40 protein-coding genes, 4 tRNA genes and 3 pseudogenes (2 of these 47 only partly in view) are annotated in these 57,671 nt (G+C 65.3%); 36 read left to right on the forward strand and 11 right to left on the reverse strand.

Going from position 1 to position 57,671, the window contains the following annotated elements:
- The 3 genes in view from BVG12_RS21290 to BVG12_RS21300 are tightly spaced (at most 48 nt apart) and all read left to right on the forward strand, a layout consistent with a single transcriptional unit that may run on beyond the window.
- Window positions 1–182, forward strand: partial view of a glutathione S-transferase family protein gene (locus BVG12_RS21290; RefSeq protein WP_075794155.1) — the final stretch only. 535 nt of this gene lie to the left of the window's left edge; the window shows 182 of its 717 coding nt (coding positions 536–717); its start codon lies off the left edge, out of view; the stop codon is at window positions 180–182.
- A gap of 5 nt (window positions 183–187) precedes the next feature.
- Window positions 188–1,426 (forward strand): multifunctional CCA addition/repair protein, encoded by a 1,239-nt coding sequence (locus BVG12_RS21295; RefSeq protein ID WP_075796488.1) that lies wholly within the window; start codon window positions 188–190, stop codon window positions 1,424–1,426.
- Window positions 1,427–1,474: 48 nt separating this feature from the next.
- Complete coding sequence (locus BVG12_RS21300; RefSeq protein ID WP_075794156.1) at window positions 1,475–2,137, forward strand: GNAT family N-acetyltransferase; 663 nt, start codon at window positions 1,475–1,477, stop codon at window positions 2,135–2,137.
- Window positions 2,138–2,141: 4 nt separating this feature from the next.
- Here BVG12_RS21300 and BVG12_RS21305 read toward each other — a convergent pair whose 3' ends face one another.
- The gene (locus BVG12_RS21305) at window positions 2,142–3,185 is read right to left on the reverse strand and encodes a LacI family DNA-binding transcriptional regulator (RefSeq protein WP_083685282.1); all 1,044 of its coding nucleotides are present in this window, start codon (window positions 3,183–3,185) and stop codon (window positions 2,142–2,144) included.
- A 253-nt stretch (window positions 3,186–3,438) separates the two neighbouring features.
- Between BVG12_RS21305 and BVG12_RS21310 the strand changes: the two genes are divergently transcribed.
- The 6 genes and pseudogenes from BVG12_RS21310 (at window position 3,439) to BVG12_RS21330 (ending at window position 9,224) form a co-directional block, all read left to right on the forward strand.
- Window positions 3,439–4,380: an ABC transporter substrate-binding protein gene (locus BVG12_RS21310; protein ID WP_075794158.1), complete on the forward strand. Its 942-nt coding sequence runs from the start codon at window positions 3,439–3,441 to the stop codon at window positions 4,378–4,380.
- Window positions 4,381–4,429: 49 nt separating this feature from the next.
- Window positions 4,430–4,942: pseudogene (locus tag BVG12_RS35980) on the forward strand (ATP-binding cassette domain-containing protein); the annotation flags it as partial.
- A 321-nt stretch (window positions 4,943–5,263) separates the two neighbouring features.
- A pseudogene (locus BVG12_RS35985) lies at window positions 5,264–5,938 on the forward strand (ATP-binding cassette domain-containing protein); the annotation flags it as partial.
- A 23-nt stretch (window positions 5,939–5,961) separates the two neighbouring features.
- Window positions 5,962–6,990: an ABC transporter permease subunit gene (locus tag BVG12_RS21320; RefSeq protein ID WP_169926835.1), complete on the forward strand. Its 1,029-nt coding sequence runs from the start codon at window positions 5,962–5,964 to the stop codon at window positions 6,988–6,990.
- Between the two features lie 4 nt (window positions 6,991–6,994).
- Window positions 6,995–7,906, forward strand: coding sequence for a carbohydrate kinase family protein (locus BVG12_RS21325; RefSeq protein WP_075794160.1), 912 nt, complete (start codon window positions 6,995–6,997; stop codon window positions 7,904–7,906).
- A gap of 91 nt (window positions 7,907–7,997) precedes the next feature.
- Complete coding sequence (locus BVG12_RS21330; protein ID WP_083685284.1) at window positions 7,998–9,224, forward strand: maltoporin; 1,227 nt, start codon at window positions 7,998–8,000, stop codon at window positions 9,222–9,224.
- 125 nt (window positions 9,225–9,349) lie between these two features.
- Here BVG12_RS21330 and BVG12_RS21335 read toward each other — a convergent pair whose 3' ends face one another.
- The 3 genes from BVG12_RS21335 to BVG12_RS21345 form a co-directional block, all read right to left on the reverse strand.
- A complete protein-coding gene (locus tag BVG12_RS21335) occupies window positions 9,350–10,270 on the reverse strand; it encodes a carbohydrate kinase family protein (RefSeq protein ID WP_075794161.1) in 921 nt (306 codons plus the stop codon).
- Between the two features lies 1 nt (window position 10,271).
- On the reverse strand, window positions 10,272–11,483 hold the full coding sequence (locus tag BVG12_RS21340; RefSeq protein ID WP_075794162.1) for an AGE family epimerase/isomerase: 1,212 nt from the start codon (window positions 11,481–11,483) through the stop codon (window positions 10,272–10,274).
- Between the two features lie 78 nt (window positions 11,484–11,561).
- Window positions 11,562–12,605, reverse strand: a complete 1,044-nt coding sequence (locus tag BVG12_RS21345; RefSeq protein ID WP_229503676.1) for a LacI family DNA-binding transcriptional regulator — start codon at window positions 12,603–12,605, stop codon at window positions 11,562–11,564.
- Window positions 12,606–12,925: 320 nt separating this feature from the next.
- On the opposite strand from BVG12_RS21345, the gene BVG12_RS21350 reads away from it, so the two are divergent.
- The 5 genes from BVG12_RS21350 (at window position 12,926) to BVG12_RS21370 (ending at window position 19,711) form a co-directional block, all read left to right on the forward strand.
- A complete protein-coding gene (locus BVG12_RS21350) occupies window positions 12,926–14,197 on the forward strand; it encodes a sugar MFS transporter (protein WP_075794163.1) in 1,272 nt (423 codons plus the stop codon).
- Window positions 14,198–14,289: 92 nt separating this feature from the next.
- Window positions 14,290–16,521, forward strand: coding sequence for a glycoside hydrolase family 3 C-terminal domain-containing protein (locus tag BVG12_RS21355; RefSeq protein WP_075794164.1), 2,232 nt, complete (start codon window positions 14,290–14,292; stop codon window positions 16,519–16,521).
- 84 nt (window positions 16,522–16,605) lie between these two features.
- Entirely contained in the window at window positions 16,606–17,934 is a 1,329-nt protein-coding gene (locus BVG12_RS21360) for a glycoside hydrolase 5 family protein (RefSeq protein ID WP_075794165.1), read from the forward strand.
- Window positions 17,934–19,148 carry a glycoside hydrolase family 27 protein gene (locus BVG12_RS21365; RefSeq protein ID WP_075794166.1) on the forward strand — a complete coding sequence of 405 codons (1,215 nt, stop codon included), beginning with the start codon at window positions 17,934–17,936 and terminating at the stop codon, window positions 19,146–19,148. Before BVG12_RS21360 ends, BVG12_RS21365 begins: the two co-directional genes overlap by 1 nt.
- Window positions 19,145–19,711, forward strand: coding sequence for a hypothetical protein (locus BVG12_RS21370; RefSeq protein ID WP_075794167.1), 567 nt, complete (start codon window positions 19,145–19,147; stop codon window positions 19,709–19,711). Before BVG12_RS21365 ends, BVG12_RS21370 begins: the two co-directional genes overlap by 4 nt.
- 212 nt (window positions 19,712–19,923) lie before the next feature.
- On the opposite strand, the gene BVG12_RS21375 is transcribed toward BVG12_RS21370, so the two are convergent.
- Window positions 19,924–20,424, reverse strand: coding sequence for an Lrp/AsnC family transcriptional regulator (locus tag BVG12_RS21375; RefSeq protein ID WP_075794168.1), 501 nt, complete (start codon window positions 20,422–20,424; stop codon window positions 19,924–19,926).
- 140 nt (window positions 20,425–20,564) lie between these two features.
- Here BVG12_RS21375 and BVG12_RS21380 point away from each other — a divergent pair, with 140 nt between their 5' ends.
- From BVG12_RS21380 to BVG12_RS21395, 4 genes are all read left to right on the forward strand, one after another.
- Window positions 20,565–24,113, forward strand: coding sequence for an indolepyruvate ferredoxin oxidoreductase family protein (locus tag BVG12_RS21380; protein ID WP_075794169.1), 3,549 nt, complete (start codon window positions 20,565–20,567; stop codon window positions 24,111–24,113).
- Window positions 24,114–24,216: 103 nt separating this feature from the next.
- On the forward strand, window positions 24,217–25,815 hold the full coding sequence (locus BVG12_RS21385; protein WP_083685288.1) for a S41 family peptidase: 1,599 nt from the start codon (window positions 24,217–24,219) through the stop codon (window positions 25,813–25,815).
- 60 nt (window positions 25,816–25,875) lie between these two features.
- Entirely contained in the window at window positions 25,876–27,633 is a 1,758-nt protein-coding gene (locus BVG12_RS21390; RefSeq protein WP_075794170.1) for a M14 family metallopeptidase, read from the forward strand.
- A 246-nt stretch (window positions 27,634–27,879) separates the two neighbouring features.
- A complete protein-coding gene (locus tag BVG12_RS21395; protein ID WP_075794171.1) occupies window positions 27,880–28,776 on the forward strand; it encodes a glycosyltransferase in 897 nt (298 codons plus the stop codon).
- Window positions 28,777–28,795: 19 nt separating this feature from the next.
- Here the strand turns inward: BVG12_RS21395 and BVG12_RS21400 are convergent, their stop codons facing one another.
- The 4 genes from BVG12_RS21400 to BVG12_RS21415 all read right to left on the reverse strand — a co-directional run bounded on the left by BVG12_RS21400 (window position 28,796) and on the right by BVG12_RS21415 (window position 32,511).
- Entirely contained in the window at window positions 28,796–30,088 is a 1,293-nt protein-coding gene (locus BVG12_RS21400) for a sugar MFS transporter (protein ID WP_075794172.1), read from the reverse strand.
- A gap of 218 nt (window positions 30,089–30,306) precedes the next feature.
- Window positions 30,307–31,245 carry a tRNA 2-thiocytidine(32) synthetase TtcA gene (gene ttcA, locus BVG12_RS21405; RefSeq protein ID WP_075794173.1) on the reverse strand — a complete coding sequence of 313 codons (939 nt, stop codon included), beginning with the start codon at window positions 31,243–31,245 and terminating at the stop codon, window positions 30,307–30,309.
- Window positions 31,242–31,640, reverse strand: coding sequence for a dihydroneopterin aldolase (locus BVG12_RS21410; RefSeq protein ID WP_075794174.1), 399 nt, complete (start codon window positions 31,638–31,640; stop codon window positions 31,242–31,244). Before BVG12_RS21410 ends, ttcA begins: the two co-directional genes overlap by 4 nt.
- Before the next feature lie 22 nt (window positions 31,641–31,662).
- Window positions 31,663–32,511 carry an SDR family oxidoreductase gene (locus BVG12_RS21415; RefSeq protein WP_083685292.1) on the reverse strand — a complete coding sequence of 283 codons (849 nt, stop codon included), beginning with the start codon at window positions 32,509–32,511 and terminating at the stop codon, window positions 31,663–31,665.
- 51 nt (window positions 32,512–32,562) lie between these two features.
- On the opposite strand from BVG12_RS21415, the gene BVG12_RS21420 reads away from it, so the two are divergent.
- The 4 genes from BVG12_RS21420 (at window position 32,563) to BVG12_RS21435 (ending at window position 38,203) form a co-directional block, all read left to right on the forward strand.
- Complete coding sequence (locus BVG12_RS21420; RefSeq protein ID WP_075794175.1) at window positions 32,563–33,711, forward strand: class I SAM-dependent methyltransferase; 1,149 nt, start codon at window positions 32,563–32,565, stop codon at window positions 33,709–33,711.
- A 141-nt stretch (window positions 33,712–33,852) separates the two neighbouring features.
- Window positions 33,853–34,857 carry a J domain-containing protein gene (locus tag BVG12_RS21425; protein ID WP_075794176.1) on the forward strand — a complete coding sequence of 335 codons (1,005 nt, stop codon included), beginning with the start codon at window positions 33,853–33,855 and terminating at the stop codon, window positions 34,855–34,857.
- Between the two features lie 148 nt (window positions 34,858–35,005).
- A complete protein-coding gene (locus BVG12_RS21430; protein WP_075794177.1) occupies window positions 35,006–36,640 on the forward strand; it encodes a tetratricopeptide repeat-containing response regulator in 1,635 nt (544 codons plus the stop codon).
- Between the two features lie 6 nt (window positions 36,641–36,646).
- Window positions 36,647–38,203, forward strand: a complete 1,557-nt coding sequence (locus BVG12_RS21435) for an HDOD domain-containing protein (protein ID WP_075794178.1) — start codon at window positions 36,647–36,649, stop codon at window positions 38,201–38,203.
- On the opposite strand, the gene BVG12_RS21440 is transcribed toward BVG12_RS21435, so the two are convergent.
- Window positions 38,169–41,408 (reverse strand): EAL domain-containing protein, encoded by a 3,240-nt coding sequence (locus BVG12_RS21440; RefSeq protein ID WP_075794179.1) that lies wholly within the window; start codon window positions 41,406–41,408, stop codon window positions 38,169–38,171. The genes BVG12_RS21435 and BVG12_RS21440 overlap by 35 nt on opposite strands.
- Before the next feature lie 205 nt (window positions 41,409–41,613).
- On the opposite strand from BVG12_RS21440, the gene BVG12_RS21445 reads away from it, so the two are divergent.
- From BVG12_RS21445 to rpoC, 13 genes and pseudogenes are all read left to right on the forward strand, one after another.
- Window positions 41,614–41,698, forward strand: a tRNA-Tyr gene (locus tag BVG12_RS21445).
- Window positions 41,699–41,749: 51 nt separating this feature from the next.
- Window positions 41,750–41,823: transfer RNA gene (locus tag BVG12_RS21450), tRNA-Gly, on the forward strand.
- A gap of 12 nt (window positions 41,824–41,835) precedes the next feature.
- A tRNA-Thr gene (locus tag BVG12_RS21455) sits at window positions 41,836–41,910 on the forward strand.
- An 81-nt stretch (window positions 41,911–41,991) separates the two neighbouring features.
- Entirely contained in the window at window positions 41,992–43,182 is a 1,191-nt protein-coding gene (gene tuf / locus BVG12_RS21460; RefSeq protein WP_075794180.1) for an elongation factor Tu, read from the forward strand.
- Between the two features lie 113 nt (window positions 43,183–43,295).
- Window positions 43,296–43,371, forward strand: a tRNA-Trp gene (locus BVG12_RS21465).
- A 37-nt stretch (window positions 43,372–43,408) separates the two neighbouring features.
- Window positions 43,409–43,798: a preprotein translocase subunit SecE gene (secE, locus tag BVG12_RS21470; RefSeq protein WP_036239067.1), complete on the forward strand. Its 390-nt coding sequence runs from the start codon at window positions 43,409–43,411 to the stop codon at window positions 43,796–43,798.
- Complete coding sequence (gene nusG / locus BVG12_RS21475; RefSeq protein ID WP_075794181.1) at window positions 43,798–44,412, forward strand: transcription termination/antitermination protein NusG; 615 nt, start codon at window positions 43,798–43,800, stop codon at window positions 44,410–44,412. The genes secE and nusG overlap by 1 nt, the downstream gene beginning before the upstream one ends.
- 224 nt (window positions 44,413–44,636) lie before the next feature.
- Window positions 44,637–45,067: pseudogene (rplK, locus tag BVG12_RS21480) on the forward strand (50S ribosomal protein L11).
- Entirely contained in the window at window positions 45,068–45,763 is a 696-nt protein-coding gene (gene rplA, locus BVG12_RS21485; protein ID WP_075794182.1) for a 50S ribosomal protein L1, read from the forward strand.
- A gap of 248 nt (window positions 45,764–46,011) precedes the next feature.
- Window positions 46,012–46,536, forward strand: coding sequence for a 50S ribosomal protein L10 (rplJ, locus tag BVG12_RS21490; RefSeq protein WP_075794183.1), 525 nt, complete (start codon window positions 46,012–46,014; stop codon window positions 46,534–46,536).
- Window positions 46,537–46,587: 51 nt separating this feature from the next.
- Window positions 46,588–46,962, forward strand: coding sequence for a 50S ribosomal protein L7/L12 (gene rplL, locus BVG12_RS21495; protein ID WP_052234154.1), 375 nt, complete (start codon window positions 46,588–46,590; stop codon window positions 46,960–46,962).
- Between the two features lie 358 nt (window positions 46,963–47,320).
- A complete protein-coding gene (rpoB, locus tag BVG12_RS21500) occupies window positions 47,321–51,430 on the forward strand; it encodes a DNA-directed RNA polymerase subunit beta (protein WP_075794184.1) in 4,110 nt (1,369 codons plus the stop codon).
- A gap of 138 nt (window positions 51,431–51,568) precedes the next feature.
- Entirely contained in the window at window positions 51,569–55,810 is a 4,242-nt protein-coding gene (gene rpoC / locus BVG12_RS21505) for a DNA-directed RNA polymerase subunit beta' (RefSeq protein ID WP_075794185.1), read from the forward strand.
- A gap of 76 nt (window positions 55,811–55,886) precedes the next feature.
- On the opposite strand, the gene BVG12_RS21510 is transcribed toward rpoC, so the two are convergent.
- The gene (locus BVG12_RS21510) at window positions 55,887–56,894 is read right to left on the reverse strand and encodes a zinc-dependent alcohol dehydrogenase family protein (protein ID WP_075794186.1); all 1,008 of its coding nucleotides are present in this window, start codon (window positions 56,892–56,894) and stop codon (window positions 55,887–55,889) included.
- Window positions 56,895–56,992: 98 nt separating this feature from the next.
- Between BVG12_RS21510 and BVG12_RS21515 the strand changes: the two genes are divergently transcribed.
- On the forward strand, window positions 56,993–57,671 hold the 5' portion of the coding sequence (locus tag BVG12_RS21515) for a LysR family transcriptional regulator (protein ID WP_075794187.1). 236 nt of this gene lie beyond the right edge of the window; 679 of the gene's 915 nt are visible here — the first part of the coding sequence; it begins with the start codon at window positions 56,993–56,995; the stop codon falls past the right edge of the window.

Below are 57,671 nucleotides of genomic sequence, written 5' to 3' on the forward strand. Positions count from 1 at the left end.
TCGCCGATGCCTTCTATGCGCCGGTCGTCACCCGTTTCCAGACGTATGGCGTGGTGCTGGCGCCCGCGCTGCAGGCGTATTGCGAACGCGTGCTCGCGTACCCGGCCGTCGCGCGCTGGATCAGCGAAGCCGTACTCGAAACCGAGATCGCCGGGGCCCACGAAGACGAGCTGCCGGACTGATGGCGATGCAGGCCTTCGTCGTCGGCGGCGCCGTCCGCGATGAGTTGCTGGGACTGCCCGTCCAGGACCACGACTGGGTCGTCGTCGGCGCCACACCCGAGGACATGGTCGCGCAGGGCTTCCGTCCGGTCGGCAAGGATTTTCCCGTCTTCCTGCATCCGGACACGCACGAGGAATATGCCCTCGCGCGCACCGAGCGCAAGACGGCGCCCGGCTACCACGGCTTCGTGTTTCACACGGCGCCCGACGTCAAGCTGGAAGACGATTTGATCCGGCGCGATCTGACCATCAATGCGATGGCGAGAGCCGAGGACGGCACCATCGTCGATCCGTACGGCGGCCTGCAGGATTTGCAAAACCGCGTGTTCCGCCACGTGTCGCCGGCGTTCGCCGAGGACCCCGTGCGGATCCTGCGCGTGGCCCGCTTCGCCGCGCGCTTCCCGGATTTTCGTGTCGCCGACACGACGCTCGCGCTGATGCGGCAGATGGTCGAGGCGGGCGAAGTGGATGCGCTCGTGCCGGAGCGCGTATGGCAGGAAGTGTCGCGCGGGCTGATGGAGCAAAAGCCGTCGCGCATGCTGGCGGTGCTGCGCGATTGCGGCGCGCTGGCGCGCATCCTGCCCGAGCTGGATGCGTTGTGGGGCGTGCCGCAGCCGCCGCTGCACCATCCCGAAGTCGATACCGGTGTCCACATGATGCTCGTGATCGATTACGCGGCCGAACGCGGCTACGACTTGCCGGTGCGCTTCGCCGCGCTGATGCACGACCTGGGCAAAGGCGCCACGCCGCCCGAACACTGGCCCAAACACCACGGCCACGAGGGCATGGGACCGCGCCTGATCACGGAATTGTCGAAGCGCCTGCGCGTGCCGACGGATTGCCGCGATCTGGCCGTCATGACGGCACGCGAGCATGGCAACGTCAGCCGCGCGCTCGAGCTGCGGCCGAATACGATCGTCACCCTGTTCGAACGCTGCGACGCGTTCCGCAAGCCGGACCGCTTCGCGCAGATGCTGCTGGCGTCCGAATGCGATGCGCGCGGGCGCGGGGACGAAAACCATGAAATGCGCAGCCGTGACTATCCGCAGGCGCCGTACCTGCTGCGCGCGCTGGAGGCGGCGCGCGGCGTGAACGCGGGGGAGGTGGCTGCGCGTTACACCGACAACCGCGACAAGATCCCGGAAGCCGTGCATGCGGCGCGGGTGAGTGCCGTGAAGGCGGTGCTGGGCGATATCCGGGACTGAAACCGGCTACAATATCGGATTGTTGCACCGCACAATCGAAAACCCATCATGCAGGACCATCCCCTCCGCCGCTGGCTGAAAAGCCTGTATGCCCGCAAAGGCGGCCAGACCGTGCTCGTCAAGGCGCTGAGCGAACGCGACCGGCGGCGGGTCCTGCGCCACTTCATGGGCCTCGACCGGGACGACCGCCTGCTGCGTTTCGGCAGCGTGCTTCCCGACGAGCAGGTCGAAGCGTATGTCGCGAAACTCGATTTCGCGAAGGACATCGTGTTCGGCGTCTACAACCGCGTGTTCCAGCTGGTGGGCGTGGGCCACCTCGCGTTCACGTCACGCGACGCGCATCCGGACAGCATGCATTACACGGACAAGGAAAAAGTGGCGGAGTTCGGGGTCTCCGTGTCGAAGTCGGCGCGGGGGCAGGGCATCGGTACGCGGCTGTTCGAACGGGCAGCGATCCACTGCCGCAATTCCGACGTCGACACCTTGTACATGCAGTGTCTGTCGTCGAACCGCACGATGATGCACATCGCGAAGAAGGCCGGCATGGAGATCCGCCGCGACTACGGCGAGGCGGACGCCCACCTGCACCTGCCGCCGCCCAGCCCGGGCAGCGTGCTGGCCGAGGCGCTGGAAGAGCAGATCGCGAAGATTGATTACACGGTCAAGGCGAACGCGCGCGCCGCCGCGAAGTGGCTCCTGCCGAAACGCTGAATCGTCAGGCCGACTCGCGCGGCACCAGTCCACCCGTAAAACGCTTGCGGTACGGCGTCACGTCGGCGCCGTCGAGCTGCGCCTGCAGGCATTCCATCGCGGCGACGCCGATGGCGGCGACGTCTTGCCGGAACGTGGTCAGCGGCGGATGCAGGTAGGCGGAAATGGGTAGGTCGTCGTGGCCGACGATGGCGAGATCCTGGCCCGGTGCGAGGCCGAAACGGCGGCAGGCGGACATGGCGCCGATCGCGAGCCTGTCGGTGCCGCAGGCCAGCGCCGTGATGCCGGCGCGTCTCCAGGCGCCGCCCGCGAGCCAGTCGAGCACGTGGCGGAATGCATAGGCTTCGAAATCCCAGGAGGGCTGCGTGCTGCCGGGCACGAGGTGCGGTTCCATGCCGGCTTCCGCCATCGCCTCCAGATAGCCGGCCAGCCGTTCTTCCGGCGACGGATGCGCCACCGGCGGCGCCCCCAGATAGGCCGGGCGGTAGCCGCGGCCGAGCAGGTAGCGGGTCAGCATCGCCATGCTCTGCCGGTTGTCGTTCATGACGTAATTGCAGTCTTCGTGGACATAGCTGTCCATGTAGACGATGCGCATCTCCTGCTCCAGCCGTAGCAGCAGGTCGAGGTTTCGCTTCGACGCGACCGCGGTCAGGATCACGCCCGCCACCTTCATCGATCGCATCGTCATCAGCGCCTCCGCTTCCTCCGCCGGGTCGTTGTACGAGCACTGGATGATCACGTCCATGCCGAGCGCCTTCGCCTTCGCTTCGATCGCGCGCAGGGCTTCGGCGAAGAAGGGTTCGTTCACCACCGGCAGGATGACGCCGACCATGCGCGAGCGCCCGCGCACGAGGCTGACCGCGTGCGGGTCGGGCACGTATTCGAGGTCGCGGCAGGCCTGTTCGATGCGCGCGCGCGTGTCGGCCTTCAAACCCTCGCGGTCATTGAAATACTTCGACACCGTGGCGCGCGACACCCCGGCCCGCGCGGCGACGTCGTGCATCGTGACGGGGCCACAAGGAGCGTTGGTATTCTGCGCAGTTTTCATCAGTTGGTTGACTCGTGTAAAGTTCGCTCGCCACCGGCAGGCACGCGCCCATCATAGCAAAAATACTCGCTTGCAATAAGAGTGTCGATTCGTCGAGCGCTCATGCCGTTTCGGCACTGTGGATCACTTGCTGTTGTGGTCACTCAACTATTAAAAATCTTTTAAAAAATCTGTTGACGACAAAAAGTCGACACGTGTAAAGTTGTTTCATAACGAAGCATCACGACACACAAAACAGCTCGGAGACATCGTCATGAAAACACCCGCCGTGTTCGCGTGCATTGCGGCATTCGCCTTCTCGCTGGCCGCCGACGCCCAGGCGGCGCGGCCATTGAAATCCGTCGGCGTGGCCGTCAGCGATCTCGCCAATCCGTATTTCGTCGCCATCGGCAAGGGCGCCGCCGATGCCGCCAGAAAGGTTGGCGGCGACAAGGTCAGGGTCACGACCGTGTCCAGCAAATACGACCTCAATACGCAGGTCGGCCAGATCGAAAACTTCATCGCCAACAAGGTCGACATCCTGATCGTCAACGCGTCCGATCCGAAAGGCATCGCGCCCGTGCTGCAAAAGGCGAGAAATGCCGGCATCGTCGTGATGGCCGTCGACGTCGGCGCCGACAATGCGGATGCGACGATCATGTCCGACAACACGATGGCCGGCACCGAATCGTGCAAGCGCATCGTCGAACGCTTGCACGGCAAGGGAAATGTCGTGATCGTCAACGGTCCGCCCGTCACCGCGGTGATCGCGCGCGTGGCCGGCTGCAAGCAGGCGTTCGCCGGCACGGGCATCCGCATCGTGTCCGACAACCAGGATGCGAAGGGTAGCCTCGACGGCGGCATGGAAGTCATGACGAATCTCTTGATCGCGCACCGCCGCATCGATGCCGTGTTCGCGATCAACGACCCGTCCGCGATCGGCGCCGAACTCGCGGTCAAGCAGGCGGGCCGCCCCGACGTGCAGATGGTCGCATCCGTCGACGGCGCACCGGACGCGGAGGCGGCGCTCAAATCGAAGAACAGCATCTTCGCCGTCACCACCGCGCAAGACCCCTACAAGATGGCCACGATGGCCGTCGACATCGGCTACGACATCATGAACGGCAAGCGGCCGGCCAATCCGGTCGTGCTGATTCCCACGCCGGCGATCACGAAAGACAACGTGGCGGCCTACAAGGGCTGGGCCAGTCACTAAAAGGCAGCCGGCCCCGGCGGCCGGCGGAAATTCCCTCACTGGAGGAGACATGGCAACAATCAATCCACCCCCCGTGCTGGAGGTATCCGGCATCCGCAAGCGGTTCGGCGCCGTCACGGTGCTCGACGGCGTCCAGCTGACCATCCGCCCGGGAGAGATCCACGCGCTGATGGGAGAAAACGGCGCCGGCAAGAGCACGTTGATGAAGATCCTGGCCGGCGTGTACCAGCCGGATGCCGGCGAGATCCGCGTGGGCGGCAAGCCGGTACGCATCACGTGCCCGGCCGACGCGCGCGCCTGCGGCATCAACCTGATCTACCAGGAGCTGTCGGTCGCGGCCAATCTCACGGTCGCGCAAAACATCTTCATGGGCGCGGAACCGCGCGGGCGCTTCGGCATCGTCGACACGGCGCAGATGAACCGGCGCGCGGCGCAGGTGCTGAAGAGCCTCGGCGCCACGTTTCTACCCAACCGCATCGCCAGCGGCTTGTCGATCGCCGATCAGCAGCAGGTCGAGATCGCCCGCGCCCTCGTGCACGACAGCCGCGTGCTGATCATGGACGAGCCGACGGCCGCGCTGTCCGAACGCGAGACGGAGCGCCTGTTCGACGTGATGCGGGCCCTGCGCGAGCGCGGCATTGCGATCATCTACATCAGCCACCGCATGGCGGAAGTGCGCATGCTGGCCGACCGCGTGAGCGTGCTGCGCGACGGCACTTGGATCGGCGAGCTGACGCGCGACGAGGCGACGCCGGACACGGTCGTGCGCATGATGGTCGGCCGCGAACTCGGCGGCTTTTATGAACACACGCAGCGCCGCGTGCCGGGCCCCGTGCGCCTGAAGCTGACCAATGTGCACGGCGCCAAGGTGCATCCGGTATCGCTGGACGTGCGCGCCGGGGAGATCGTCGGACTCGCGGGCCTCGTCGGCGCCGGCCGCACGGAACTGGCGCGCCTGATCTTCGGCGCGGACCGGATGACCGGCGGCACGGTCGAAGTCGACGGCCGCGCGGTCGCTATCCGCACGCCGGCCGATGCGATCCGCTTGGGGCTCGCCTACGTGCCGGAAGACCGCAAGGGACAGGGCCTGTTCCTGCAACAGTCGCTGCTGGCGAACGTGACGATGAACGTCCTCGGCAAGCACGCACGCTGCGGGGTGCTCCGTCGCGGCGAGCTGCTGCAGGTGACGCGCGATGCGATCGTCAAACTGTCCGCGCGCGGCGCGGGGCCGGACGGCATCATCGGCGGCCTCTCGGGCGGCAACCAGCAGAAGCTCTTGCTGGCGCGCTGGCTGGAGATCGGTCCGCGCGTGCTGATCCTCGACGAGCCGACGCGCGGCGTGGACATCGGCGCCAAGCACGAGATCTACCGGATCATCCACGGCCTGGCCGATGCCGGCGTGGCCGTGCTGTGCATCTCGAGCGAGCTGGCGGAAATCATCGGCGTGTGCGACCGCGTGCTCGTCATGCGCGAAGGCTGGCTGTCCGGCGAACTGGCCGGCGAACGCATCACCCAGGAAAACATCATGGCGCTGGCCACCCAGGCCCAGGCCGCATAGGACACCGCTTCAGGAGCTATATCATGCAAACTCTGAAATCATCCCTTCCCACCGCGCCGGGTGCAAGCGCGCATGGCGGCGTCAAGCAGGCCTTCTCGCGCATGTTCGCGACGATGGGCATGCTGCCCGTGCTCGTCGCGCTGTACATCGTGTTCTACTTCCTGACCGGGTACTTCGCCGAAGACGGCGTCTCGAATTTCGCGACGATGGCCAACACGATGAACGTGCTGCGCCAAAGCTCGATCAACCTCGTGCTCGCGACGGGCATGACGTTCGTGATCCTCACGGGCGGCATCGACCTGTCGGTCGGCTCGGTCCTCGCCGTGTCCGCGGTGCTGGGCATGATCGCGTCGCTGCCGGGGCATGCGCCGGCGCTGTCGCTGCCGATCTTCCTGCTGGCGGGCCTCGGCATGGGTCTCTTGAATGGCCTGCTCGTCGCCGTCTTCAAGATCAATCCGTTCGTCGTCACGCTCGGCACGATGACGGCGCTGCGCGGCACCGCGTACCTGCTGGCCGACGGCACCACGATCCTGAACCGCGAGATCCCGACCTTCGAGTGGATCGGCAACGATTCCTTCGCGGGCCTGCCGTGGCTCGTGTGGGTCGCCGCCGCCCTCGTGCTGGCCGCGTGGTTCATCCTGCGCCGCACGGTGCTGGGCATGCACGTGTATGCGGTCGGCGGCAATCCGCAGGCGGCGCGGCTCACGGGCATCAAGGTCGGCCTCGTCCTCGTCTTCGTCTATGCGTTTTCCGGCTTGTGCGCGGGCACCGCGGGCGCCATGTCGGCCAGCCGGCTGTACGGCGCGAACGGCAACTGGGGTTCCGGCTACGAGCTCGACGCGATCGCCGCGGTGGTCCTCGGCGGCACGAGCCTGATGGGCGGCGTGGGCACGATCTGGGGCACCGTCACGGGCGCGCTGATCATCGGCCTGCTGAACAACGGCCTCACGATCCTCGGCCTGTCGTCGTTCTGGCAGTACGTGGCGAAGGGCACGGTCATCGTGCTGGCCGTGATGCTCGATAAATGGCGTTATCAACAACAGGCGAACTAATAAAATGCAAGCACAACGACTCCCCCGTTACGTGGTCTTCGGCGAAGCGCTGACCGACATGATCCGCCAGGACGACGGCACCTGGCGCTCGCTCCCCGGCGGCTCCTGCTGGAACGTGGCGCGCGTGGGCGCCCGCCTGGGACTGCGCACGGGTTATGCCGGCGCCGTCAGCATGGATGCCTTCGGCGACGAGATCGCGGAGGCAGGCAGCGCGGCCGGCCTGGACGCGCGCTTCCTGCAGCGCGTCGACGCGCCGCCGTTCATCGCGATGGTGACGTCGCGCCATCCGCCCCGCTACGTCTTCCTGGGCGAGAACAGCGCGGATCTGCACTTCCGCCCCGAGCTGCTGCCCGACGGCTGGCTCGACGCGGCCGACGTGATCCACGTGGGCAGTCTCGCACTGGCACGCGGACCGCTGGCGCGGCGCCTGGTGGAACAGGCCCTGATGGCGCGCCAGGCCGGCAAGCGCATCGCCTTCGATCCGAACTTCCGCAACGCGATGCGCGACGCGTCGTACCGGCCCACGTTCGAACTGATCGCGGGCCTCGCCAGCCACATCAAGGTGTCCGATGAAGACCTGGAAGGCCTGTTCCCGGGATATGCGCTGCACGATGCCCTGGCCGCGTTGCGCGCGCTGGCGCCCGATGCCGAGATCCTGTTTACGCGCGGTGCCGATGGTCTGTCGCTGATCCGCGGCGACCACGTGCTGGATGCGCCGGCGTACCGCGTGGACGTCGTCGACACCGTCGGCTGCGGCGACGCCTCGATGGCCGGCTGGATCAGCGGCCTACTGCTCCACCCGGAGATGCCGCCGGCGCGCCAGCTTGAGCGCATCGCGGCGGTGGCCGCCACGGCCGCCATGCACGCCGGACCCTATGCGCCCACGGCGCAAGAAGTTGACGCTCTGCTCGACTAACACGTAATTCCGATCCTGTTCCACTGACCTGCCGCGGCATCCGCGCCGCGGCCGGACGGGATTCGTTTTGCCCAAACAATCAGGAGACAACATGCGCATGCCTACCATCGCGCTGGCGCTGCTCGCGCTCGCGTATTGCCTTCCCGCGTCCGCCGTGGACGTCCAGAACTACTTGCGCGCCAATGCTGCCGCGAACAGCGAAGGCGGTGGCCAGACCTGCTTCGGCCTCGCCGGCGCGGGTGCGAAGTACCGGCTGGGGAACGAGTGCGGCGTCTATGGCGAAATGCTGCTGGGCCAGCGCCTCGTGCAGGGCGACGCCGGCGAAGACGTGAAGGCCTATGCGATGCTCAACCTGGGCAACGCAGCCGCGTCGAACAATGCGAAGCGCCCCGAGGGCGGCTGGAAGATCGGCCTGCCGCAGGCCTATCTGGCCATCGAACACGTGAGCGGATTGGGTGACGCGGCGCTGTGGATCGGACGCCGCTACTACAAGCGCGAAGGCGTGAACGCCAACGACTTCCTGTACTGGAATCCGTCGGGCATGGGCGTCGGTATCGAGAACGTGCCGCTGGGCCCGATGAAGTTCAGCTATGCCTACCTGCACGACGACCAGCAGACGATGCCGATCATGCGCGTCGGCGACACGGCGAACCGGCACGATTTTCAACTCCGCGGCGTGCCCGTGAATCCGGACGGCACCTTGGAACTCGGCCTGGCGCTGATCCGCAGCGACGGTGAGCGTGGCCACCACGGCGGGTCGATGCTCACCGTGCAGCACCGCCAGCGCATCCTGGCCGGCGCCGGCGACAATCGTCTCGCGGTGCAGTGGGGGACGGGCGCGGGCACGGATAATGGCGCGACGGGCGACATCAGCAACGGCCACGACGTGCACCGGCTGCGCGTCGTCGAGAGCTGGTATGCGCAGGTCACGCGGCGCTTCGGCGGAGAGCTCGTCGCCGTCTGGCAGCGCGACACGGCGCATGATGCCGCGAAGGCGAAGACGTGGGCCTCGGCGGGCGGGCGCATGTCGTATGCGCTTCTTGAGCACGTGAAGCTGCTGGCGGACGTGGGCCACGACCGCGTCGCGCCGCAGAACGGCGATGTGCGCCGGCTGACCAAGGTCACGGGCGCGATCGCGCTGACGACCGCGCCGGGTTACTTCGACCGTCCCGAGCTGCGCCTGTTTTTCACGCACGCGCACTGGAACGAGGCCGCGCGCGCGGCCGCGCGGACGAACGATCCGCTGGCCGCCAACGGCGTGTTCGGCACGGCGCTGTCCGGCTATACCGTCGGCGTCACGTTCGAAAACTGCTGGTGATCAAGGACACGTCGAAAAACCTGCTGCGCGTTGCACTGCTGTGCTGCGATGCTCGCTGTACTCCTCGTACAGCTGCGCTTCTCCCACAGCATTGCGGCCGCTCGCGACGTTTTTTCGAGGTGGCCTCAAGCATGCATGCCCGCCAGCAGCGTATCGATTGCCGCCAGCGACGGCGGCGTGGCGCCGGCCGCGAGGCAGGCCGCGGCGCCTGCCGCGACGGCGAAGCGCAGGTGAGAGAGACCGTCGCGACCGGGCGCATGCAGCATGCTCCAGGCCAGCGCGGCGATGCTGGCGTCGCCCGCGCCGACCGTGTCCACGGGCATGATGCGCGGCGCCGCCACATTCCACGCGCCGTCCGGCGTATGCAGCGAGGCGCCGGCCGCACCCTTCGTGTACAGGTAGCTGGCGTCCGGGTTCCAGCCGCGCAGCGTGACAAAGGCCGCATCCGCGTCAGTCGTGCGCAGCAGGCCGACGAGGTCTTCTTCCGACACTTTGACGACGTCGGCCAGGGCCGTCATGCGGCGCAGGGTCGGGTCGTAGTTCTCGTCCATCAGCGCGCGGAAGTTCGGGTCGTAGCTGATGCGCACGCCTTGCGCCTTCAGGCTCTCCGCCAGCGCGACGAGCTTGCCCGCGAGCGGCCGGCGCGCGAGGCTGATGCCGCCGAAATGCGCCCAGCGGCAAGCCGTGTGCCAGCCTTGCGGCAGTTGCGCGGCGTCGAAGTGCAGGTCGGCGCTGTCGTCGCCGACGAAGAAATAGCTGGGCGGGTCGAGCCGGTGCACGATCGCGAGCAGCGGCGATTTATCGAGACGCTGCAGGAAGCGCTCGTCCAGGCCCGCGTCGAGCGTGGCGCGCCACAGCTGGTCGCCGAACACGTCGCGGCTGACGGCGCCGGCGAACGCGCTGGGCGCACCCAGCTTCGCCATCGCGCGCGCCACGTTCCACGTCGAGCCGCCCGTCACGCTGTGCCAGCGCGTGGCGCCGGTGTCATCCACGATCATATCGGTGAGCGCTTCGCCGGCGGCGACGAATACGGGAAAGTCGGCCATGTCAATCCTTCGTGAGAACGGTCAGCACTTCGTAGCAGGCGCCCATCGTGTGGTAGTCGACCTTGCCGGCCGGGCTTTTTTCGTCCGTGAGCTTCTCGTTGGCAGGGCCGAGGATGCGGTACCAGGCGCCGTGCTCGTGGTCGACGAAGTGTTCCCAGCTATAGGCCGAGATGCGGTCGTACCACGTCCAATACGCCTGGTCGCCCGTGCGCGCGCCGAGCAGGGCGGCGGCGGCCAGGCTCTCGGCCTGCACCCAGAAGTATTTGTCGGCGTCGCAGATTTCGTCCTGCGGGCCGAAGCCGTAGAAGATGCCGCCGTGTTTCTCGTCCCACGCCTTGGTCAGCGCCGCGTCGAACAGCTGGCGGGCGCGCGGCAGCAGCCAGTCGGACGGGCCGGCCATTTGATCCTTGTGGCGTTCCATGATCAGGAGGAGCTTGGCCCATTCCGTCAGGTGGCCCGGCTGGTAGCCCCACGGGCGGAAGATGTTCGTCTTGTCGTCGCGGTTGTAGTCCGGGTCGACGGACCAGTCGCTGTTGTAGTGTTCCCAGACCAGATTGCCGTACAGGGCGGCCTGGCGCACCGTGATGTTGTGCGCGAGCGTCTCCGCGCGCCACAGGAATTTCGTGTCGCCCGTCGCGTCGAACGCGGCCAGCATCGCTTCGCAGGCGTGCATATTGGCGTTCTGGCCGCGGTACGGGAACAGCGTGGACCAGTCGCCGCTCGCTTCATCGGCATACAAGCCATGCGCCGGTTCCCAGAAGCGGCGTTCCATCAGGTCGTACGTCTCGTCCAGCCAGGCGCGCGCCTCATCGACGCCGGCATTGAGCGCATGGGCGTAGGCCAGCAGCACGAAGGCGAGGCCGTAGCAGTGGTTCGTGTCGTCGGTGATGCGTTTTTGCCCGTCGTTCCAGTCCAAGGTCCAGGCATAGCCTCCGGTCTCCGGATTGCGGTGCGCGTCGCGCAAAAAGCGCAGGCCGTGCAGCACGCGTTCGCGGTCGGCCGGTTCCTGGAACTGGCGCCACGCCATCGAAAAATTGAAGACGAAGCGGGTGCTGCTCACCAGGTGGCGCGTGTGCGCGTCGTAGACCGTGCCGTCGTCCTTATAAAAATGATAGAAGCCGCCGCTCGGGTCGACGCAGCGGGGATCGTAGAACTGGCGGGTGTGGCGGATGTGCTGCAGCAGCGCCGCGCGGGAATGGAAGTCGGGAAGCATGGGTCGGTCGTGATGAGTGAATCGGTGGTTGGCGCCGCGCCGTGCGGACGCGGGCGCCATGGGGAACAGCGGTGGAGGTTATTTGCGCATGCGGTAGTCCTCGCATACGGTACTGGCGCGCACGATCAGTTCCACGGCCGCCACCTGTTCCAGCGGCGGGTCCTGCGGGCCGCGCAGCAGCAGCTCGACGCCCAGGGCGCCCAGCTCCTTCTTGTTGATGCGCAGCGTCGTCAGCGGACGGTGGCCCAGCACGGCGCCGGGGATGTCGTCGAAGCCGACGATCGAGATATCGTGCGGCACCGTCTTCCCGGCCGCGAGGCAGGCGCGCATCGCGACGAGGGCGGCGGCGTCGTTGTAGCAGAACACGGCATCGGGCGGGTGCGGCTGGGCGAGCAGCGATTGCATCGCCTCGTAGGCGCCCGTCTCGAGGTCGACGCCGTCCGGCAGGCACGTCTCGAGACGCGGGTCGGCCAGCATGCCCGCTTCGAACAAGGCCTGGCGGTAGCCGCGGTTGCGTTCGCGGATGCTGTAGTGGCCGAGCGAGCCGGAGATCATGCCGATGCGTTCGCGGCCCAGCGAGATCAGGTGGCGGGTGGCGAGGTAGCCGCCCATATGATTGTCCGGATTGACGGAGCTGTAGCCGCGCAGCTTCATGTCGATGAGGACGAGGGGCTTGCCGCTGGCGCGCAGGGCGTTCAGTAGCTCGGGTTCGAAGAAGCCGGCGCATACGATGGCGTCCGGCGCGTGCATGCGCAGCTGCTCCGTCACGCCGTCGGCCGGACCGACCGCCATGAACGACAGCACGATGCCCTGTTTGCGGCAGGCTTCCTCGGCGCCGTGCAGCACGGGCGAATAGAACGGGCTGCTGGCGGCCGTGTTGTGCTGGCGGTGCAACAGGAACGTGAGGCGGCGGATGCGTTTGCGGCGCAGTTTGCAGAAGTCATAGCCCAATTCGTGGGCTGCCGACAACACCATCTGGCGCGTGCTTTCCGTGAGTCCGGGCTCGTTTTTGAGAGCGCGCGAGATCGTGCCGGCCGAGACGCCGGCATACTTGGCCAGGTCGCGGATCGTGACCGGCGCCGGGCTGCCGCCCGCTGGGGTGCGTATGGTGTCGGGATTCACGTTGTCTCCGATATCGTTGCAGGGATCGCTCTGGGCGTCGCTCGTTTGAATGGAGTCTTGCATATCAAAATCGCCTTGGTCAAACGTCAAGCTGCACTTCAAGTCAAGTTTAGCCGGCTTTACTAAACAGCCGTTTGCCCGGTATATTCTCAATCTAAGAAACCGATTTCATAAGAGGGCGGGCCTTGTTTAGTGGCGACTGGCTAAACTCGGCCGCGAATCATGGTCCCCGTTTGACCCGGTCCCCCCGCTTTTGCAGAATCTTTTTACATATAAGTTACTGTTTTATAAGTTAGCGGTAACATCACAAGGAGACCTACATGGAACGCGCATCACCGGCCGCAATCGAGCCTGCCGACCGGGCCCAGCCCGCGAATTACACCTTTCCCCTGACCGTCGTCACCGCACTGTTCTTCATGTGGGGACTCCTGACGTCGCTGAACGACATCCTGATTCCACACCTGAAGTCGGTCTACAACCTGACGTACGTACAGGCGATGATGGTGAACCTGGCCTTCTTCAGCGGTTACTTCCTGCTGTCGATTCCGGCCGGCGCGCTGATCCGCCGCATCGGTTATAAAGCCGGCGCCGTGGCCGGCCTGGCCGTGTGCGCCGTCGGCGCCGCGCTGTTCTATCCGGCCGCCACCAGCGTCTACGCGCTGTTCCTGTTCGCGCTGTTCGTGCTCGCTGCCGGCATCACGATCCTGCAGGTCGCCGCGAACCCGTACGTCACCGTGCTGGGCGCCCCTGCCACCGCGTCGAGCCGCCTGAACCTGACCCAGGCCTTCAACTCGCTGGGCACCGTCGTCGGGCCGCCGATCGGCGGCATCCTGATCCTGTCGCACATGACGGAAGCGGCCGATCCGGCCCACATGTCGGCCGCGGAACGCCTCGCGCAGGCGCAGGCCGTGCAGGGGCCGTACCTGGGCCTGGCCGCCACGCTGGCGATCCTGGCCATCCTGTTCGCCGTGATCCGCCTGCCGATCATCCGCGACGAGGACGCGGGGCCGGCCCACGGTTCGATCTTCAGCCAGAAGCGCCTGATGCTGGGCGTGACGGCGATCTTCCTGTACGTCGGCGCCGAAGTGAGCATCGGCAGCTTCCTGATCAACTATATGGGCGATCCGAGCATCGCCGGCTTCTCCGCCGAAACGGGCGCGAAATACGTGGCCTATTACTGGGGCGGCGCGATGGTCGGCCGCTTCATCGGCTCGGCCGTGATGCGCTCCGTCAGCCCGGGCAAGGTGCTGGCCTTTAACGCGGCCGCCTGCATCGTCCTGCTGGTGGCGACCGTCCTCGGTCACGGCCACCTCGCGATGTTCGCCGTGCTGGCCGTCGGCCTGTTCAACTCGATCATGTTCCCGACCATCTTCAGCATGTCGGTGCATGAACTGGGCCCCTTGACGAGCCAGGGTTCGGGCCTGCTGGTGATGGCGATCGCCGGCGGCGCCGTCGTGCCGGTCATCCAGGCCCAGGCCGCGGACGCCATCGGCCTGCAGACCTCGTTCCTGGTCCCGGCCGCGTGCTACGCCTTCATCCTGTACTTCGGCGCGAAATACGCCCGCATGTACGTGGACGTCAAGGCCGTCTGACCCGCTCGACCCGTTTTGCCGCCGCGTGGTGTCCCGCGGCGGCGCTGCGCCGCATACCTATAACGATCCGAATCCTGAGAGAGCCTCGTCCCATGCGTTTGACTCAACTGACCCTCGTCGCGGCCCTGGCCGCCGCATTCCCCCTGTTCGCCGCCGCCGCCGACACCCCGGCCCAGCAGCCGTGGATGAACCGTTCCCTGAGCGCCGACCAGCGCGCCCAACTCGCTGTGAAAGCCATGACCCGCGAAGAAAAACTGCGCTGGGTGTTCGGCTATTTCGGCACCGCATTCGCCCCCAAGGGCACCACGCCGCCGAAGGGCGCGATCCCGTTCTCGGCCGGCTTCGTGCCGGGTAACCCGCGCCTCGGCCTGCCGGACCTGCTGGAAACGGACGCCGGCCTCGGCGTCGCCACCCAGGCCACGCCGACGCCGCGCGAGCGCACGCAGCTGCCGTCGGGTCTGGCCACCGCATCGACGTGGGACACGCAGATGGCCTACGCCGGCGGCGCGATGATCGGTTCCGAAGCGCGCCTGTCCGGCTTCAACGTGATGCTGGCCGGCGGCGTGAACCTGATGCGCGATCCGCGCAACGGCCGCAATTTCGAATACGCGGGCGAGGACCCGCTGCTGGCCGGCACGATCGTCGGCCATGCGGTGAAAGGCATCGAGTCGAACCACGTCATCTCGACCGTCAAGCACTACGTGCTGAACGACCAGGAAACGGGCCGCAACGAGCTCGACGTCCACATCGACAAAGCCGCGTCGCGCATGTCCGACCTGCTCGCGATGCAGATCGCGCTGGAGCAGTCCGACGCCGGCTCCGTCATGTGCTCGTACAACCGCGTGTACGGCACCTACGCGTGCGAGAACGACTACCTGCTAAACGAAGTCCTCAAGAAGGACTGGGGTTTCAAGGGTTATGTGATGTCCGACTGGGGCGCGACCCACAGCACCGTGGAAGCCGCGAACCACGGCCTGGACCGCCAGTCCGGCCAGGAATTCGACAAGTCGCCGTACTTCGGCGGCGCGCTGGAAGAAGCCGTCAAGAACGGCCACGTGTCGGAAGCGCGCCTTAACGACATGGCGACACGCATCGTGCGCGCCATGTTCGCCAAGGGCGTCGTGGACAATCCGGTCGCGCAGGGGGGCAACATCGACTTCGCCAAGAACGGCGCCGTCAGCCGCGCGACGGCGGAAGAGGGCATCGTCCTGCTGAAGAACGACAACCGCGTCCTGCCGCTGTCGAAGGACGTGAAGACCATCGCCATCATCGGCGGCCATGCCGACGTGGGCGTGCTGTCGGGCGGTGGTTCGTCGCAGGTGTATCCGGTGGGCGGCATGGCCGTGAAGGGTCTGGAGCCGAAAAGCTGGCCGGGTCCGGTCGTGTACCACCCGTCGTCGCCGCTGCGCGCCATCCAGGCGCTGGCGCCGGACGCGAAGATCGTGTACGACGACGGCACCGATCCCGCGCGCGCCGCGCGCGTGGCCGCGCAGGCGGACGTCGCGCTCGTGTTCGCGACGCAGTGGATCGGCGAAGCGAACGATGCGGCGTCGCTGTCTCTGCCGGACAACCAGGACACGCTGATCGACAACGTCGCCGGCGCCAATGCACGCACCGTCGTCGTGCTGGAGACGGGCGGCCCCGTCGCCATGCCGTGGGTCGCGAAGACGCCGGCCGTGCTGGAAGCCTGGTATCCGGGCACGAGCGGCGGCGAAGCGATCGCGCGCGTGCTGTTCGGCTTTGTCAATCCGTCGGGCCACCTGCCGGCCACGTTCCCGGTCTCCGAGCAGCAGCTGCCGCGTCCGAAACTGGACGGCGATCCGAAACAGCCGGAGCAGCGCTTCACCGTCGATTACAAGGAAGGCGCCGCGGTCGGCTATAAATGGTTCGACCAGAAGGGCCTGAGCCCGCTGTTCCCGTTCGGTCACGGCCTGTCGTACACGACGTTCTCGTACTCGGGCCTGGCGAGCCAGGTCAAGGATGGCCGCGTGCACGTGCGCTTCAAGGTCACGAACACGGGCAACGTCGCCGGCAAGGACGTGCCGCAGGTGTATGTGTCGCCGCTGGCCGCGAAGTGGGAAGCGCCGAAGCGCCTGGCCGGCTGGGACAAGGTCGCGCTGCAGCCGGGTGAATCGAAAGAGGTCGACGTCGTCGTCGAGCCGCGCATTCTCGGCATGTTCGACGAGAAGTCCAAGACCTGGCGCATCGCCAAGGGCAAGTACAAGGTGGTGCTCGCCGAAGACGCCGCAGGCAAGAACGCGACCAGCGTGACGGTCGACCTGCCGGCGTCCACGCTCGACGTGCGCGGCCGTCCTAAGCGCTGAGTTTCGCTTTGCCGCCCGCCGGTCGGCGGGCGGCGCATGATCCATACGACGACGTTCCCCAAGGAGCGCGAGGAGACTACGACCATGCAACGCAAGTTCGGCATTTTCAGCAAGTTCTCCGTGGCCGCCGCCCTGCTGATGGCAGGCGCGGCACAAGCGGCGGGCAGCAGCGGCTTCGTGGCCGTCAAGGACAGCCATTTCGAACGCAACGGCCAGCGCTACATGATCGCCGGCGCGAACTTCTGGTATGGCGGCTATCTCGGCGCGCCGACCGGCGTCGGCCAGCGGGCCCGTCTTGTCAAGGAACTGGACCACATGAAGGCGCTCGGCATCAACAACGTGCGCGTGCTGGCCGTGTCGGAAAAGACGGCAATGAAGAGCGCCGTCAGTCCCGCCACGACGAGCGCGCCCGGGCAGTACGACGAGCTGCTGCTGCAGGGCCTGGACTTTTTGATGGCCGAACTGGCGAAGCGTGACATGACGGCCGTGCTCTACCTGAATAATTTCTGGCAGTGGTCCGGCGGGATGACCCAGTACCTGAACTGGTTCACCGGCTCGCCCGCGCACGATCCGAACGTGAGCAAGGACTACGAGCGCTTCATGGCCGAAAACGCGACGTTCTACACGAACGCCCGCGCCCAGGCCGAATACCGCAACGTGATCGCGAAGATCGTCCAGCGCACGAACACGGTGACGAAGACGCCTTACCGCGACGACCCGACGATCCTGTCGTGGCAGCTCGCGAACGAACCGCGCCCCGGCAACAGCAAGTCCACGCCGCAGGAAAAAGCGACGTACGTGAAGTGGATCGCCGACACCGCCCGCTACATCCGCTCGCTCGACGGCAACCACATGGTCAGCACGGGCAGCGAGGGTCTCGCCGGCTCCGCGCAGGACGCGTCTTTGTACCTGGACGCGCACCGCACGCCGGACATCGCCTATCTGACGTATCACCTGTGGCCGGCGAACTGGGGCTGGTTCGATCCGAAGAAGCCCGACGCCACATGGAACGGCATGATGGACAAGGCCAGCCACTACCTGAACGTGCACGTCGACTATGCCAAGCAGCTGGGCAAGCCGATCGTGCTGGAAGAGTTCGGCCTGAACCGCGACGGCGGCGCCTTCGACATCAAGGCCTCGACCAAGGTGCGCGACCGCTTCTACAACGACGTCTTCACCACGCTGGAGAAGCGCGCCGCCGCGGGCGACCCGGTCGCCGGCTGGAACTTCTGGGCCTGGGGCGGCGCGGGGCGCGCGGCCAATGCGGATTACTGGTGGAAGCCGGGTAACGATTTCGTCGGCGATCCGCCGCAGGAAGAGCAGGGCCTTTATTCCGTGTTCGACAGCGATGCCAGCTCGCTCAAGTTGATCGCGGACCACGATAAACGCCTGAAGACGATTGGAGCAAAATAGTGAAACGCAGTACCTCCCTGATCCTTGCCGCCACCATCGCGGCATCCCCGGCCGCGGCCTGGGCGCAGAAATTCGACGGCCTCGCGGCCACGCCGCAGATGGGCTGGAACAGCTGGAATAAATTCGCCTGCGACATCGACGAAAAGTTGATCCGCGAGACGGCCGACGCGATGGTCAAGCTGGGCTTGAAGGATGCCGGCTACCAGTACATCAACATCGACGATTGCTGGCACGGCGCGCGCGACGAACACGGCGACATCCGGCCGGACCCGCAGCGCTTCCCGTCCGGCATGAAAGCCCTGTCCGACTATGTGCATGCGCGCGGCCTCAAGCTGGGCATTTATTCGGACGTCGGCGACAAGACCTGCGGCGGCCGTCCCGGCAGCCGCGGCCACGAATACCAGGATGCGAAGACGTATGCGGCCTGGGGCATCGACTACCTGAAATACGACTGGTGCGAAAGCAAGGGCATCAACGCGGTCGGCGCCTACACGACGATGCGCGACGCGATCCGCGCGGCGAACCGCCCGATCCTGTTCAGCATTTGCGAATGGGGCGACAACAAGCCGTGGGAATGGGCGGCCGACGTGGGCCATTCGTGGCGCACGACGGGCGACATCTATCCGTGCTGGGATTGCGAAAAGAGCGCCGGCTCGTGGTCCGCATGGGGCGTGATGCGCATCCTCGACATGCAGGCGGGCCTGCGCAAGTACGCGGGGCCGGGCCACTGGAACGACATGGACATGTTGGAAGTCGGCATGGGCATGACGGAAGACGAGGACCGCGCCCACTTCTCGATCTGGTCGATGATGAATTCCCCGCTCATCCTCGGCAACGACCTGCGTTCGATGCCGGACTCGGTGAAGAAAATCATCGGCCGTCGTGAGGTCATCGCGATCAACCAGGACCCGCTGGGCGTGCCCGCGCTGCGTTTCTGGAAACAGGGCCAGGTCGAAATGTGGGCCAAGCCGCTCGCGAACGACGAATGGGCGTTCATGGTGTTGAACCGCGGCGAGGCGGCGCTGCCGTTGCATTACGACTGGAAGCAGAACGTCGTCGTCGATGATCTCAGCAAGCGCGACGTCGATTTTAAACAGGCTACGTGGCACTGGACGGACGCCTGGACCGGCAAGACGGGCGACACGAGCCGCCGCCTCGAGGCGACCGTGCCCGCGCACGGCGTCGTGTTGCTGCGCCTGAAGAAGGGCGCGTGACGCGTCGGCCGCTGATCGCCGTGCTGCTGGCATTGTGCGCGGCCGGCGCGGCGGCCGAACAGACCATCACGGCGAGCGACATCCACGTGGCCCGCATGGGCCGCACGGTCGCCGCCGCCGACGGCACGGTGCGTTTTGGGTATCCCGGCGTGACCTTGCTGCTGGCCGTCGACGGTACCCGTCTTGCCGTCGATACCGCGGGCGGTACCCGCAGCCTCGTCGACGTGATCGTGGACGGCAAGCCCGCGGGCACGCTGCGCCTGGCACCGCAGATGAACCGCTACGACATCCTCAAGGGCGACGCGTACACGGCGGTGCTGCGCGACCATCCGCACACGCAGGTCGCGCTGACGGAAGGCGTGCTGCTGGACGGCGACAAGAAGGCGGCGCTGATCGGTTATCTCGAGGAGGCGATGGCGCGGGTGGGCGATAGGCGCGTCCACCTGCTCGCACCGGCGGCGCATCGGCCGGGCGACGCCGTCAACGGTCACCCGACGACGGACCAGCATGCGGCGATGGCGGCCGAACTGCTGCCGCAACTGCGGCGGCCAGCCGGCTGGTAGGGACAAAAAAAAACCGACGTACCGGGTAGGCCCCGGTGCATCGGAAAGAAGAGCCGGACCACCCCGGCTGGAGACGAACCGGCCACCGTTCCCTGCGGGGCGACCGGACCGAGACCCGGTCGAGATTACCGACGGCGCCGCGCAGGGTCAAACGCGCGGGCGCATTCCCCCGCGTGTTTCGCGCTTATCACTAAACAGCATAAGAACGCGAATCAAACGATGGGAAGCGCAGTCGTTTCCTTGATGCGCTGCAGGGCAAAACTCGATTTGACGTCCAGCACGGCCGGGTGGCGCAGCAGGGTGCTCATCATGAAGCGCGAGAAGTGGTCCATGTCTTCCACGTGCACGCGCAGCAGGAAATCCATTTCCCCCGTCATCGCATAGCAGGCCACGACTTCGGGCCAGGTCGACACGGCCTGGGCGAATTCGAAGCGCGGCGACGTGGCCGGCACGCGCGCGTTCGGCGCGCCTTCGCTGTGTTTTTCAAGGCGGACATTTACATAGGCCAGCAGGCCCAGTCCCAGCTTGTCGGGATCGAGCAGGGCGACGTATTGCCGGATGACACCGGCTTCCTCCAGGCGTTTGATGCGCCGCAGACAGGGCGACGGCGACAGGCTGACGCGCTCGGCCACGTCCTGGTTGGACAGGCGGCCATCCGACTGGAGGATGGCCAGGATTTTACGGTCGGTTTTATCCAGCTCGATTTTTGACATGAATTCTCCTCAGGACGGGCGCGTGTCGCAATTTTATTGCGCAAATCGTCGGACGGGGGGAATTCATTGAAATTTAATGCTTGTGACACAGGTCTATACTGGCCCCAACCGAAATACGGTAAACATAATCGGAGACACGCATGAACGCCCCGCTGGACCGCACCCAACTGGAACCGCTACCGCCCCACCAGATCACGCTCGACGACAAATGGACGCTCGAGCGCGGCCGCGCCTTCATGACGGGCACCCAGGCCCTGATCCGCCTGCCGATGCTGCAGCGCGAACGCGACCTCAAGGCCGGCCTGAACACGGCAGGCTATATCACGGGCTACCGCGGCTCGCCGGTGACCCAGGTCGACCAGACGGCGTGGAAAGCGAAAAAACACCTGGAAGCGCACCACGTCCACTTCCACCCCGGCATGAACGAAGACCTGGCGGCGACGGCCGTCTGGGGCACGCAGCAGACCAATCTGTTCAAGGATGCGAAGTACGACGGCGTGTTCGCCATGTGGTATGGCAAGGGCCCGGGCGTCGACCGCTGCGGCGACGTGTTCAAACACGGCAACAACGCGGGCTCCGCCAAGAATGGCGGCGTGCTCGTGCTGGCCGGTGACGACCACGCGGCGAAATCGTCGTCGACGGCGCACCAGTCCGACCACATCCTGCACCACTGCGGCATTCCCGTGCTGTACCCGTCGTCCGTGCAGGAATACCTCGACTATGGCTTGCATGCCTGGGCGATGAGCCGCTACAGCGGCCTGTGGGTGTCGATGAAATGCGTGACCGACATCATCGAGTCCGGCGCCGTCGTCGACCTCGATCCGGACCGCGTGCAGACCATCCTGCCGACCGACTTCGAGATGCCGGCGGGCGGCTTGAACATCCGCTGGCCGGACGCCGTGCTGGACCAGGAAGTGCGCATGAACCACTACAAGTGGTATGCCGCGCTGGCGTACGCGCGCGCCAATAAGCTGAACCAGATCGTGTGGGACAGCCCGACGCCCAAGATCGGCATCATCACGGCCGGCAAATCGTATCTCGACACGCGCCAGGCGCTGGCCGACCTCGGCATCGACGAGCAGGCGGCACGCGACATCGGCCTGCGCGTGTATAAGGTCGGCATGACGTGGCCGCTCGACTCGGTCGGCGTGCACGAATTCGCGTGCGGCCTGGACGAGATCCTCGTCGTCGAGGAAAAGCGTCAAGTGCTGGAATACGCACTGAAGGAAGAGCTGTACAACCTGCCGGACAGCGAGCGGCCGCGCGTCGTCGGCAAGTTCGACGACACGGGCGAATGGAGCGTCAAGAACCGCTCCGGCCAGGGCGACTGGCTGCTGTCCGCGAATTACGAACTGAATCCGGCCCAGATCGCGCGCGCGATCGCGTCGCGCATCTCGCACTACTGCGCCGGCCATCCGGTCGAGCAGCGCGTGAACGAGCGCATCGCCTTCCTGGAAGCGAAGGAGCTGATCCTCAAGAACATCCCGAAAGCGAATCCGGAAACGGACCGCATCCCGTACTTCTGCTCCGGCTGCCCGCACAACAGCTCGACCAAGGTGCCGGAAGGGTCGCGCGCGATGGCCGGTATCGGCTGCCACTACATGGTGCTGTGGATGGACCGCGAGACGTCCACGTTCACGCACATGGGGGGCGAGGGCGTCACGTGGATCGGCCAGGCGCCGTTCACGGGCGAGAAGCACGTGTTCGCGAACCTCGGCGACGGCACGTATTACCACTCGGGCGTGCTGGCGATCCGCGCGTCGGTGGCGGCCAAGGTCAACATCACCTACAAGATTCTCTACAACGACGCCGTCGCCATGACGGGCGGCCAGGTCGTCGACGGTCCGCTCGATCCGGCCAAGATCAGCCGCCAGCTCGCGGCCGAAGGCGTCAAACCGATCATCGTCGTCACCGACGAACCGGAAAAATACCCGGACGATTATCCGTGGGCCGAAGGCGTCACCGTGCGCCACCGCGCGGAACTGATGGACGTGCAGCGCGAACTGCGCGAGATGCCGGGCGTGTCGGCCATGATCTACGACCAGACCTGTGCGTCGGAAAAGCGCCGCCGCCGGAAGAAGGGTGCGTATCCCGATCCGGCCAAGCGCGCCGTGATCAACGAAGCCGTGTGCGAAGGCTGCGGCGATTGCTCGAAGCAGTCGAATTGCCTGTCCGTCGAACCGCTGGAGACGGAACTGGGCCGCAAGCGCCAGATCAACCAGTCCTCGTGCAACAAGGATTTTTCGTGCGTCACCGGCTTCTGCCCGAGCTTCGTCACGGTCGAAGGCGGCGGGCTGAAAAAGCCCAAGAAGGCGACGTCCGACGCGACGCCGCCGTCGCTGCCGATGCCGAAGATTCCTTCGACGACGAACCCGTTCGGTATCCTCGTCACCGGCATCGGCGGCACGGGCGTCGTGACGGTCGGCCAGATCCTCGCGGTGGCCGCGCACGTCGAAGGCAAGGGCGCGCTGGTCCTCGACATGAGCGGCCTCGCGCAAAAGGGCGGTCCGGTGATGTCGCACGTGCGCCTCGCCGACCGCCAGTCCGACCTGCACTCGACGCGCGTCGGCACGGGTAACGCCGACCTCGTGATCGGCTGCGACCAGATCGTCACCGCCAGCCGCGACGCGCTGTCGCGCATGGGAGAAGGCCGCACGTGGGCCGCCGTGAACAGCAGCGGTGCGACGACGGCCGCGTTCATCAAGAACCCGGACTGGCAATTCCCGGCCGAAGGCTCGCGCGGCGCCATCGTGCAGGCTTGCGGCGAGAACAACGTCGACTTCATCGACGCCGGCCACATCGCCACGACCCTGATGGGCGACGCCATCGCCACGAACATGTTCATGCTGGGCTATGCGTTCCAGAAGGGCCATGTGCCGCTGCAGGAAGCGTCGATCATGAAGGCGATCGAGTTGAACGGCGTGTCCGTCGGCTTCAACAAGGCCGCCTTCAACTGGGGCCGCACGGCCGCGCACGACCTGCCGTCGGTGCAGAAGCTGACCACGCCCGCGAAGGTGATCGAATTCAAACGTTCGCAATCGCTCGACGACCTCGTCAAGCGCCGCGTCGAACTGTTGACCGCGTACCAGAACGCTGGCTATGCCGCGCAGTACAAGGCATTCGTCGACCGGGTCCGCGCCGCGGAAGAGAAGCTGGGCAAGGGCACGCGTCTGACGGAAGCGGTCGCGCGCTACCTGCACAAGCTGATGGCGTACAAGGACGAGTACGAGGTTGCCCGCCTGTACACCGATCCGGCGTTCATGGCCAAGATCGACGGCATGTTCGAAGGCGACGTCAAACTGAAGTTCCACCTGGCGCCGCCGCTGTTCGCGAAGAAGGACAAGGACGGCCACCTCGTGAAACAGGAATTCGGCCCGTGGATGATGAAGGCCTTCGGCGTGCTGGCGAAGCTGAAAGGCTTGCGCGGCACCGCGCTCGATCCGTTCGGCCACACGGCCGAGCGCAAGATGGAACGCGCGTTGGTCCAGCAGTACCGTGCCACCGTCGAAGGCCTGCTGCCCAAGCTGACGGCCGAGAATTTGGCGCAGGCGGTCGCGATCGCGAGCATTCCGGAAGACATCCGCGGCTTCGGCCACGTCAAGGAGCGCAACCTCGCGGCGGCCAGGCGCAAGGAAGCGGAACTGGTGTCCGCCTTCCACGCGGGCGGCACCGCCACCCGCGCAGCCTGATCGCGCGCCCCTGCCGGAATCGCACCGGCAGGGCGCTGTCGCATCTCTCCAACTGTTACAGTTGGATGCATTTGGCGGAGCGGCCAGGTCTATAATCGGACGCATGACTTCGCACTCCGCCTTCGGCTCGCCGCCCACGTATTCCCGCTTGCTCGCCTGCGCTTTTGCCACTTTCCTGACGCTGTCCGGCTGCGGTGGCGGTGGCGGGAATCCGAATACCGGCGCATCGACACCCGTCGCCAGCAACCCCGGCACGGGCACGCCTACGCCCGCGACGCCGACGCCACCGGCTGGACCGACGACGCCCACGCCACCGGCCGACACGCCGGACCCGATCCCGGCCGATTACATGAGCTACCAAAACCTGTGCGCCGCGCCGCGCACGGGTGCCGATGCCGAGGGCGTGCCGTTCCCGGACCGCCAGGGCACGCTGCAGGATGAGATGAAATTCCTGCGCGGCTGGAGCGACGCGACTTATCTCTGGTACAACGAAATCCCGTCCACCGTCCACATGGCGGACTACACGAACGCGCTCGACTATTTTGCCGCCCTGAAGACCCCGTTGCTGACCGCGTCGGGCAAGGCCAAGGACCGTTTCCATTTCACCTACACGACGGCGGAATGGGATGCGCTCAGCAATGCGAGCCAGGACACGGGCTACGGCCTGACGTGGTCCGTCAATTCCACGACGGCGCCGCGCACGTGGATCGCCGCGATCATCGAGCCGGGCTCGCCCGCTGCCGCCGCCGGCATCCAGCGCGGCGACCTGTTGACGGCCGTCGACGGCCTCGACTTCATCAATACCACCGGCAAGGACCAGGTCGCCAAGCTGAACGCCGGCCTGTCGCCGGACACGGCGGGCGAGCACCACACACTCACCCTCCGGCGCGGCGACAACACGTTCGATGTCGCGCTGACGTCGGCCGTCGTCACCACGACGCCCGTGAAAAACGTCAAGGTGATCGACACCCCGACCGGCAAGGTGGGCTATCTGAGTTTCGAGGACCATAACGCCGTCGCCGAAGGGCAGCTGGTCAACGCGTTCACGAGTCTCAAGAACCAGGGCGTGTCGGACCTCGTGCTCGACATGCGCTACAACGGCGGCGGCCTGCTGTACGTTGCCAGCGAGCTCGGCTACATGATCGCGGGACCGGCATCAGCCGGCAAGACGTTCGAACGCGCGATCTACAACGACAAGACGGCACCCGACGCCCCGATCCCATTCCGCAACACGGCCTACGGCTTTTCCGCGCCGCGCAATATGGCGCTGCCTTATCTGGGCCTCAAGCACGTGACCGTGCTGACGACGTCCGACACGTGCTCGGCCAGCGAAGCCGTGATCAACGGCCTTCGCGGCATCGATGTCCAGGTCGACCTCATCGGCGGCACGACCTGCGGCAAGCCCTACGGCTTCACGCCGATGGACAATTGCGGCACCACGTACTTCACGATCCAGTTCCAAGGCACCAACGCGAAGGGCTTCGGCGATTTCGCGGACGGCTTCGCGCCGACCTGCGCCGTGTCCGACGACATGGCGCACGCGCTGGGCGACCCGGCCGAGGGCATGCTGGCCGCCGCGCTGTCGTACCGCGCCACCAACGCCTGCCCGGCGTCGACGACGGCGCGGGCGCGCGGGGTACCGATGCATCTGGCGCGGTCGCAGATGAAAGAGATCGCGATTTATCCGCCCAGGACGCGCTAAACCCGGGTCACCGATTTATAATTTCCGGCTTGAATCTTTCTTGTTGCCGGAGATGTCTCGATGATCCGCACCGCGTTGTTGCTGGCCCTGTTGGCCGCCCCCCTGGCGCACGCCGCCACCGACCTGGCCACCGTGTCCGAGCGCTCCGGCTTCCAGGCCACGGGCCGCTACGATGAAGTCGTCAAGCTGTGCGGTGCGTTCCAGCAGGCGTATCCGAAGCAAGTGAAATGCTTGCAGTTCGGCACGACGCCGGAAGGCCGGCCCATGCTGGCGCTGGCCGTCAATGCCCGCGGCGTGTTCACGCCGGAGGCGGCGCGCAAGGCCGGTCTGCCGGTGACGCTGATCCAGGGCGGCATTCACGCCGGCGAGATCGACGGCAAGGACGCCGGCTTCCTCGCGCTGCGCCAGATCCTGGAAGGGAAAACCGCATCCGGCGTGCTCGATCAACAGGTGCTGCTGTTCGTCCCCGTGTTCAACGTCGACGGCCACGAGCGCTTCGCCAAATGGAACCGCCCGAACCAGCGCGGTCCCGTCGAGATGGGCTGGCGCACGACGGCACAGAATTTCAACCTGAACCGTGACTACGTGAAGGCCGACGCGCCCGAGATGCAGGCCATGCTGGCCCTCGTGAACGCCTGGGATCCGCTGACCTATGTCGACTTGCACGTGACGGACGGCGCCATGTTCCAGCACGACGTTTCCATCCAGGTCGAACCCGTGTACTCGGGCGATCCGGACTTCCGCAAGGCCGGCCAGGCGCTGCGCGCGAACGTCATCGCCGACATCAGCAAGCAGGGCTCGATGCCGCAGTCCTATTACATGTCGTTCAAGGAGACGGACGACCCGGCCTCGGGCTTCGTCGACGGCGTCTCCGACCCGCGCTTCTCGACCGGCTATTTCCAGCTGCGCAACCGGATGGCCATGCTCGTCGAGACGCACTCGTGGAAGGACTACCCGACCCGCGTGCGCATCACGCACAATGCCGTCGTCTCCGTGCTGCGGCAGGTGGCCGCCCACGGCGCCGAGTGGATGCAGGCGGCGCGCGCCGCCGACGCGCGCGCCACGCACATCGCCGGCCAGCCGGTGGCCCTGACGTACCGCACCACCGACAAGACGACGATGGTCGACTTCCAGGGCTATGCCTACACGCGCACGATGTCGGACGTGTCGGGCATGCTGATGACGCGTTACGACGAAACGAAGCCGCAAGTCTGGCACGTGCCGTTGCGCGACGAGGTCGTGGCGGACCTGCAGGTGCCGGCGCCGGGCGCGGGCTACGTGGTGCCGGCGGCCTGGGCGCGGATGGTCGCGGCCAAGCTCACGCAACACGGCATCGTGTTCCGCAAGCTGGACAAGGCCATCGCCGCCGCGCCCGTGCAAACGTTCCGCGCCGAACAGGCCACGTTCGCCGCGACGTCGTTCGAATCGCACCAGCGTTTGAAAATCGAAGGCGCGTGGAAACCCGAGGCGCGCAGCCTCGTCAAAGGGGCGCTGTTCGTGCCGATCGCCCAGCCCAAGGCGCGCCTCGTGATGGCCTTGTTCGAGCCGCAGGCCCCGGATTCGCTGCTGGCCTGGGGCGAGTTCAACAACGCCTTCGAGCGCAAGGAATACATGGAGGAATACGTGGCCGAGGACGTGGCGCGCGAGCAGATGGCACGCGACCCGGCGCTGGCCGCGGCATTCCGCGACAGGGTCGAGCACGACCCGGCGTTCGCGCAGGACCCCCATGCCCGCCTCGAATTCTTCGCGCGCCGCCACCCGTCCTGGGATGAGCGGCTGAACCTGTACCCGGTGTTGCGCACCGACGTGGCGCTGTAACACCAGGCGCATCCTCCACATGGTCCGCATGCGCACGCGGACCATGCACGGTTGGACCTCATCCATCTCCATTCGTCGGCGGCACATGCACGCGGCCTGATCCTGCGCAACCGCCGTCGATTCCTCTGCAACTGACGCGCACGGCGTCACTCTCAATTCATGTGTGTTGATCGAGGAGCGTGCCATGGACAAGGTCTTTTATATTGCAACCACCCGTCGAACACGTGCGCGCGGCGGGGGCTGACCATGTGCGCCACCGCCGTGCGCGCCAGCTGCTGCATCGTCTGCGGCACGGCGGCGCTGGACCGGGTCGAGCATCTGCTGCTCAGCCTCGCGACCGCGTGTCCGCACCTGCTGGTCTACCTGGTCGACGATGCGCGGCAGCCCGGTCTGGCGGCGCTGGCCGGACGCTACGGCGTGCACTACCGCCCGCAGCCCGACCGGCCCGGTCACGCGCGCGCCCATAACCGGATCTTGCACGAGGCGGTGGGCGCCGGGAGTGTGTACCACCTGCTGCTCGGCCCAGACATCGGCCTGCCGCTCGACGCGATGGCCCGGATGGTCGCCTATATGGAGCAGCATCCCGACGTCGGTCTGCTGGCGCCGCGCGTGCAGGGGGTGGATGGGCGCCTGCAACCCTTGTGCTGCCTGCTGCCGGGGCCGTTCGAATTGCTGCTGGGACGCTGCTTTCCGCTGCTGCACCGGTCCAGCGGCAGGCTGGCGCGCTATCAGCTGCACGCGAGCGGCTACAGCCGGGTGATGGAGGTGCCGGTGCCGCCGGCGTGCTGCCTGCTGATGCGGGTCGAGACCGTGCTGCGGGTCGGGATGTTCGACGAGCGCTTCCTGCTGCGCTTCGACACGGTCGACTTGGCGCGCCGCGTCGCACGCATCGCGCGTACGGTCTTCGTGCCGCACGTGACGGTGATGCGCGATCCTGTGCGCGAATCCGTGTGCGCCGGCGCGCGCGGACGGGTGGCGGCGTGCTGGCGACGGTACGTATCGGCCTGGCGCTATTTCAACAAATGGGGCTGGCTGCGCGATGCGGAGCGTGACCGCATCAATGGCCGCGCGCTGCGCCAGCTCGGGCCGGCGCGCAAGCGCCTGGACGACGTGAGCCCGGCCGGAACCGACGTGGCCGGGTGACCGGGCGGAAGATGACGGGTCAGGCGGGCTGCAGCGGCCGGCGCGCGTACCAGCCGAACGCGAGGATCAGCAGGTAGCACAGCGCGGGCACGGCCAGCGCAAGGCGCAGGCCGGCGAGGTCGGCGGCATAGCCCGTAATCAGGGGCACGATGGCACCGCCGACGATGGCCACGCAGATCAGGCCCGAGCCTTCGGCCGCGCGCTCGCCCAGGCCTTCCGAGGCCAGGGTGAAGATGGTCGGGAACATGATCGAGTTGACGAGGCCGATGGCCAGCAGCGCCCAGCCGGAGGTTGCGCCGTGCGTGGTGGCGGAGACGAGCAGCAGCAGGGCGGCGATGGCGCCGGCGCCGGCCAGCACCTTGCCGGGCGACCAGATGCGCAGGATGTAGGCGCCGAGGAAACGGCCGACCATGGCGCCGCCCCAGTACAGCGGCACGTGCTTGCCGGCGGCTTCCGCACCCAGGCCCAGCACGTCGTGTTGCATCAGGTAGTTGACGATCAGCGAGCCGACGGCGACTTCCGCGCCAACGTACAGGAAGATGCACAGGGTGCCGAACGCGAAGCGGGGCTGTTTCAGCAAGTCGAACGCGCCCCACATGCTGCTTTCGGGGTGCGGATGTTCGACGAGCTTCTTGTGGTTCATCCAGACGAGGAGGGCAACGACGGCCAGCGCGATGGCGAGGCCGAGATAGGTGTGCACGACGACCTGGCTTTCAGCCGCGCGGTAGGCGGCGAGGGCGTCGGCCGACAGCGTGGTCTGGTCGACGTGGGCCAGCGAGCCAAGGATCAGGATCGCGCCGACGTAGGGAAAGACGGTCGTGCCGAGCGAGTTGAAGGCCTGGGCGAACGTCAGGCGGCTGGATGCCGTGGCCGGGGCGCCCAGCATCGAGATCAGCGGATTCGCCACGACCTGCACGATGGTGATGCCGGCCGCCAGCACGAACAGCGCCAGCAGGAAGGTGATGAACATGCCGGACGAGGAGGCGGGAATGAACAGCAGGCAGCCCGCCGTCATCGTGAGCAGGCCGACGACGGCGGTGCGCATGTAGCCGATGCGCTGCACGATGGCGGCGGCCGGCAGCGAGACGATGAAGTAGGCGGCAAAGAAGGCCGATTGCACGAGCATCGCCTGCGCGTACGACAGCGTGAACAGGTCTTTCAGTTTCGGGATGATGACGTCGTTCAGGCTCGTGATGCCGCCGAACGTGAAGAACAGGGCGAACACGAACACACGCAGGCTCGCGACTTGGGGATTGGCGGTGGCGGAGGCGCCGCCCGGCTGGGCGGTACCGGCAGGTTGGCCGATTTGCATGAGGAATCCAGGTGGGTTGGATGAGGCGCACGCCGCAGGGCGCCGCGAACGAGGTAGGAATATTACATCGCTTTACCGGCCTGTGGTCATGCTTGGCCGGTCCTCGCTCGATTGAAATCGATCTCATCACCCGTCTTGACGAAACTGTACTACACAGACAACGTCACCCACGCGGCGCCGCCATGCTCGGCCGGGCATGTGGCGCCGCGTAATGTGGATCAGAGCGGCTGCAGCGGAATGGTCCCCGTCGCCGGCACCCCGCACGGCTCTTCATCGAAGGCGATGTCGCCGGCCGGATTCGCGACGCCGTCGGCCTTCAGGTCGGCGAAGCCGAACATGTCGCGGTCCATCAGGTGCGACGGCACGACGGTCGACAGCGACGAGAAGATGTTTTCCACGCGGCCCGGGTATTTCTTCTCCCAGTCGCGCAGCATGGCCTTGATCTGTTTTCTCTGCAGGTTTTCCTGCGAGCCGCACAGGTCGCACGGGATGATCGGGAACTGTTTCACTTCCGCGTAGCGTTCGGTGTCCGCTTCCTTCACATAGGCCAGCGGGCGGATCACGACGTGCTTGCCGTCGTCCGAGACGAGTTTCGGCGGCATGCCCTTGATCTTCGCGCCGAAGAACATGTTCAGGAAAAAGGTCTCGAGGATGTCGTCGCGGTGGTGGCCCAGGGCGATCTTCGTGCAGCCGAGCTCGTCGGCGACGCGGTACAGGATGCCGCGGCGCAGGCGCGAGCACAGCGAGCACGTCGTCTTGCCTTCCGGGATCAGGCGTTTGACGATGCTGTACGTGTCCTGGTTCTCGATGTGGAACGGGATGTCGAGCTTCGTCAGGTAGGCCGGCAGCACTTCGGGCGGGAAGTTCGGCTGTTTCTGGTCGAGGTTGACGGCGACGATGTCGAAGTGGATGGGCGCGCGTTCGCGCAGCGTCATGAGGATGTCCAGCAAGGCATAGCTGTCCTTGCCGCCGGACAGGCAGACCATGACCTTGTCGCCGTCCTCGATCATGTTGAAATCGCCGATCGCCTGGCCGACGAGGCGGCACAGGCGCTTGTGCAGCTTGTTGTTCTCGTAAGCCTGTTTTTCCGCCTTCTTGTCGGCAGGCTCGAGCACCGCGGCGTCATCGGCCGGACGCGCCATCGTCACTTCATTCATGCTTCATCCTTGATCTGGAATACTTCGACGCCGACGCCTTCGCAGTCGGGATACACGTCGGGCTTCATCGTCGACACGCGGGCCGCGCGCACGTTCGGGTGGGCCAGCATCGCCTTCACGACGTCGTCGCACAGGGTTTCCTGCAACTGCACGTGGCCTTGCGCCATGCGGCGGGCGATGGTCTCGCGCATGAAATCGTAGTCGACCACTTCGTGCAGCTGGTCGTCCTTGGGCGTCGACAGGGCGAGCGGAATGTACAGGTCGACATTGATCAGGACGCGTTGCTCGCCCTTCTTTTCGAACTCATGGACACCGATGTTGATCATGACTTCGTAATTGCGCAGGAACAGCCTGCGGCAATCGCGCAGCTGCGGGTAGAACAGGGCGGACAACATAGGAAACCTTCGATATAAGGGGTTATTCGGTCAAAAACATCACGTCGCGGGCCAGCGGCATCAGGTGCTGGCCGCCGTCGACGAGCAGGGTGGTGCCGGTCAGCGCCTTCGCGTTCGCCGCGTAGCACACGGCGTCGACGATGTCTTGCGGCGTGGACGAGCGGCCCAGCGGCGTGATCTGGTGCGCGCGCTGGAAGCCGTCCTCGCTCTGGTCGCCGGACACGAGCGTGATGCCGGGCGCGACGCCGACGACGCGCAGCTTCGGCGCGAGCGCCTGGGCCAGCAAGGTGGTGGCCGTCTGCAAGGCTGCCTTTGACAACGTGTACGACAAAAAATCCGGGTTGAGATTGTACAGTTTCTGGTCCAGCAAGTTGATCACGACGGCCTGGCCGCCGTCCGGCACCAGCGCGTGCAGTTCCTGTGCGAGCAGCAGCGGCGCGGCCACATTGCACTGCATATGGGTGGCCAGCAGGGTCGGCGAAAACGCGTCCGGCTTGTCGTATTCGAACAACGAAGCGTTGTTGACGATGCAATCCAGTGCGCCCAGCAGGTGCACGGCCTGGCGCGGCAGGGCGCGCACGGCCGCATCAATGGCGAGGTCGGCGTGCAGCGCGACGGCGCGCCGGCCCAGGGCGCGGATCGCCGTCACGACCTCGTCCGCATCGGATGCGGACTGGCGGTAGTGCACGGCGATGTCCCAGCCGGCTTCGGCCAGGCCGAGCGCGATGGCGCGCCCGATGCGCCGTCCCGCGCCCGTGACCAGCGCCACCCGGGCGCGCCGGGCGTGGGGCGCGGCGGCGTCGTTGGCGGCGTGGGTCTCGGGATTGCGGCAGGCCGGGGCCTGCTCGTCGTTCGTATATGTCTGTGTCATCGTGATGGCGGCCGTTTGTTGGTCCCTGCCGATTCTCGCTACAATGGCCGGATGTCCCTACCACTTCCCTCCGGCGACGCGCTGGCCGCGTCCCAAGCCCTGCAGCGCATGATCGCTGCCGAGATCGCCGACCAGGGCGGCGCCATCCCGTTTTCGCGTTTCATGGAACTGGCGCTGTACGCGCCGAATCTCGGCTATTACAGCGGCGGAGCGGCCAAGCTGGGCCGCGACGGCGATTTCACCACCTCGCCCGAAATCAGCCCGCTGTTCGGCGCCACGCTGGCGCGCGCGGCCGCCGCTATTATGGCCCAAAGTGGCCCCAACATCATCGAATTCGGCGCCGGCACCGGCAAACTGGCGTTCGACGTCCTGACGACGCTGGGCGAACTGGGCGTGCGCATCGACAGCTATACGATCATCGAACTGTCGGGAGAATTGCGCGCGCGCCAGCAGGAAGCGCTGAAGGATTTCCCCCAGGTGCGCTGGGTGCACGATTTTCCGGACGCGTTCCACGGCGTCGTCCTCGCCAACGAAGTGCTGGACGCGATGCCGGTCGAACTCGTCCTGCGCGACGGCGGCCGCTGGCAGCGCCAGATGGTGACGGTCGACGCGGGCCGCTTCGCCTTCGCGTCCGCCGAGCCCGACGCTGCTTTGCTGGACCAGATCGCGCGCCAGATCCCCGATGCCGATACGCTGCAGGACGGCTATCTGACAGAGGTGCACCCCATCGGCTGCGGTTTCATGCGCTCGCTGGCGCAGATGTTTGAGAAAGGCAAAGGCGCCGCGATCCTGATCGACTACGGCTTTCCCGCCCACGAATATTATTTCGACGAACGCACGAGCGGCACGCTGATGTGTCATTACCGCCACCACGCGCACCCCGATCCGTTCTATCTGCCGGGCCTGCAGGACATCACGGCGCACGTCGACTTCACGGCGATGGCGCTGGCGGCCCACGGCGCCGGGCTCGACGTGCTCGGCTATATGAGCCAGGCCGCGTTCCTGCTGGCGTGCGGCATCGGCGAATTGCTGCTCAGGACGGATCCGGAAGATGCGCTGCGCTATCTGCCGCAGTCGAAGGCCGTGCAAAAGCTCGTGTCGCCGGCCGAAATGGGGGAATTGTTCAAGGTACTCATCGTCGGCAGCGGTGTCGACGTCGATCCCGCCATCGAGCGTGCCGATCGCAGCCACAAGTTGTGATACTGGCATCTTGCGCGGTGGACACAAACCCGGCTATGCTGTAACGCCGCGCGTCCGGCAGGCTGCCCCGCGCCTCTGCCGTTATAGAACGAATCGGCTAATATTGAAGTAGCTGGCGCCCGTGCAACCCGACTCCGACCCATGGCCAAGATCCATACCCATTATGACAACCTGAAGGTGTCGCGCCACGCACCGCAGGAAGTCATTCGCGCGGCCTACAAGGCGCTGAGTCAGAAATACCACCCCGACAAGAACCCGGGCGACGAGCGCGCCGCCCGCATCATGGCCATCGTCAATACGGCCTATAACATCCTCTCCGATCCCGTGCGCCGCAAGGAGCACGACGAGTGGATCGCGTCGGAAGAGTGGGAAGTCGAGTGGCTGGAAAGTTCCCATGGCGAGGATGGCCGGGAACGACCGCGCGGCGACCCGCATTGGGAACCGCGCCAGGTCGCGGCGCCGTCGCGCTGGCGCATGCTGCGCGATCCGCGCTGGTGGGGCCTCATGCTGGCCGCCTTCGCGGGCGGCGGCGCATTGACCATCGTCCTGCTCGATCCGCCCAGGGTCTTGCCGAGCGCGCTGGCCTGGCCGGCCAAGGCCCATTCCGCTCCCGCGACGCCGGCGGCATCCGCGTCGGCCTCCGCGTCGGCCTCGACCCCGAACTCTCCGCCGGACCCGCTCGGCAGCGACACCAGCGCCGACGGCTGGGCGCGTCCCGCCGGGCAGACCGATGCGCCGCCCGACATCAAGGCCCTCGCCGTGACCCAGCTGGTCGTGCCGGCCCGCGCTCCCGATTGCGACACCGACCTGCAGGCTCAGGTGGCGCCGACGGGCGATCCGTGGCCCGCGCAATCCGGCTATATCGACGGTTACCCGCTCGGCAACCAGGGCAACGAGATGCAGGTCCTGGTCGACAACAGCAATAATCCGTCGCCGGTGCTGGTCAAGATCTACGACCTGGACCGCCGCTCCAACGTGCGCCACGCGTATGTGCTGGGCCGCGCCAAATTCCTGATCGATAAACTGTCCGCGGGCAAGTACGAAGTCCGTTACCAGAACATCATGATTGGCGGGGCCCGCCCGGAATGCGTCAACGGCCGCCACGCCCCGTTGCGCCAGGCTGCGGCGCGTCAGCCGGGCGCCTGATACCGAAAGTGTGGTTTTTTGCGACATTTCATTGGGTCGCAAATAGGTGAAATTCAAGAATTTTGTTCCCTGGACGTAATATACTCGGTAGACCACCGGGCCCATGCAGCCCATTTGCCCATCGCAGGCACATACGGAAAACCGGGATATGAACGAACTTGACGGCCTCACCGCCCTGATCATCGAGCCGCATGCCGGAATGCGCTCGACGATCCACAACATGCTGAACATGTGCGGCCTGAGCAAGATCGACCACGTCGGCGGCTCGAACCAGGCCGTGAAGCACCTCGGCCTGAAGCACTACGACCTGATCCTGTGCGAATACGCGCTGGAAGGCGGCCAGGACGGCCAGCAACTGCTCGAGGACGTGCGCCACCACAAGCTCATGCCGCTGTCGACCATGTTCTTCATGGTCACGGCCGAAGGCGATTACGGCAAGGTCGTCAGCGCCGCCGAACTGGGCCCCACCGATTACGTGCTGAAACCGTTCACGGCCGACCGCCTGCTCGAGCGTATCGCGCGCGGCCTGGAGCGGCGCAACGCGCTGCTGCCCGTGTACGAGCTGATGGAGGCGGGGAGCCAGCGCGAAGCGATCGGCGCCTGCCTCGAAGGCGAAGAGCGCCATCCGCGCTACCTCGTCGACTTCATGCGCCTGCGCGCCGAGCTGCACATGTTCCTCGGCGAGCCGCACGAGGCCGAGCCGCTCTACCGCAAACTGGTCGAGACCAAGGCCATCGCCTGGGCGCGCCTCGGCCTGGCCAAGACCCTGTTCTTGCGCGAGCGCTTCGACGAAGCGCGCGACATGCTCGAAGACCTCGTCGACAGCAACAAGAACTTCGTCGACGCCTACGACTGGCTCGCCCGCACCCACGAGGCAATCGGCGCGCTGGGCGATGCGCAGGCCGTGCTGACGGAGGCGGTGGCGGTGTCGCCGCACGCGGTGCGCCGGCTGCGCAAGCTGGGCGAGACGGCGCTGGAAGCGGGCGACCACGAGACGGCCGAGAAGATCCTCAAGCAGGTCGTCAGCAAGGCCAAGTATTCCGAGTTCAAGGACCCGCAGGACCACGTGCTGCTCGTGCAGACCCTCGTGCGCAAGGGCGACCCCGTGCAGGCCGCGGCCGTCATCCGCGACCTCGATAAATCGATGGCCTTCCAGAAGCACACGCCGCTGTGCAGCGCCATCGCGTCGAGCCTCGTGCACGAATACACGGGCAACGAGGCGCGCCTGGCCGAGTCGCTGGCGGCGGCCCTGGCGGCCAACAAGGACGCGCCCGAACTGCGTCCCGACATCAAGCTGGAACTGGCCCGCACGTGCATCGAGAACGGCATGGAAGAAGGCGCCGCCGACGTCGTGCGCGAGGTCATGCGCAATGCCCAGAACGGCGCCGCGATGGCGCGCGCGATGGCTGTGTTCGAGAATGCCGGGCAGGCCGAGATGGCGCAGAAGCTGGTGCTGGAAAGCCGCCAGCAGGTGGTCGACCTCGTCGCCACGGGCGCCGCCAAGGCCAAGGGCGGCGATTACAAGGGCGCCGTCATGCTGATGCAGGAAGCGGTGACCAAGCTGCCGGACAATCCGCAAGTCGTGTTCAACGCGGCGCTGGCCACCCTGAAATGCCTGGACCACGACGGCTGGGACGAGCGCCTCGGCCAGCAGGCCTTGGGTTATATTGCGGGCGTGCGCCGCCTCGATCCGGTCAATCCCAAGCTGCCGGCGCTGGCCGGGCTGCACCAGCAGATCCTGAAGAAATACGACAAGGGCCCGCGCCTGAAAAAGGCCGGTTAAGCCATCATGACGAACCCGAATCCCCACCCCGGTTCGCCGCCGGACGGGCGCCGCGTGCGCGCCGCGCTGCTGCAGAAAGTCTGCGGCGACGAGGACATGTTCGCGCTCGGCAGCGCCATCGCGCGTGTCGTGCAGATGGCCACGTCGGACGACCAGGGCACCCACGACCTCGCGCACTACGTGCTGTCCGACGTCGCGCTCACGCAGCGCATCCTGCGCCTGGCGAACACGGTCCGCTACCGCACGGCCGCCGGAACGGCCGTCACGACGGTGTCGCGCGCGATCTCCCTGCTGGGCTTCGACAACGTGCGCACGGTCGCGCTGGCGATGCTGCTCGTCGACGCGCTGGCCAGCAGCGACCATGCGTACAGCGTGCGCGTGGAACTGGAAGCGTCGCTGTGCGCGAGCCTTGTCGGGCGCGAAATGGCGCGCCACAGTTTTTATCAGGGCGCGGAGGAAGCGTCGATCGGTGCGCTGTTCAAGAATCTCGGCGCGCTGCTGGTGGCGTCGCACGAGCATGACCGCTACCGCGAGATCCAGGCCCTCATCGCGACCGGCAAGCACACGGTGCCCCAGGCGGCGCAGATGATCCTCGGCTGCGGCTTCGACGCGCTGACCGAGGCCGTGCTGGGCGAGTGGAAGATCCCCGACGTGATCATGCGCGCCCAGCGCCCGCTGGAAGCCGGCGCGCTGAAACTGGCCGTCAACCGCGGCGAGTGGATGCGCCAGGTGGCGTCGTTCAGCCTGGACGTCGCGCGCCTGATGGGGAAGACGGCCACGCCGTCCGACACGCCGGAAGCGCAGGCGCTGCTGGCACGCTACGGCACCGCGCTGAACATCGGCGCGGCCGAGCTGGACGAGCTGTTCGAGACGGTGGCGTTCGAACTGAAGAGCCTCCTGGAGAGCATGAACCTGCAGCCCGTGCCGCGCCGCGCGCCGGACGAGGACAAGGGCGGCTTGCCCAACGTGCTGGTGCTGGCGACCCTCGGTGGCGCGGAAGAATCGCAGGGCACCTACCCGAGCGGCAAGCCGAAGAATGCGCGCGACCTGCTGCTGGCCGGCGTGCAGGACGTCACTCAGATGCGCGCCTCGGGCCGGCACAAGGTCAACGACGTGGTGCTGGCCGTGCTGGAGACGCTGTACACGGCGCTGGGCTTCCGCTTCGCGACGGTCGTGCTCAAGGACGTGCGCGCCGACCAGTACCGGGCCCGCGCCTCGTTCGGGCTTGCGCACGCGCGCGCGCAGGAAGGTTTTACCTTTCCGCTCACGGCGGGCGGCGAAAAGGGCGGGCGCGACCTGTTTTATCTGGCGATGGAAAACGACGCCGACCTGATGATCTCGGACGCGCGCAGCGCCAAGATCCGCGACCTGCTGCCGGCTTGGCACAAGGCGCTGCTGCCGGATGCGGAGAGCTTCATCGTGCTGCCGCTGGTGGTGGGCAAGGTTCAATTGGGCCTGTTCTATGCCGACCGTACGGCGACGGCGCCGGAAGGCGTGCCGCCCGACGAGACGGCCCTCATCAAGGCGCTCAAAGGCCAGGTACTGGCTGCGCTTGCGCCCTGACGAAGTCGCGGAATTCGCGCACCGGCATCGGCCGCCCGAACAGATAGCCCTGCGCCTCGTCGCTGTTCCGGTCGCGCAGGAAGCCGCACTGCGCCCTCGTCTCCACCCCTTCCGCGATCACCCCCAGCCCGAGCGCGTGCGCGAGGCCGATGGTCGCGTCGACGATGGCGGCGTCGTTCGGATTCGTCTCGATGTCGCGCACGAAGCCGCGGTCGATCTTGATGCGGTCGATCGCGAACAGCTTCAGGTAGGCCAGCGACGAGTAGCCCGTGCCGAAGTCGTCGATCGCCAGCTTGAAGCCGCGCGCGCGCAGCTGCAGCAGCAGATTGCGCGTGTTTTCCGGGTCGCGCATGGCCGCCGTTTCCGTGATCTCCAGTTCCAGCCGGGCCGGATCGATCGCGTGTTCGGCGAGCAGCTGGTCCAGGCGCGACAGCAGGGCGCCGCCGCTGAACTGGCGCGCCGACAGGTTCACGGCCAGGCGCAGCTGGCTCATGCCGTCTTCCCGCCACTCGGCCAGCAGGGCCATGGCGCGCGCCAGCACCCAGTCGCCGAGCGGCAGGATCAGCCCCGATTCCTCGGCGATGGGAATGAAGCGGCCGGGATCGATGTTGCCCAGTTCCGGATCTTGCCAGCGCAACAGCACCTCGGCGCCGATCACGCGCCCCGTCTCGAGTTCCACCTGGGCCTGCAGATGCACGTCGAAGCCGCCTTTTTCCAGCGTCGTCCACATGCGGTTCTCCAGCATCAGGTGCTCGTGCGTGGCCGCGTTCATCGCGGGCGAGAAGAACTGGAAATTGCCGCGGCCCTCGCGCTTGGCCGCATACATCGCCATGTCGGCGTGGCGCAGCAGGGTGTCGGGGTCGGTGCCGTCTTCGGGGAATAACGCCACGCCCACGCTGGCGCCGCTGTGCGCCGTCGTGCCGGCCAGGCGGTAGGGTTGCTGCAGCGATTCGACGAGACGCACCGCCACCGTGCTGACGCTGTCCGGCGACAGCGGGCCGCCCAGCACGATGATGAATTCGTCGCCGCCGAGGCGGGCGAGGGTGTCGACGTCGCGCAGCAGGTCTTTCATGCGCGCGGCCGCGCCCGTCAACAGTTCGTCGCCGGCCTGGTGGCCGAGCGAATCGTTGATCTTTTTGAAGTGGTCGAGGTCGATGAACAGCACGGCCAGCGGTTGGCGCGCGCGGCGCGCCTGCGCCAGCTGCTGCTCCAGGCGCATGCCGAGCGCATGGCGGTTTTCCAGGCCCGTCAGCGGGTCGTGGTGGGCCAGGCGGTGAATGCGCGCCTGGGCGCGCTGCTGCTCCGTCAGGTCGCGCAGGATGCACACGAACAGGCGCTCGCCCGCAAGGTCGACGATGGACACGGACACCGCCAGCGGCAACGGCTCGCCCTGCGCGTTCAGGCCGTCCAGCTGGCGGTCGTCGGGTGCGCTTCCGGCCAGGCGGGCCAGCAGGTCGGGGCCGGTCTCGCCGCCGTGTCCCGGCACGAGCGCCGTGAACGCGAGGCCGGCCAGGTGGGCCGGCGGATAGCCGAACAGCGCCGCCGTGGCGCGGTTGGCGGACAGCACCTGGCCGTCCGCACCGACGGTGACGATGGCGTCGGCCGCATTGTCGAGGATGGCCTGCAGGCGCGCCGTGCGGTCCGCCACCTGGGCCTCGATCTGGGCGCGCTCGCCGCTGACGATCAGCATCAGCGCGCCCAGCAGCGCGGCCAGCAGCAGGCCCGTCGTGAGCACGATCCAGCTGGCCAGTCGCCGCTCGCCCTCCATGTAGGCGGCCGTCGGCGAAAAGCGCAACTGCAGGGTGCGGCCGCCGAATTCCAGCATGACGGTGTAATCGCCGCTGACGGCGCGGCGGCCGGGATCGCCCGCCAGCGTGCGCCGCGTGGCAGCCGGGGTCGCATCGGCCAGGCTGACGTCGAAGCCGGGAAAGCCGACGTGCCGCACCGCCTGCCGGACGAAGGCGTTCGTGTCGAGGAGCAGGGCGAGCATGCCCAGCAGCGGCCGGCCGGGTTCCCTGACGGCGCGGAACAAGGCGATGCCGGTGGCGCCGTTGATTACCAGCCTGATCGGGCCGCTGGCCGTGGGGGCGGTGCCGGCCAGGGCGCGCGCGACCGCTTCGGCGCGTTCGGGGGCCGTGAGAAAGTCCATGCCGCGTACCATCGTATTGACCGGCGGCCACGTGTACAGCAGGGGCAGGTAGCGCGCCCGCGTGCCGGCCGGAAGGAGCCGTCCGTTCCGGCCCAGGTCGCGCAGGCCGGTGAAATCGGGATCGACGTTGATGCGGACCCAGGTCTCGAAGGCGTTCCGTTCGTCGTTCGTCACCGGTACCAGCCAGTTGATCGCGGCGATGTCGGGCCGGCCGTCGACGTAGCCGCTGGCCGTGCGCAGGAAGCGGTCGCGTTCCATGAACCGGTCTTCCGCGCCGAGCGCGCGCGCGAACGTGTCGACGAAGCGCTCGTGCTCGCGCAGCTCCGCCTGCAGCTCGTCGGCCACCTGCTGCGCCTTGAGGCGGTACGTTTGCAGATATTGCTGGTGTTCCCAATGCACGGCCTGCTCGTAGGCGGCAATGACGACGCCGGCCGCCAGCAGCAGCGGCAGGGCGACGAGCCGCGCGCGCCGGCGCCATAGCCGGCGCGGCTGGCCGCATACGATCCACACGAGCGGCGCCGCGAGCAGGACCCCGACCGCGTCGCCGGCCCACCAGTTGATCCAGTTCGGCGCCTGCGCGGCCGCGGTCAGCAGGCCGAGTCGGTACAGGGCGGCCACGTTGACGGTCGGGTTGATCAGGCAGAACACGGGCGTCAGCGCCAGGAAGCGGGCGACGTCGCGCGCCGTGCCGAGCGCGGGATCGACGAGGCGGCGAAACCATTGCGCGCCGATCCAGGCCTGGGTCAGCGAGCCCAGCGTGGCGACGGCCGTGGCGACGGCGGCGATCCCGGGGGCGGTGTCGGCGTCCATCCAGCCATCGGGCAGGTGGGCCAGGAACGCGCCGATGGCGATGCCGGGGAGGGCACGCCAGCCGAAGACGACGGTCAATGCGAACCCGACGCCGGCCGGCAGGTAGATGGGGGTGGCATAGCCGGCCGGCAGGGCCAGCGTGTGGCTCAGCAGGAGGGTGCCGAGGTAGACGGCGACGGTCGCCAGGTTGGCCAGCCACAGCCGGAGCCCCTGCCGTTCTTGACTGCCGCTGCGATTCAGGTCCATGCTCGAGGCCCCTTCGACGTAAATACAGTGTAGCGCAAACGTTCCAAGGACCGGCTCGGATTGTTTATTGCAAACAGCCCTTGCGGGTTTGAACTGCGGCCGTTACAATCACGCCCCGAAGCAGCGACACTGTTTGAGTTTGATCAGTTCGAGCAAAAACAGTTGACGAAGTTTTTATGTTGCTTCATACTCTGCGGTTCTTCGCGGTGGGGTGGCCGAGTGGTTAAAGGCAGCAGACTGTAAATCTGCCCTCTCTGAGTACGCTGGTTCGAATCCAGCCCCCACCACCAAATGCGTTGATCGTGTAGTGAATCGAATGTTGAAGCTGAGACGTACCTCGCGCGGGTGTAGCTCAATGGTAGAGCTGAAGCCTTCCAAGCTTATGACGAGGGTTCGATTCCCTTCACCCGCTCCAGTTTCAAAATAAGCCCTTGTAGCTCAGTGGTAGAGCACTCCCTTGGTAAGGGAGAGGCCACGTGTTCAATCCACGTCAAGGGCACCAGAATTTAGACGGCTGTCGGCAGTTTCGACCGTCAGGTGTGCCTGGTAATTTTCAATATCGTTAGGATCTTAGGAGTCGAGAATGGCAAAGGAAAAATTCGAACGGACCAAGCCGCACGTGAACGTCGGCACCATTGGTCACGTTGACCACGGCAAAACCACCCTGACGGCTGCAATCGCAACCGTTCTGTCGAAGAAATTCGGCGGCGAAGCCAAGGCGTACGACCAGATCGACGCGGCTCCGGAAGAAAAAGCACGCGGCATCACGATCAACACCGCGCACGTCGAGTACGAGACGGCCAACCGTCACTACGCTCACGTCGACTGCCCGGGCCACGCCGACTACATCAAGAACATGATCACCGGTGCTGCCCAGATGGACGGCGCGATCCTGGTGTGCTCGGCCGCTGACGGTCCGATGCCGCAGACCCGCGAACACATCCTGCTGGCGCGCCAGGTGGGTGTTCCGTACATCATCGTGTTCCTGAACAAGTGCGACCTGGTCGACGACGCGGAACTGCTGGAACTGGTCGAAATGGAAGTGCGCGAACTGCTGTCGAAGTACGAGTTCCCGGGCGACGACCTGCCGATCATCAAGGGTTCGGCGCGTATGGCGCTGGAAGGCCAGCCGGGCGAAATGGGCGAAGAGTGCATCATGCGCCTGGCCGAAGCGCTGGACACCTACATCCCGACGCCGGAACGTGCCGTTGACGGCGCCTTCCTGATGCCGGTGGAAGACGTGTTCTCGATCTCGGGCCGCGGTACCGTGGTGACCGGTCGTGTCGAGCGCGGCATCATCAAGGTCGGCGAAGAGATCGAAATCGTCGGCATCACCGATACCGTCAAGACGACCTGCACCGGCGTGGAAATGTTCCGCAAGCTGCTGGACCAGGGTCAAGCTGGCGACAACGTCGGCCTGCTGCTGCGCGGTACCAAGCGTGAAGACGTCCAGCGTGGTCAGGTTCTGGCCAAGCCGGGTTCGATCAAGCCGCACACCGACTTCACGGGCGAAGTGTACGTCCTGTCGAAGGACGAGGGCGGCCGTCACACCCCGTTCTTCAACAACTACCGTCCGCAGTTCTACTTCCGTACGACTGACGTGACCGGTTCGATCGTGCTGCCGGCCGACAAGGAAATGGTCATGCCGGGCGACAACGTGTCGATCACCGTCAAGCTGATCGCGCCGATCGCGATGGAAGAAGGTCTGCGCTTCGCAATCCGCGAAGGCGGCCGTACCGTCGGCGCCGGCGTGGTTGCCAAGATCCTGGCCTAATCGCCTGATCAAGTAATACCTCCGGGCGGAACGTTTCTGTTCCGCCCAACAATAGAGTGTTGCGCGAAATACCCAAGTAGCGTATAATGCTCGATTCAACTAGAAGTTTTTGTAGGGGCGTAGCTCAATTGGCAGAGCGTCGGTCTCCAAAACCGAAGGTTGGGGGTTCGATGCCCTCCGCCCCTGCCACCGAATTCGGTGCCAGGCACCCGAAAGTAAATTAAGTATGTCTAATCAATCCGTGCAAACCGTCGGCACCTCGAACGACAAGTTCAAGGTCGCGCTGGCAGTGGTTGCTACGATTGCAGGCGTGGTCGGCTTTTTCATTCTGAAAGGCCAGAACAAACCAGCCCTGATGTGCGCAGGCGCACTCGTGGCTGGTTTGGCTATTGCCGTCCTGCTGTTGTGGACTTCCGCCACCGGTCGCGATTTCCTGAGCTTCGCGAAGGAATCCGTACGTGAAACGAAGAAGGTTGTATGGCCTACCCGCAAGGAAGCGACCCAGATCACCGCCGTGGTGTTCGGGTTCGTGCTGGTGATGGCAATTTTCCTGTGGGGCACGGATAAGATTCTGGAATTTCTGATGTACGACGTGATCCTGGGGTGGAAACAATAATGAGCGATAACGTGCAGCAAGATAACGTGCCGGGCGATGCCCCGGCACAAGACGCTGGTGCGCCGCTGAGTACTCCGGTCAGCAACAAGCGCTGGTATGTCGTGCATGTCTATTCCGGCATGGAAAAAAGTGTGATGCGCGGCCTGATCGATCGCATCGAGCGCGCCGGCATGCAGGAACAGTTCGGCCAAATCCTGGTTCCGACCGAAGAAGTGGTCGAAGTCAAGAATGGCAGCAAATCGGTGTCCGAGCGCCGCTTCTTCCCGGGTTATGTGCTGGTCGAGATGGAAATGACCGACGAGACCTGGCACCTCGTGAAGAACACGCCGAAAGTCACCGGCTTCATCGGCGGCAAGAGCAACAAGCCGACCCCGATTCCGGCGCGCGAGATCGACAAGATCATGCAGCAGGTCCAGGAAGGTGTCGAAAAGCCGCGGCCCAAAGTGCTGTACGAAGTGGGCGAGCAGGTGCGCATCAAGGAAGGCCCGTTCACCGACTTCAACGGCAGCGTCGAAGAAGTCAACTACGAAAAATCGAAGGTGCGGGTGTCTGTCACCATCTTCGGCCGCGCGACTCCGGTGGAACTGGAGTTCGGGCAGGTGGAGAAAGTCTAAAACGCCGAATCGGAGCGTCGCAGCAGCAAGGCGGAATCCGATAAGAGGAGCTCCGCCTAATGAGAAGGCACTCCGAGAAAGCGTAGCGAGCGGCGGCAGTTTCGGTTGAGAGGCGCAGCTGTACATGGGTACAGCGAGCATCGCAGGCCGAAACTGCAACGCGCAGTAGCTTGATCGGGGCGCCAGGTGGAGCGCTACCACTCATAATCGACAAAGGAGCCATCATGGCAAAGAAAATCGTCGGTTTTATCAAGCTGCAAGTGCCGGCTGGTAAAGCAAACCCGTCCCCCCGATCGGCCCGGCCCTCGGCCAGCGCGGTCTGAACATCATGGAATTCTGCAAGGCCTTCAATGCCAAGACTCAAGGCATGGAACCGGGCATGCCGATTCCGGTCGTGATCACCGCCTTCGCGGACAAGTCCTTCACTTTCGAGATGAAGACCCCGCCGGCAACGTACCTGATCAAGAAGTTCTCGGGCGTCACCAAAGGCTCGCCGAAGCCGCATACCGACAAGGTCGGCACGCTGACCCGTGCCCAGGCTGAAGAAATCGCAAAAATCAAGCAGCCGGACCTGACCGCCGCTGACCTGGACGCCGCTGTGCGCGTCGTGGCCGGCTCGGCACGTTCGATGGGCATCACGGTGGAGGGTATCTAAATGGCTAAGCTGTCCAAGCGCGTCAAAGAAATGAAAGCCAAAGTCGACCGTAACAAGGTCTACGCTTTCGACAATGCCGTTTCGATCGTCAAAGAATTCGCAACCGCCAAGTTCAACGAGTCGATCGACGTCGCCGTTCAGCTGGGCGTGGATCCGAAGAAGTCGGACCAGGTCGTTCGCGGTTCCGTCGTTCTGCCGGCTGGTACCGGCAAGACCGTCCGCGTCGCCGTCTTCGCACAGGGCGACAAGGCCGAGCAGGCTAAAGCCGCCGGCGCCGACATCGTCGGCATGGAAGACCTGGCAGAGCGCGTCAAGGCCGGCGACATGCCGTTCGACGTCGTGATCGCTTCGCCGGACACCATGCGTATCGTCGGTACCCTGGGCCAGATCCTGGGCCCGCGCGGCCTGATGCCGAACCCGAAAGTCGGCACCGTGACCCCGGACGTGGCTGGCGCCGTGCGCAATGCCAAGGCTGGTCAGGTCCAGTACCGTACCGACAAGGCCGGTATCGTGCACGCCACCATCGGCCGTAAGTCGTTCAGCGACGAACAGCTGAAGACCAACCTGGTCGCGCTGATCGACGCCCTGAACAAAGCCAAGCCGGCTTCGTCGAAGGGTATCTACCTGCGCAAGGTCGCGATCTCGTCGACCATGGGCGCCGGCGTGCGTGTCGATCACGCTACCCTGGCTGCTTAATAGCAAAGAATGAAGCCCCTACAGAGTAGCGTAGGGCAGATCTTTGGGCTGGCGGACTGAACCCCGCCAGGCAATCAAAGACCGTTGGGCCGATAGCAGAGGTTGAGCTTGAGGTTAATACAACACCCAACGCAGATGGCGAACCCGAACAAGTTTTGTAGTCGATGCTTTGTCGTACTTCTTAACTTCGGACGCCGTGTTCGAACCGATGCGGGGGACGTCCCTCACATCATTTAAGGAGATTGACCGTGGGTCTTAATCTGAATGACAAAAAGGTCGTCGTCGAAGAAGTTAGCGCAAAAGTAGCAACCGCGCAAACCATCGTCGTCGCCGAGTACCGTGGCATCCAGGTTAGTGCTCTGACGAAACTCCGTGCAAATGCTCGTTCGCAGGGCGTGTACCTGCGTGTTCTGAAGAACACGCTGGCTCGTCGCGCTGTGGAAGGCACCCAGTTCGCACCGCTGGCTGAGACCATGGTTGGTCCGCTGATCTACTCGATCTCGGACGACGCCGTCGCAGCAGCCAAGGTGCTCAGCGACTTCTCGAAGACCAACGACAAACTGGTGGTCAAGGGCGGTAACTACGCTGGTAAGAACCTGGATGTCGCCGGCGTCAACGCGCTGGCAAGCATCCCGAGCCGTGAAGTCCTCATCGCCCAGCTGCTGGGCGTCATGCAGGCTCCGGTGTCCGGCTTTGCACGAGTTCTGGCTGCAATCGCAGCACAAAAAGGCGAAGGTTCCGCAGCACCGGCAGAAGCCGCTGCAGCAGAATAAGCAAGCCTTTTTGCTCAAGTACTAATCACACATCACAATTTGGAGTTTCAAATGGCAATTAGCAAAGAAGAGTTCCTGGACGCAGTTGGCGCAATGTCGGTCATGGAACTGAACGACCTGGTCAAGGCATTCGAAGAGAAGTTCGGCGTGTCGGCAGCTGCAATGGCAGCTCCGGCAGCTGGCGGCGGCGCCGCTGCACCGGCTGCTGAAGAGCAGACCGAGTTCAACGTCGTGCTGGCTGAAGTCGGCGCGAACAAGGTCGGCGTCATCAAGGCCGTCCGCGAAATCACCGGTCTGGGCCTGAAAGAAGCCAAGGACCTGGTCGATGGCGCACCGAAGACCGTCAAGGAAGCCCTGCCGAAAGCTGACGCTGAAGCCGCTAAGAAGAAGCTGGAAGAAGCTGGCGCCAAGGCCGAGCTCAAGTAATACATATGCAAAGGGCGCTGGAAACAGCGCCCGGCGCCGGAGTCAAAGCGCGCAGATCCCCGCCGGAAGGTGGGGTATGCGGCTTTGGCTCTTTTGTCGTCCCTACGACAAAATACAGGGAACCTTGAAAAACCGCCGCGGGCATCGCAAACCAAATATGCAACGCGGAGCCGGTTTTGCGACGTACCCGATGCCGTACCCCTGTTTTGGAAGCACTGCAGCACAGCATTATCGTAACACAGCAGCACCGGTTCCTAATCACCCGGCCGAATGCGGCGAGATTTGAGGCCTTGCATGTGGTGGCTTAACTACTGGCAATTCCTGAATTCTCATCCTTTCTGTCACTCACGGAGTGTCCATGCACTACTCATTTACTGAGAAGAAACGCATTCGCAAGTCGTTCGCGAAGCGCGCCAACGTTCACAACGTTCCCTACCTCCTCGCTACGCAGCTGGAGTCTTACGAGAATTTCCTGCAGGCGGACACTGGGCCCTCCGCACGCAAGAACGAAGGTCTGCAATCGGCTTTCACCTCCATCTTCCCGATCGTGTCGCACAACGGGTTTGCGCGCCTCGAATTCCTCTCTTACGTGCTGGGTGACCCCGCTTTCGACGTCAAGGAATGCCAACAACGCGGCCTGACCTTCGCGTCGCCGCTGCGCGCCAAGGTGCGTCTGGTGATCCTGGACAAGGAATCGCCGACCAAGCCGGTCGTGAAGGAAATGAAGGAACAGGAAGTGTACATGGGCGAACTGCCGCTCATGACCGCCAACGGCTCGTTCGTGATCAACGGCACCGAGCGCGTGATCGTCTCGCAGCTGCACCGTTCGCCGGGCGTGTTCTTCGAGCACGACCGCGGCAAGACGCACTCGTCGGGCAAGCTGCTGTTCTCGGCACGTATCATTCCTTACCGCGGCTCGTGGCTGGACTTCGAGTTCGACCCGAAAGACATCCTGTTCTTCCGCGTCGACCGCCGCCGCAAGATGCCGGTGACGATCCTGCTGAAAGCCATCGGCATGACGCCGGAGCAGATCCTCGCCAACTTCTTCGTGTTCGACAATTTCAACCTGCGTTCGGAAGGCGCGGAACTGGAATTCGTGGCCGAGCGCCTGCGCGGCGAAGTCGCGCGCTTCGACATCGTCGATCCGAAGTCGGGCAAGACGCTCGTGACGAAGGACAAGCGCATCAACGCCAAGAACGTGCGCGACGTCGAGAACGCCGGCATCACGCACATCTCGGTGCCGGAAGACTACCTGATCGGCCGCGTGCTGGCGAAGAACGTCGTCGACGGCGACACGGGCGAAATCATTGCCAACGCCAACGACGAGTTGACCGACGAACTGCTGGGCAAGCTGCGCGACGCCAACATCGACGCGATCCAGACGCTGTACACCAACGACCTGGACCAGGGCGCCTACATCTCGCAGACGCTGCGCACCGACGACACCGCCGACCAGACGGCCGCGCGCGTGGCGATCTACCGCATGATGCGTCCTGGCGAACCGCCGACCGAAGAATCGGTGGAAGCGCTGTTCCACGGCCTGTTCTACAGCCCGGAGCGCTACGACCTGTCCGCCGTCGGCCGCATGAAGTTCAACCGCCGCATCGGCCGCGACGAGCTGGTCGGCGACATGACCCTGTCGAACGAAGACATCCTGGCCGTGATCAAGATCCTGGTCGAGCTGCGCAATGGCCGCGGCGAAGTCGACGACATCGATCACCTGGGTAACCGCCGCGTGCGTTGCGTGGGCGAGCTGGCCGAAAACCAGTTCCGCGCCGGCCTCGTGCGCGTCGAACGCGCCGTCAAGGAACGCCTCGGCCAGGCCGAAGCGGACAACCTGATGCCGCACGACCTGATCAACAGCAAGCCGATCTCGGCCGCAATCCGCGAATTCTTCGGTTCGTCGCAGCTGTCGCAGTTCATGGACCAGACCAACCCGCTGTCGGAAATCACGCACAAGCGCCGTGTTTCCGCACTGGGCCCGGGCGGCCTGACCCGCGAGCGCGCCGGCTTCGAAGTCCGCGACGTGCACCCGACCCACTACGGCCGCGTCTGCCCGATCGAAACGCCTGAAGGCCCGAACATCGGCCTGATCAACTCGCTGGCACTGTTCGCCCGCCTGAACGAATACGGCTTCCTGGAAACCCCGTACCGCAAGGTCGAAGGTTCGAAAGTCACCGACAAGATCGAATACCTGTCGGCGATCGAAGAAGGCCGCTACATCATCGCCCAGGCGAACGCCGCGATCGACGAGACCGGTACGCTGGTCGACGAGCTGGTGTCGGCACGTGAAGCGGGCGAAACCATCCTGGTCTCGCCGGAACGCATCCAGTATATGGACGTGGCGCCGGGCCAGATCGTGTCGGTGGCAGCTTCCTTGATTCCGTTCCTCGAGCACGACGACGCGAACCGTGCACTGATGGGCGCCAACATGCAGCGCCAGGCCGTGCCTTGCCTGCGTCCGGAAAAAGCCTTCGTCGGTACCGGCATCGAGCGCACCGTCGCCGTCGACTCGGGCACGACCGTGCAGGCAACCCGTGGCGGTATCGTCGATTACGTCGACGCCGGCCGCGTGGTGATCCGCGTGAACGACGAGGAAGCGCAGGCTGGCGAAGTCGGTGTCGACATCTACAACCTGATCAAGTACACCCGTTCGAACCAGAACACCAACATCAACCAGCGTCCGATCGTGAAAGTGGGCGATCGCGTGGCACGCGGCGACGTCATCGCCGACGGCGCCTCGACCGACCTGGGCGAACTGGCACTGGGCCAGAACATGCTGGTGGCGTTCATGCCGTGGAACGGCCTGAACTTCGAGGACTCGATCCTGATCTCGGAAAACGTCGTCAAGGATGACCGCTACACCTCGATCCACATCGAGGAACTGTCGGTCGTCGCACGCGACACGAAGCTGGGCCCTGAAGAAATCACCCGCGACATCTCGAACCTGGCGGAAAACCAGCTGGCTCGCCTGGACGAGTCGGGCATCGTCTACATCGGCGCCGAAGTGCAGGCCGGTGACGTGCTGGTCGGTAAGGTGACGCCGAAGGGCGAAACCCAGCTGACGCCGGAAGAGAAGCTGCTGCGCGCGATCTTCGGCGAAAAAGCGTCGGACGTGAAGGACACGTCGCTGCGCGTGCCGTCGGGCATGGTCGGTACCGTGATCGACGTGCAAGTGTTCACCCGCGAAGGCATCGTGCGCGACAAGCGCGCCCAGCAGATCATCGACGACGAGCTGAAGCGCTTCCGCCTGGACCTGAACGACCAGCTGCGTATCGTCGAAGGCGACGCGTTCCAGCGTCTGGAGCGTCTGCTGGTCGGCAAGACCGTCAACGGCGGTCCGAAGAAGCTGGCGAAGGGTGCCGTGATCGACAAGGCTTACCTGGACGACCTGGACAAGTTCCATTGGTTCGACATCCGTCCGGCCGACGACGAAACCGCCAACGCACTGGAGGCGATGAAGGAGTCGATCAACGAGAAGCGTCACCAGTTCGACCTCGCCTTCGAAGAGAAGCGCAAGAAGCTCACGCAGGGCGACGAGCTGCAGCCGGGCGTGCAGAAGATGGTCAAGGTCTACCTGGCCGTGAAGCGCCGCCTGCAGTCGGGCGACAAGATGGCGGGCCGCCACGGTAACAAGGGTGTGGTCTCGCGTATCGTGCCGGTGGAAGACATGCCGTTCATGGCCGACGGTACGCCGGCCGACGTCGTGCTGAACCCGCTGGGCGTGCCGTCGCGTATGAACGTCGGTCAGATCCTGGAAACCCACCTGGGTTGGGCGGCAAAGGGTCTGGGCCTGCGCCTGGGCGAAATGATCAAGGCCAAGGCCGAGACCGAGCAACTGCGCGCCTTCCTGGGCAAGATCTACAACGAAACGGGCAAGAAGGAAGACCTGGACAACTTCAGCGACGAGGAAATCGTCGAACTGGCGAACAACCTCAAGAACGGCGTGCCGTTCGCGACCCCGGTGTTCGACGGTGCGCACGAAGAAGAAATCCGCCGCATGCTGGACCTGGCCTTCCCCGACCCGATCGCCAAGCACCTGGGCATGACCCCGTCGAAGAACCAGGTCACGATGTTCGACGGCCGCACCGGCGAAGCGTTCGAACGCAAGGTGACCGTGGGCTTCATGCACATGCTGAAGCTGCACCACCTGGTCGACGACAAGATGCACGCCCGCTCGACCGGCCCGTACTCGCTGGTGACCCAGCAGCCGCTGGGCGGTAAGGCGCAGTTCGGTGGCCAGCGCTTCGGTGAGATGGAGGTGTGGGCACTGGAAGCGTACGGCGCATCGTACGTGCTGCAGGAAATGCTGACCGTGAAGTCGGACGACGTGAACGGCCGTACCAAGGTGTACGAGAACCTGGTCAAGGGCGACCACGTGATCGACGCGGGTATGCCGGAATCGTTCAACGTGTTGGTGAAAGAGATTCGCTCGCTGGGTATCGACATCGATCTCGAGCGTAACTAAAGCACCGCACGGCGTTGCACATTACGCCGTCATCCCCGCGAAAGCGGGGATCCATGCTGGTATGGGTTCCCGCTTTCGCGGGAACGACGGAATAAGTGATGCGACTGAAGTAAAGAATTCAATCACCCGGAGTGATAAATGAAAGCACTGCTCGATCTATTCAAGCAAGTTCAGCAAAACGAGAGCTTCGACGCCATCAAGATTGGCCTGGCGTCGCCCGAGAAAATCCGTTCGTGGTCGTACGGCGAAGTCAAGAAGCCGGAAACCATCAACTACCGTACGTTCAAGCCGGAACGTGATGGCCTGTTTTGCGCAAAAATCTTTGGTCCGATCAAGGACTACGAATGCCTGTGCGGCAAGTACAAGCGCCTGAAGCACCGCGGCGTCATCTGCGAGAAGTGCGGCGTCGAAGTCACCCTGGCGAAAGTCCGTCGTGAGCGCATGGGCCACATCGAGCTGGCCTCGCCGGTCGCCCACATCTGGTTCCTGAAGTCGCTGCCGTCGCGTCTGGGCATGGTCCTGGACATGACGCTGCGCGATATCGAACGCGTCCTGTACTTCGAAGCCTACGTCGTGACCGATCCGGGCATGACCCCGCTGAAGAAGTGCCAGATCATGTCGGAAGACGACTACGCCGCCAAGTACGAAGAGTACGGCGACGACTTCACCGCATTCATGGGCGCCGAGGGCATCCGTGAACTGCTGCGCTCGATCGACATCGACCGCGAAGCCGAAGCCCTGCGCGTCGAACTCAAAGAGTCGAAGTCGGAAGCCAAGATCAAGAAATACGCCAAGCGCCTGAAAGTGCTCGAGGCGTTCCAGCGTTCGGGCATCAAGCCGGAATGGATGATCATGGAAGTGCTCCCGGTCCTGCCGCCGGAGCTGCGTCCGCTCGTCCCGCTGGACGGCGGCCGTTTCGCCACGTCCGACCTGAACGACCTGTACCGCCGCGTCATCAACCGTAACAACCGTCTGAAGCGCCTGATGGAACTGCGCGCTCCGGAAATCATTACGCGTAACGAGAAGCGCATGCTGCAGGAAGCGGTGGACTCGCTGCTGGACAACGGCCGTCGCGGCAAGGCGATGACCGGCGCCAACAAGCGTCCGCTGAAGTCGCTGGCTGAAATGATCAAGGGCAAGGGCGGCCGCTTCCGTCAGAACCTGCTGGGCAAGCGCGTCGACTACTCGGGCCGTTCGGTCATCGTGGTGGGTCCGCAGCTGAAACTGCACCAGTGCGGTCTGCCGAAGCTGATGGCCCTGGAACTGTTCAAGCCGTTCATCTTCAACAAGCTGGAACTGATGGGTCTCGCGACCACCATCAAGGCTGCGAAGAAGCTGGTCGAGCAGCAGGAACCGGTCGTCTGGGACATCCTGGAAGAAGTCATCAAGGAACACCCGGTGATGCTGAACCGTGCGCCGACGCTGCACCGTCTCGGTATCCAGGCGTTCGAGCCGGTCCTGATCGAAGGTAAAGCAATCCAGCTGCACCCGCTGGTCTGCGCGGCGTTCAACGCCGACTTCGACGGTGACCAGATGGCAGTCCACGTCCCGCTGTCGATCGAAGCCCAGATGGAAGCGCGCACGCTGATGCTGGCGTCGAACAACATCCTGTTCCCGTCGAACGGCGAACCGTCGATCGTGCCGTCGCAGGATATCGTGCTGGGCCTGTACTACGCGACCCGCGAGGCGATCAACGCCAAGGGCGAAGGCATGCTGTTCCCGGACGTGTCGGAAGTCATCCGCGCGTACGACAACAAGGAAGTCGAACTGGCGACCCGCATCACCGTGCGTATCGTGGAATTCCCGCGCAACGCCGAAGGCGGTTTCGACCAGACCCTGACCCGCTACGAGACCACGGTCGGCCGTGCGATCCTGTCCGAGATCCTGCCGAAAGGCCTGCCGTTCTCGGTGCTGAACCGCGCGCTGAAGAAGAAAGAGATCTCGAAGCTGATCAACACGTCGTTCCGCAAGTGCGGCCTGCGTGCGACCGTCGTGTTCGCCGACAAGCTGATGCAGTCGGGCTTCCGTCTCGCAACGCGCGCCGGTATCTCGATCGCCGTGGACGACATGCTGATCCCGGACGTCAAGAAGGGCATGATCTCGACCGCCGAAGCGGAAGTGAAGCAGATCGAGCAGCAGTACGCCTCGGGTCTGGTCACCGCCGGCGAGCGTTACAACAAGGTCGTCGACATCTGGGGCAAGACCTCGGACGAAGTGGGCAAGGCGATGATGGACCAGCTCAAGGTGGAGCCGGTCACGAAGCGCGACGGCACCCAGGGCACGCAAGAGTCGTTCAACGCCATCTACATGATGGCCGACTCGGGCGCCCGCGGTTCCGCAGCCCAGATCCGTCAGCTGGCCGGTATGCGCGGCCTGATGGCGAAGCCGGACGGCTCGATTATCGAAACGCCGATTACCGCGAACTTCCGCGAAGGCCTGAACGTTCTGCAGTACTTCATCTCGACGCACGGCGCCCGTAAAGGTCTGGCCGACACCGCGCTGAAGACGGCAAACTCGGGTTACCTGACCCGTCGTCTGGTCGACGTGACGCAGGACCTGGTGGTGACGGAAGACGATTGCGGCACCTCCAACGGCACGCTGATGAAGGCGATGGTCGAAGGCGGTGAAGTGATCGAAGCCCTGCGCGACCGTATCCTCGGCCGCGTGGCCGGTACCGACATCGTCAATCCGGAAACGCAGGCGACCCTGTACGAAGCCGGCACGCTGCTGGACGAAGACATGGTCGAAGAGATCGAGCGTCTGGGCATCGACGAAGTCAAGGTCCGCACGCCGCTGAACTGCGACACCCGTTATGGCCTGTGCGCGAAGTGCTACGGCCGTGACCTGGGCCGCGGCCTGCTGGTCAACGCCGGCGAAGCCGTCGGCGTCGTGGCGGCACAGTCGATCGGTGAGCCGGGTACCCAGCTGACCATGCGTACGTTCCACATCGGTGGTGCGGCATCGCGTGCGGCAGTGGCATCGTCGGTGGAAGCCAAGTCGAACGGTACGGTTCGCTTCACGGCGACCATGCGTTACGTGACCAACGGCAAGGGCGCCCAGATCGTCATTTCGCGTTCGGGCGAAGTGCTGATCACGGACGACCACGGCCGCGAGCGCGAGCGTCACAAGGTGCCGTACGGCGCGACCCTGGCCGTGCAGGATGGCATGACGGTCAAGGCCGGCGTGCCGCTGGCAACGTGGGACCCGCTGACCCGTCCGATCATCACCGAGTACGCCGGTACGATCAAGTTCGAGAACGTGGAAGAGGGCGTCACCGTCGCTCGCCAGGTGGACGAGGTCACCGGCCTGTCGACCCTGGTCGCGATCGACCCGAAACGCCGCGGCTCGGGCAAGGTCAACCGCCCGCAGGTCAAGCTGCTCAACGCCGAAGGTCAGGAAGTCAAGATCGCCGGCACCGAGCACGCCGTGACGATTGGCTTCCAGGTCGGCGCGCTGATCATGGTGAAGGATGGCCAGCAAGTGTCGGTGGGTGAAGTGCTTGCACGTATCCCGACCGAATCGCAGAAGACCCGTGACATTACCGGTGGTCTGCCGCGCGTTGCCGAGCTGTTCGAAGCTCGTTCGCCGAAAGATGCCGGCATGCTGGCGGAAGTCACCGGTACGGTCGCATTCGGTAAAGAGACCAAGGGCAAGCAGCGCCTGGAAATCACCGACATGGACGGCAACAAGCACGAGTTCCTGATCACCAAGGACAAGCAAGTGCTGGTGCACGACGGCCAGGTGGTGAACAAGGGCGAGATGATCGTGGACGGCCCTGCCGATCCGCAAGACATCCTGCGCCTGCTGGGTATCGAAGCGCTGGCCCGCTACATCGTCGACGAAGTGCAGGACGTGTACCGTCTGCAGGGCGTGAAGATCAACGACAAGCACATCGAGGTGATCGTTCGCCAGATGCTGCGCCGCGTGCAGATCGTCGAAGCCGGCGACACCGACTACATCGTCGGCGAGCAGGTGGAGCGTTCGGAACTGCTGGAAGAAAACGACCGCGTGACGGCCGCAGGCAAGCTGCCGGCGACCTACGAGAACGTGCTGCTGGGTATTACCAAGGCATCGCTGTCGACCGACTCGTTCATCTCGGCCGCATCGTTCCAGGAAACCACCCGCGTGCTGACCGAAGCGGCGATCATGGGCAAGCGCGACGGTCTGCGCGGCCTGAAGGAAAACGTCATCGTCGGCCGCCTGATCCCGGGCGGTACGGGTCTCGCGTTCCACCGCGCCCGCAAGGAGAAAGAAGCGTGGGAAGCCGAAGAGCGCGCAGCGCTGCTGCAGCAGGAGAAGGCCAATATGGCGGCCGAGCTGCAGGCGATGGAAGATCAGCAGCAGGCTGCTCAGGCGGAGCACCACGGCGACGGCGAGTGATCGCTTCAGTCGTAGCTTGAACAGCTGATGAAAACGGCACCTCGAGGGGTGCCGTTTTTTTTCGTCCAATCACTCGTCACTCGTGCATGATCGCCAGCTTGCCGACATGCCGAGATCCAGCCGCCAGCTCGGCATACGCCGCCGCCGCCTCGTCGATCCCGAACCGTCGGTCGACCACCGGCACGATCCGATTCGCCGCGATCGCCCGCACAGCCTCCGCCAGATCCGCCACCGACCCCGTGCTGTTGCCGACGATCCGCACCGCCTTTCCGATCACCGTCAGCAGGTCGAATGACGTCTCCGATCCCGCCACAAAGCCGACCGTGAACACAGTCCCGCCCATCGCCACGGCGTTCAGCGAGCGCGCAAACGATGCTCCGCCGACGGTCTCCACGACGAGGTCGACGCCACGTCCGCCCGTCATCTCCAGCACGGCCTTGTCCCACTCCGGCATCGCGCGATAATTCACGAGGTGATCCGCCCCGAACGCGCGCCCGCGTTCCAGCTTTTCGTCCGACGACGACACGAGAATGACGGTCGCACCGCTCGCCTTCGCGAACTGCAGCGCGAACACGCTGACGCCGCCCGTGCCCAGGACGACGACCGTCGAGCCGGGCCGCACTTGCGCCGAGCGCACCGCATTCCACGCCGTCGTGGCCGCGATCGGCAACGTCGCGCCCTGTGCGAAATCGAGGTGATCCGGCAGACGCACGACGCTGTGCGCCGGCACGGCCACATATTCCGACAGCGATCCCGGCCGCGTGATGCCGCGCATGGCCGCGATCCGCTGCGGACGCATCGGCCCGTCGAGCCAGTCCGGCATGAAGTGCGGGATCACCCGGTCGCCGAGCGCGACATCAGCGACGTCCGCGCCCAGCGCGACAATGTCGCCGGCGCCGTCGGCAACAGGCACCATCGGCAGCGTCGCGCCGGGAAAGCGTCCGGTTGCCACGGCGACGTCGATGTAGTTCAGGGCGGCCGCGCGCAGGCGGATGAGGACTTCGCCCGGTCCCGGCTGCGGATCGGGCAAGGACACGCGGCGGAAGGCGGTGAGGGATGGTTCGATAAGCTGGATGGCGTACATGGCATTGACTCCCGTTGAAATGAGATGCCAAGTGTGATTGCACAGCGAAAGACGATAAACTCAGCTTTTCTTGCAACATTTCCAACCAGGACTTGCGAATGGATCTGCTGGACAGCATGAAGGTCTACGTGCTCACCGTCGAGAAGGGCAGCCTCAGCGCGGCGGCGGATGTGTGCGGCATGTCGGCGACGATGGCCGGCAACCATGTGCGCGCACTCGAACAGAGACTCGGCATGCAGCTGATGCACCGCACGACGCGGCGCCAGCACGTGACGGCGTTCGGCGAGGACTACTATGCGCGCTGCAAGGAGATCCTGCGGCTCGTCGCCGAGACCGACGCCCAGGCGCACACGATGCGGCTTGCGCCGGCGGGCACGTTGCGCGTCAGCGCACCCGTCACGTTTGGCACCGAGGCGCTGGCGCCGGTGCTGTCCGATTATCTGGCGCGCTATCCGCAAGTGGATGTGGAACTGGATATCTCCGATCGCTTCGTGGACCTGATGGAAGACGGCTACGAGGCCATCATCCGGGTCGGCCAGTTGCCGCCGGATGCGAACGTCGTCGCCCGGCCGCTGATGCCGTATCGGTTGATGCTGTGTGCGTCGCCCGAGTACCTCGCGCGGCGCGGCACGCCGGCCACGCCCGCCGACCTGGCACGGCACGATTGCCTCGCGTTTGGCGCCGCCAGCATCAACCAGTGGCGGTTCCGGCACGATCACGACGTCTGCCAGGTCCCCGTCAACGGCCGCGTCAAGATCAACAACGGGCAGGCATTGC

It is taken from the genome of Massilia putida, assembly GCF_001941825.1.
GTDB lineage: Bacteria > Pseudomonadota > Gammaproteobacteria > Burkholderiales > Burkholderiaceae_D > Telluria > Telluria putida.

Bases quoted from the DNA above. Each gene is read 5' to 3' on its own strand.
- BVG12_RS21380 (WP_075794169.1), top strand. From the start codon at position 20,565: ATGAACGCCCCGCTGGACCGCACCCAACTGGAACCGCTACCGCCCCAC.
- BVG12_RS21375 (WP_075794168.1), bottom strand. From the start codon at position 20,424: ATGTCAAAAATCGAGCTGGATAAAACCGACCGTAAAATCCTGGCCATC.
- BVG12_RS21510 (WP_075794186.1), bottom strand. From the start codon at position 56,894: ATGTACGCCATCCAGCTTATCGAACCATCCCTCACCGCCTTCCGCCGC.
- BVG12_RS21330 (WP_083685284.1), top strand. From the start codon at position 7,998: ATGCGCATGCCTACCATCGCGCTGGCGCTGCTCGCGCTCGCGTATTGC.
- BVG12_RS21425 (WP_075794176.1), top strand. From the start codon at position 33,853: ATGGCCAAGATCCATACCCATTATGACAACCTGAAGGTGTCGCGCCAC.
- BVG12_RS21355 (WP_075794164.1), top strand. From the start codon at position 14,290: ATGCGTTTGACTCAACTGACCCTCGTCGCGGCCCTGGCCGCCGCATTC.
- BVG12_RS21430 (WP_075794177.1), top strand. From the start codon at position 35,006: ATGAACGAACTTGACGGCCTCACCGCCCTGATCATCGAGCCGCATGCC.
- BVG12_RS21390 (WP_075794170.1), top strand. From the start codon at position 25,876: ATGATCCGCACCGCGTTGTTGCTGGCCCTGTTGGCCGCCCCCCTGGCG.
- rplA (WP_075794182.1), top strand. From the start codon at position 45,068: ATGGCTAAGCTGTCCAAGCGCGTCAAAGAAATGAAAGCCAAAGTCGAC.
- BVG12_RS21435 (WP_075794178.1), top strand. From the start codon at position 36,647: ATGACGAACCCGAATCCCCACCCCGGTTCGCCGCCGGACGGGCGCCGC.
- rpoB (WP_075794184.1), top strand. From the start codon at position 47,321: ATGCACTACTCATTTACTGAGAAGAAACGCATTCGCAAGTCGTTCGCG.
- BVG12_RS21305 (WP_083685282.1), bottom strand. From the start codon at position 3,185: ATGAAAACTGCGCAGAATACCAACGCTCCTTGTGGCCCCGTCACGATG.
- BVG12_RS21340 (WP_075794162.1), bottom strand. From the start codon at position 11,483: ATGCTTCCCGACTTCCATTCCCGCGCGGCGCTGCTGCAGCACATCCGC.
- BVG12_RS21395 (WP_075794171.1), top strand. From the start codon at position 27,880: ATGTGCGCCACCGCCGTGCGCGCCAGCTGCTGCATCGTCTGCGGCACG.
- BVG12_RS21415 (WP_083685292.1), bottom strand. From the start codon at position 32,511: ATGACACAGACATATACGAACGACGAGCAGGCCCCGGCCTGCCGCAAT.
- BVG12_RS21350 (WP_075794163.1), top strand. From the start codon at position 12,926: ATGGAACGCGCATCACCGGCCGCAATCGAGCCTGCCGACCGGGCCCAG.
- BVG12_RS21360 (WP_075794165.1), top strand. From the start codon at position 16,606: ATGCAACGCAAGTTCGGCATTTTCAGCAAGTTCTCCGTGGCCGCCGCC.
- BVG12_RS21420 (WP_075794175.1), top strand. From the start codon at position 32,563: ATGTCCCTACCACTTCCCTCCGGCGACGCGCTGGCCGCGTCCCAAGCC.
- BVG12_RS21310 (WP_075794158.1), top strand. From the start codon at position 3,439: ATGAAAACACCCGCCGTGTTCGCGTGCATTGCGGCATTCGCCTTCTCG.
- BVG12_RS21440 (WP_075794179.1), bottom strand. From the start codon at position 41,408: ATGGACCTGAATCGCAGCGGCAGTCAAGAACGGCAGGGGCTCCGGCTG.
- BVG12_RS21320 (WP_169926835.1), top strand. From the start codon at position 5,962: ATGCAAACTCTGAAATCATCCCTTCCCACCGCGCCGGGTGCAAGCGCG.
- BVG12_RS21400 (WP_075794172.1), bottom strand. From the start codon at position 30,088: ATGCAAATCGGCCAACCTGCCGGTACCGCCCAGCCGGGCGGCGCCTCC.
- nusG (WP_075794181.1), top strand. From the start codon at position 43,798: ATGAGCGATAACGTGCAGCAAGATAACGTGCCGGGCGATGCCCCGGCA.
- BVG12_RS21295 (WP_075796488.1), top strand. From the start codon at position 188: ATGCAGGCCTTCGTCGTCGGCGGCGCCGTCCGCGATGAGTTGCTGGGA.
- rplL (WP_052234154.1), top strand. From the start codon at position 46,588: ATGGCAATTAGCAAAGAAGAGTTCCTGGACGCAGTTGGCGCAATGTCG.
- secE (WP_036239067.1), top strand. From the start codon at position 43,409: ATGTCTAATCAATCCGTGCAAACCGTCGGCACCTCGAACGACAAGTTC.
- rpoC (WP_075794185.1), top strand. From the start codon at position 51,569: ATGAAAGCACTGCTCGATCTATTCAAGCAAGTTCAGCAAAACGAGAGC.
- tuf (WP_075794180.1), top strand. From the start codon at position 41,992: ATGGCAAAGGAAAAATTCGAACGGACCAAGCCGCACGTGAACGTCGGC.
- ttcA (WP_075794173.1), bottom strand. From the start codon at position 31,245: ATGAATGAAGTGACGATGGCGCGTCCGGCCGATGACGCCGCGGTGCTC.
- BVG12_RS21300 (WP_075794156.1), top strand. From the start codon at position 1,475: ATGCAGGACCATCCCCTCCGCCGCTGGCTGAAAAGCCTGTATGCCCGC.
- BVG12_RS21335 (WP_075794161.1), bottom strand. From the start codon at position 10,270: ATGGCCGACTTTCCCGTATTCGTCGCCGCCGGCGAAGCGCTCACCGAT.
- BVG12_RS21385 (WP_083685288.1), top strand. From the start codon at position 24,217: ATGACTTCGCACTCCGCCTTCGGCTCGCCGCCCACGTATTCCCGCTTG.
- BVG12_RS21325 (WP_075794160.1), top strand. From the start codon at position 6,995: ATGCAAGCACAACGACTCCCCCGTTACGTGGTCTTCGGCGAAGCGCTG.
- BVG12_RS21410 (WP_075794174.1), bottom strand. From the start codon at position 31,640: ATGTTGTCCGCCCTGTTCTACCCGCAGCTGCGCGATTGCCGCAGGCTG.